Source organism: Streptomyces sp. bgisy130 (assembly GCF_057708345.1).
In genome coordinates, this window is record NZ_JBYISA010000009.1 from 1 (window position 1) to 57,671 (window position 57,671).

Annotated in this window: 42 protein-coding genes, 1 tRNA gene and 1 other RNA gene (1 of these 44 running past the window's edge); 31 read left to right on the plus strand and 13 right to left on the minus strand. The window is 72.6% G+C overall.

Annotated elements, in window-relative coordinates; all coding sequences use genetic code 11:
• Positions 1-61 precede the first annotated feature (61 nt).
• From AC3EUV_RS14525 to AC3EUV_RS14545, 5 genes are all read right to left on the minus strand, one after another.
• Positions 62-1,021 (minus strand): class I SAM-dependent methyltransferase, encoded by a 960-nt coding sequence (locus tag AC3EUV_RS14525; protein ID WP_432140921.1) that lies wholly within the window; start codon positions 1,019-1,021, stop codon positions 62-64.
• A 389-nt stretch (positions 1,022-1,410) separates the two neighbouring features.
• Positions 1,411-2,322 (minus strand): carbohydrate ABC transporter permease, encoded by a 912-nt coding sequence (locus AC3EUV_RS14530; protein ID WP_435603072.1) that lies wholly within the window; start codon positions 2,320-2,322, stop codon positions 1,411-1,413.
• Positions 2,319-3,686, minus strand: coding sequence for a carbohydrate ABC transporter permease (locus AC3EUV_RS14535; protein ID WP_435603073.1), 1,368 nt, complete (start codon positions 3,684-3,686; stop codon positions 2,319-2,321). The genes AC3EUV_RS14530 and AC3EUV_RS14535 overlap by 4 nt, the downstream gene beginning before the upstream one ends.
• A gap of 119 nt (positions 3,687-3,805) precedes the next feature.
• Positions 3,806-4,981, minus strand: coding sequence for an ABC transporter substrate-binding protein (locus tag AC3EUV_RS14540; protein ID WP_432140957.1), 1,176 nt, complete (start codon positions 4,979-4,981; stop codon positions 3,806-3,808).
• Between the two features lie 866 nt (positions 4,982-5,847).
• Positions 5,848-9,543 (minus strand): FtsK/SpoIIIE domain-containing protein, encoded by a 3,696-nt coding sequence (locus AC3EUV_RS14545; RefSeq protein ID WP_435603162.1) that lies wholly within the window; start codon positions 9,541-9,543, stop codon positions 5,848-5,850.
• A 513-nt stretch (positions 9,544-10,056) separates the two neighbouring features.
• On the opposite strand from AC3EUV_RS14545, the gene AC3EUV_RS14550 reads away from it, so the two are divergent.
• The 4 genes from AC3EUV_RS14550 (at position 10,057) to AC3EUV_RS14565 (ending at position 15,663) form a co-directional block, all read left to right on the plus strand.
• Positions 10,057-11,700 carry a serine/threonine-protein kinase gene (locus tag AC3EUV_RS14550; protein ID WP_435603074.1) on the plus strand — a complete coding sequence of 548 codons (1,644 nt, stop codon included), beginning with the start codon at positions 10,057-10,059 and terminating at the stop codon, positions 11,698-11,700.
• Positions 11,701-11,939: 239 nt separating this feature from the next.
• The gene (locus tag AC3EUV_RS14555) at positions 11,940-13,208 is read left to right on the plus strand and encodes a serine/threonine-protein kinase (protein WP_435603075.1); all 1,269 of its coding nucleotides are present in this window, start codon (positions 11,940-11,942) and stop codon (positions 13,206-13,208) included.
• Positions 13,209-13,376: 168 nt separating this feature from the next.
• Positions 13,377-14,483, plus strand: coding sequence for a peptide chain release factor 2 (prfB, locus tag AC3EUV_RS14560; protein ID WP_327226332.1), 1,107 nt, complete (start codon positions 13,377-13,379; stop codon positions 14,481-14,483).
• Between the two features lie 322 nt (positions 14,484-14,805).
• Positions 14,806-15,663: a hypothetical protein gene (locus AC3EUV_RS14565; RefSeq protein ID WP_435603076.1), complete on the plus strand. Its 858-nt coding sequence runs from the start codon at positions 14,806-14,808 to the stop codon at positions 15,661-15,663.
• A gap of 100 nt (positions 15,664-15,763) precedes the next feature.
• On the opposite strand, the gene AC3EUV_RS14570 is transcribed toward AC3EUV_RS14565, so the two are convergent.
• Complete coding sequence (locus tag AC3EUV_RS14570; protein WP_042155281.1) at positions 15,764-15,958, minus strand: hypothetical protein; 195 nt, start codon at positions 15,956-15,958, stop codon at positions 15,764-15,766.
• A 250-nt stretch (positions 15,959-16,208) separates the two neighbouring features.
• On the opposite strand from AC3EUV_RS14570, the gene ftsE reads away from it, so the two are divergent.
• From ftsE to ssrA, 5 genes are all read left to right on the plus strand, one after another.
• Positions 16,209-16,898: a cell division ATP-binding protein FtsE gene (gene ftsE / locus AC3EUV_RS14575; protein ID WP_006605294.1), complete on the plus strand. Its 690-nt coding sequence runs from the start codon at positions 16,209-16,211 to the stop codon at positions 16,896-16,898.
• Between the two features lie 32 nt (positions 16,899-16,930).
• Positions 16,931-17,842 (plus strand): permease-like cell division protein FtsX, encoded by a 912-nt coding sequence (ftsX, locus tag AC3EUV_RS14580; RefSeq protein ID WP_398836082.1) that lies wholly within the window; start codon positions 16,931-16,933, stop codon positions 17,840-17,842.
• A gap of 67 nt (positions 17,843-17,909) precedes the next feature.
• Positions 17,910-19,127, plus strand: coding sequence for a S41 family peptidase (locus AC3EUV_RS14585; protein WP_435603077.1), 1,218 nt, complete (start codon positions 17,910-17,912; stop codon positions 19,125-19,127).
• A gap of 18 nt (positions 19,128-19,145) precedes the next feature.
• Positions 19,146-19,643: an SsrA-binding protein SmpB gene (smpB, locus tag AC3EUV_RS14590; RefSeq protein WP_018091245.1), complete on the plus strand. Its 498-nt coding sequence runs from the start codon at positions 19,146-19,148 to the stop codon at positions 19,641-19,643.
• A gap of 125 nt (positions 19,644-19,768) precedes the next feature.
• Positions 19,769-20,138, plus strand: a transfer-messenger RNA (tmRNA) gene (gene ssrA, locus AC3EUV_RS14595).
• 132 nt (positions 20,139-20,270) lie between these two features.
• Here ssrA and AC3EUV_RS14600 read toward each other — a convergent pair.
• Positions 20,271-21,623 (minus strand): MFS transporter, encoded by a 1,353-nt coding sequence (locus tag AC3EUV_RS14600; protein ID WP_435603078.1) that lies wholly within the window; start codon positions 21,621-21,623, stop codon positions 20,271-20,273.
• A gap of 123 nt (positions 21,624-21,746) precedes the next feature.
• Between AC3EUV_RS14600 and AC3EUV_RS14605 the strand changes: the two genes are divergently transcribed.
• Both AC3EUV_RS14605 and AC3EUV_RS14610 read left to right on the plus strand, forming a co-directional pair.
• Positions 21,747-22,721, plus strand: a complete 975-nt coding sequence (locus tag AC3EUV_RS14605) for a LysR family transcriptional regulator (RefSeq protein WP_435603079.1) — start codon at positions 21,747-21,749, stop codon at positions 22,719-22,721.
• 124 nt (positions 22,722-22,845) lie between these two features.
• On the plus strand, positions 22,846-23,388 hold the full coding sequence (locus tag AC3EUV_RS14610) for a DUF4232 domain-containing protein (protein ID WP_435603080.1): 543 nt from the start codon (positions 22,846-22,848) through the stop codon (positions 23,386-23,388).
• Between the two features lie 6 nt (positions 23,389-23,394).
• On the opposite strand, the gene AC3EUV_RS14615 is transcribed toward AC3EUV_RS14610, so the two are convergent.
• Positions 23,395-23,718, minus strand: coding sequence for a DUF397 domain-containing protein (locus AC3EUV_RS14615; protein WP_435603081.1), 324 nt, complete (start codon positions 23,716-23,718; stop codon positions 23,395-23,397).
• The gene (locus AC3EUV_RS14620; RefSeq protein WP_435603082.1) at positions 23,715-24,542 is read right to left on the minus strand and encodes a helix-turn-helix domain-containing protein; all 828 of its coding nucleotides are present in this window, start codon (positions 24,540-24,542) and stop codon (positions 23,715-23,717) included. The genes AC3EUV_RS14615 and AC3EUV_RS14620 overlap by 4 nt, the downstream gene beginning before the upstream one ends.
• A 272-nt stretch (positions 24,543-24,814) precedes the next feature.
• Here AC3EUV_RS14620 and AC3EUV_RS14625 point away from each other — a divergent pair, with 272 nt between their 5' ends.
• Positions 24,815-26,269 (plus strand): nitrate/nitrite transporter, encoded by a 1,455-nt coding sequence (locus AC3EUV_RS14625; protein WP_435603083.1) that lies wholly within the window; start codon positions 24,815-24,817, stop codon positions 26,267-26,269.
• Between the two features lie 253 nt (positions 26,270-26,522).
• Positions 26,523-27,719: a uroporphyrinogen-III synthase gene (locus AC3EUV_RS14630; RefSeq protein WP_432140907.1), complete on the plus strand. Its 1,197-nt coding sequence runs from the start codon at positions 26,523-26,525 to the stop codon at positions 27,717-27,719.
• 41 nt (positions 27,720-27,760) lie between these two features.
• Here AC3EUV_RS14630 and AC3EUV_RS14635 read toward each other — a convergent pair whose 3' ends face one another.
• Complete coding sequence (locus AC3EUV_RS14635) at positions 27,761-28,537, minus strand: class I SAM-dependent methyltransferase (protein WP_432140906.1); 777 nt, start codon at positions 28,535-28,537, stop codon at positions 27,761-27,763.
• 261 nt (positions 28,538-28,798) lie between these two features.
• Here AC3EUV_RS14635 and AC3EUV_RS14640 point away from each other — a divergent pair, with 261 nt between their 5' ends.
• The 7 genes from AC3EUV_RS14640 (at position 28,799) to AC3EUV_RS14670 (ending at position 37,143) form a co-directional block, all read left to right on the plus strand.
• Positions 28,799-29,488: a CGNR zinc finger domain-containing protein gene (locus AC3EUV_RS14640; RefSeq protein ID WP_435603084.1), complete on the plus strand. Its 690-nt coding sequence runs from the start codon at positions 28,799-28,801 to the stop codon at positions 29,486-29,488.
• Between the two features lie 100 nt (positions 29,489-29,588).
• On the plus strand, positions 29,589-30,128 hold the full coding sequence (locus tag AC3EUV_RS14645) for a sigma-70 family RNA polymerase sigma factor (protein WP_107070693.1): 540 nt from the start codon (positions 29,589-29,591) through the stop codon (positions 30,126-30,128).
• Positions 30,125-30,862: an anti-sigma factor family protein gene (locus AC3EUV_RS14650; protein WP_432140904.1), complete on the plus strand. Its 738-nt coding sequence runs from the start codon at positions 30,125-30,127 to the stop codon at positions 30,860-30,862. Before AC3EUV_RS14645 ends, AC3EUV_RS14650 begins: the two co-directional genes overlap by 4 nt.
• A gap of 189 nt (positions 30,863-31,051) precedes the next feature.
• Complete coding sequence (locus tag AC3EUV_RS14655) at positions 31,052-33,667, plus strand: HelD family protein (RefSeq protein WP_435603085.1); 2,616 nt, start codon at positions 31,052-31,054, stop codon at positions 33,665-33,667.
• Positions 33,668-34,093: 426 nt separating this feature from the next.
• On the plus strand, positions 34,094-35,527 hold the full coding sequence (locus AC3EUV_RS14660; protein ID WP_432140902.1) for an NAD-dependent malic enzyme: 1,434 nt from the start codon (positions 34,094-34,096) through the stop codon (positions 35,525-35,527).
• Positions 35,528-35,834: 307 nt separating this feature from the next.
• Positions 35,835-36,116 (plus strand): HU family DNA-binding protein, encoded by a 282-nt coding sequence (locus tag AC3EUV_RS14665; protein ID WP_030069353.1) that lies wholly within the window; start codon positions 35,835-35,837, stop codon positions 36,114-36,116.
• 358 nt (positions 36,117-36,474) lie between these two features.
• Complete coding sequence (locus AC3EUV_RS14670; RefSeq protein ID WP_435603086.1) at positions 36,475-37,143, plus strand: maleylpyruvate isomerase N-terminal domain-containing protein; 669 nt, start codon at positions 36,475-36,477, stop codon at positions 37,141-37,143.
• Between the two features lie 172 nt (positions 37,144-37,315).
• Here the strand turns inward: AC3EUV_RS14670 and murA are convergent, their stop codons facing one another.
• Entirely contained in the window at positions 37,316-38,662 is a 1,347-nt protein-coding gene (murA, locus tag AC3EUV_RS14675) for a UDP-N-acetylglucosamine 1-carboxyvinyltransferase (protein ID WP_432140900.1), read from the minus strand.
• A 296-nt stretch (positions 38,663-38,958) separates the two neighbouring features.
• Here murA and AC3EUV_RS14680 point away from each other — a divergent pair, with 296 nt between their 5' ends.
• The 9 genes from AC3EUV_RS14680 (at position 38,959) to AC3EUV_RS14720 (ending at position 53,197) form a co-directional block, all read left to right on the plus strand.
• Positions 38,959-39,630 (plus strand): YqgE/AlgH family protein, encoded by a 672-nt coding sequence (locus tag AC3EUV_RS14680; protein ID WP_190144817.1) that lies wholly within the window; start codon positions 38,959-38,961, stop codon positions 39,628-39,630.
• A gap of 211 nt (positions 39,631-39,841) precedes the next feature.
• Complete coding sequence (locus tag AC3EUV_RS14685) at positions 39,842-40,522, plus strand: hypothetical protein (RefSeq protein ID WP_432140899.1); 681 nt, start codon at positions 39,842-39,844, stop codon at positions 40,520-40,522.
• Positions 40,523-40,638: 116 nt separating this feature from the next.
• Positions 40,639-40,932: a DUF3039 domain-containing protein gene (locus tag AC3EUV_RS14690; RefSeq protein ID WP_078568732.1), complete on the plus strand. Its 294-nt coding sequence runs from the start codon at positions 40,639-40,641 to the stop codon at positions 40,930-40,932.
• 491 nt (positions 40,933-41,423) lie between these two features.
• Positions 41,424-43,079, plus strand: a complete 1,656-nt coding sequence (locus AC3EUV_RS14695; RefSeq protein ID WP_435603087.1) for a beta-N-acetylhexosaminidase — start codon at positions 41,424-41,426, stop codon at positions 43,077-43,079.
• Positions 43,080-43,406: 327 nt separating this feature from the next.
• Positions 43,407-44,303, plus strand: coding sequence for an FAD binding domain-containing protein (locus AC3EUV_RS14700; protein ID WP_435603088.1), 897 nt, complete (start codon positions 43,407-43,409; stop codon positions 44,301-44,303).
• A gap of 100 nt (positions 44,304-44,403) precedes the next feature.
• Positions 44,404-46,644 carry a 2Fe-2S iron-sulfur cluster-binding protein gene (locus AC3EUV_RS14705; protein WP_435603089.1) on the plus strand — a complete coding sequence of 747 codons (2,241 nt, stop codon included), beginning with the start codon at positions 44,404-44,406 and terminating at the stop codon, positions 46,642-46,644.
• Positions 46,645-46,744: 100 nt separating this feature from the next.
• Positions 46,745-49,075 (plus strand): xanthine dehydrogenase family protein molybdopterin-binding subunit, encoded by a 2,331-nt coding sequence (locus AC3EUV_RS14710; protein WP_435603090.1) that lies wholly within the window; start codon positions 46,745-46,747, stop codon positions 49,073-49,075.
• Between the two features lie 511 nt (positions 49,076-49,586).
• Positions 49,587-51,671 carry an ATP-binding protein gene (locus AC3EUV_RS14715; protein WP_435603091.1) on the plus strand — a complete coding sequence of 695 codons (2,085 nt, stop codon included), beginning with the start codon at positions 49,587-49,589 and terminating at the stop codon, positions 51,669-51,671.
• On the plus strand, positions 51,668-53,197 hold the full coding sequence (locus AC3EUV_RS14720) for an ABC transporter substrate-binding protein (protein ID WP_488187833.1): 1,530 nt from the start codon (positions 51,668-51,670) through the stop codon (positions 53,195-53,197). Before AC3EUV_RS14715 ends, AC3EUV_RS14720 begins: the two co-directional genes overlap by 4 nt.
• 150 nt (positions 53,198-53,347) lie before the next feature.
• On the opposite strand, the gene AC3EUV_RS14725 is transcribed toward AC3EUV_RS14720, so the two are convergent.
• Both AC3EUV_RS14725 and AC3EUV_RS14730 read right to left on the minus strand, forming a co-directional pair.
• A tRNA-Cys gene (locus AC3EUV_RS14725) sits at positions 53,348-53,419 on the minus strand.
• Between the two features lie 159 nt (positions 53,420-53,578).
• Entirely contained in the window at positions 53,579-54,442 is an 864-nt protein-coding gene (locus tag AC3EUV_RS14730) for an alpha/beta fold hydrolase (protein ID WP_435603092.1), read from the minus strand.
• Between the two features lie 139 nt (positions 54,443-54,581).
• Here AC3EUV_RS14730 and AC3EUV_RS14735 point away from each other — a divergent pair, with 139 nt between their 5' ends.
• Together AC3EUV_RS14735 and AC3EUV_RS14740 are read left to right on the plus strand one after the other, a co-directional pair.
• Complete coding sequence (locus AC3EUV_RS14735; RefSeq protein ID WP_435603093.1) at positions 54,582-56,261, plus strand: MFS transporter; 1,680 nt, start codon at positions 54,582-54,584, stop codon at positions 56,259-56,261.
• Between the two features lie 506 nt (positions 56,262-56,767).
• Positions 56,768-57,671: the 5' portion of a DEAD/DEAH box helicase gene (locus tag AC3EUV_RS14740; protein WP_432140891.1), read on the plus strand. 893 nt of this gene lie beyond the right edge of the window; the window shows 904 of its 1,797 coding nt (coding positions 1-904); its start codon is at positions 56,768-56,770; the stop codon falls past the right edge of the window.

Here is a 57,671-nt window from a genome sequence, read left to right on the forward strand (position 1 = left end):
GGGGGGGGGGGGGGGGGGGCGGCGCCCCCCCCCCCCCCCCCCCCCCCCCCCCCCGGCGCGGTCAGTGCGTACGGGCGCGCTTGCGGGCCCTCGCGACCGCCCGGGTGAGGACCGGCGGCAGGATGTCCAGGGCGAGCCTGCGCGCCATGCGGCGGGCCGGGAACGGCGCGCGCGGGCCCGGACGGGCCGCGGAGGCCTCCGGCGCCCGGGCCTCGGCCGGCCGCCGCGGGGCGGGGACGCCCGAGGACCGGTGCCGGGACACCGGGTGGGCGGGCTCCTTGGCGCCCTTGGCGCTCAGCCGGACCAGCGGGGCATCGTTGACGTCCTGCACCTCGTGCCAGATGTCGCCGCGGTCCTTGATCCACTCGATCAGGGCCTGCTGGAGCGGCTCGGGATCGCCCCAGGTCCCGTAGAACTTGGTGCCGGTGATGCAGACCGGGCGCAGCCCCTCATTCGCGACCGCCTGCCAGGTGGCGGCGGCCACCCCCGGACAGTGCTCGGCCCGGTAGTCGTCCATCACCACCACACCGCTGCCGGTGAGCAGCTCACGCACCGCGAGGATGTCGCCGTGCACATGCTCGTACAGATGCGAGGCGTCGATATGGGCGAAGCGCACCGAACTCTCCTCGACATGGTCACTGACGAGCGAGCTGAGACCCTGGACGATGGTGGGCAACTCCTCATGGAACGCGAGGTAGTTCGCCTCGAAGGCGCGCCGCGTCAACGTCGCGTAGGACTTCTGCATCTCCTGCGAGTTGGAGGCGTCCTCGGCGGGGGAGTCGAAGAGATCGCAGACCGTGAAGCGCTCGCCGGCCCGCTGCCGCGCACCGAGGAAAATGGCGCTCTTGCCCATGTACGCGCCCAGTTCGAGCAGATCACCCGGTTCCGCACGCTCCTTCTGGCGGGTCAGGAACCAGTCGAAAAGCAGCTGGTCCGCGGTGAAGAACCAGCCCTTGACCTCGGACAGCCGGGTGGGGCGCGGGAGTTGTGCGGCACTCTGGTCTGCGATGGGAGCAGTCATGTGCGGTCCGTCTCCAGACGGTCGGGAACGTAGGGCGTAAGACGACACGTGCGTGGGGGGGAGCTGCGATATGTGCCGGCGCTGGCTGCCGTGGATGTACCGGGGAAACGCGGGGAGAGAGCTGCGGCCTGCGGTGGTGCGTCTCTGTAGTTGTGGGCGCGTCTGAAGTTGTGGGCGCGCCCGGCGCCGGAGCCGCTGCGCGGGAGCGCGGCCCGGCAGGGGCCGGGGCGCCACGCCCCGGAGCACGGGACGTGCGGGCGCGGCTCGGGCAGTCGCCAGGACAGAGCCCGGCCGCACCGTGCGGGGCACGGCAGCGACGACATCGTAGGGGGACGAAAATGAACGGAAGATGGCGTGCAGCCCGGCGGCACCCGGCCCCCGTGCGCAGATCACTTCACCGCGCCCGCCATCACACCGGACACGAACTGGCGCTGGAAGGCGAAGAAGACGATCAGTGGCACCACCATCGACAGAAAGGCGCCGGGCGCCAGCACATCGATGTTGTTGCCGAACTGCCGCACCTCCTGCTGAAGGGCCACGGTGACCGGCGGATGCCCGCTGTCCGCGAAGATCAGCGCGATCAGCATGTCGTTCCACACCCACAGGAACTGGAAGATCGCCAGTGACGCGATCGCCGGACCGCCCAGCGGCAGCACGACCCGGGTGAACAGCCGCAGCTCGCCCGCCCCGTCCAGCCGGGCCGCCTCCAGCAGCTCCCGCGGGATCTCCGCGAAGAAATTCCGCAGCAGGAACACCGCGAACGGCAGCCCGAACGCCGTATGGAAAAGGATCACCCCGGCCGTCGTCTCGAAGAGCCCGACCGCGCCGAACAGCTTCGCCACCGGGATCAGCGCCACCTGCACGGGCACCACCAGCAGCCCGACCACGGCCAGGAACCAGCCGTCCCGGCCGGGGAAATCCATCCAGGCGAACGCGTAACCGGCCAGCGAGCCGAGGACGACGACCAGCACCGTCGCCGGCACCGTGATCGCCGCCGTGGTCAGCAGCGAACCCATCACCTTGTCGTTCGCCAGCAGTTGGCTGTAGTTGTCCCAGGTGATCTGGGCCGGCTCACTGAAGACCTGCCACCAGCCGGACCCGGCGATCCGCTGCGGACTGCGCAGCGACGACAGCAACAGCCCCACCGACGGCATCAGCCAGAACAGTGCCACCAGGACCAGGAAGACCCGCATCGCACCGCTGCCGGCCCGCGCCACCAGCCGCGCGGCGAGCGGCCGCCGGGCCCGTACGACGCCGGCGCCGGAACGCCCCGCCGGCCCGGCACCCTCCACCGTCGTCATCGGCGACGCTCCTTCCGTAGGCGCCGGAGATTGACGTACATCACCGGCAACACCAGCAACAGCAGGAACACGGCGATCGCGCTGCCCAGGCCCTCGTCGACATCCGTACCGAACGACGACTGGAAGAGCTGGAGCGCCAGCACATTCGCCGACCGGATACTGGAGCCCGGCGCGATGATGTAGACCAGATCGAAGATCTTCAGCACATTGATCATGAGCGTGACCAGCACGACGACCAGCACCGGCGCCAGCAGCGGCACCGTGATCCGGCGGAAGACCTGCCACTCACCCGCACCGTCCACCCGCGCCGCCTCCAGCAGCTCCCGCGGCACACCCGCCAGCCCCGCCGCGATCAGCACCATCGCGAAACCGGCCCACATCCACACATAGGAGCCGATGATGGCCGGGGTGACCAGCGCCGGACCGAGCCAGTCGACCCCGCGATAAGCCTCCGCGAAATCGGCCGCGGGCAGCCGCAGCCGGGCACCGTCGGCCTGCCCGGCCGGCAGCGCGAAACTGCCGTCCGCCGCCGTCGTCGCCGAGGCGACCACCCTGCCGCCCCGGACCGCCTCGACCCGCAGACCCGCCAGCGCCTTCTCGTTACCGTCGATCACATTCGGCCGGCCGCCACCGCCCCGGGTGAAGTCCAGCCACGCGGTACCGGTGACCTTCCCCGGCCGCGGCCGGGCGACGGCCGCCGGCCGCGCACCGTGCAGATCGTCCGGCCGGACGGCGACCAGCGGCAGCAGCACCGGAGAGCCCGCCCGCACGGCCGACCCGGTGGTGAAGGCGCCGCCCCCCGACGGCTTCAGGCCGGCCCGCGGCCGCGGTTTGGCACCGGGGAACGGCGCCGGGTCGGCGAACGTGTCATGCACACCCACCCACACCGCGTTGGCGACCCCCCGCTCCGGCGCCTGGTCGTACACCAGCCGGAAGATGATCCCGGCCGCCAGCATCGAGATCGCCATCGGCATGAACACGATCAGCTTGAAGGCGGTGCCCCAGCGAATCCGCTCGGTCAGCACCGCGAAGACCAGCCCCAGCACGGTCGACACCGTCGGCGCCACCACCACCCAGACGACGTTGTTCCGCAACGCCGTACGGATCCCCTCGTCCGAGAACATCGCACCGTAGTTGTCCAGCCCCACGAAGCCGTCCCCGGACGCGTCGAAAAGACTGCGGACGACGGAGAACACCACCGGGTAGCCGACCAGCGCACCGAGCAGCAACAGCGCCGGCAGCAGGAACACGGCGGCAAGCCACCGGCGGCTGCCCCGCCCCCGCCCGCGGCCCCGCCCGTGGCCCGCGCCCCCGGCTCTCCTCCGGCGCCGCTCCCCGGCCCCACTGACCTGTACGTCGCTCATCGTGACGGTCCCCCGGTCCCGCTCGACACGGACGGCGGCACATACGCAGTGCCCGGACGACTACGCGCGCTGAGTACCCGTACGACTACACGCACGACTCCCCGTACGACTGCGCGTACTCAGCGCCCGAACGACTTCGCGGCGTCCTTCTCCAGTTGCGCCTGCGTGCCCGCGATGTCCTTCGGGTTCTTCAGGAAGTCCTGAAGGTCCTTCCACTCGCCCTGACCCGGCTTCCCGCCGAACGAAGCGGGCGCCTGGTCGGACATGTCGAAACGGAAGTCATCACCCGCCGCCACCAGCGCCCTGGCGATCTCCCGCATCACCCCATCCGCATACGCCGCCGGATCGAGCTCCTTGTTGGGCGAGATGAACCCGCCCGCCTGCGCCCAGATCTTCGCGGCATCCGTCGACGCCAGGAACGTCAGCAGCGCCTGCGACGCCTTCCCGTCCTTGAGGGCCACCGCCACATCCCCGCCGGTCACCACCGGCGACTTGGCGCCCACCGCCGGGAACGGGAAGACCTTGGCGTCCGTACCGACCCTGGCCTTGGTCTGGGTGATATTGGCGGCGGCGAAATCGGCCGAGGAGACCATCGCGGCCTTGGGGGCGTCACCACCGCTGAAGGTCTGCGTCACCGACGTCGGGAAATCCGTCTGCAACGCACCGGAGTTGCCGCCCGCCAGCAGATCCTTCCGGCCGAAGAGCTGCCCGAGCGTGGTCAGCGCCTGCTTCACCGTCGGATCGGTCCACTTGATCCGGTGCTGCGCCAGCTGGTCGTACTTCCCGGGCCCCGCCTGCGAGAGATAGATGTTCTCGAACCAGTCGGTCAGCGTCCAGCCGTCCGCACCGCCCACCGACACCGGCTCCACACCCGACTCGCCGATGATTTCCGCCGCCTTGACGAACTCCGGCCAGGTCTTCGGCTCCTTGGCACCGGCATTGTCGAACGCCCGGGCGTTGTACCAGACCAACGACTTGTTACTGGCCTTGAAATAGACCCCGTACGGGGTGCCCTTGTGGGCGCCGAGATCCTGCCAGCCCTTCGCATAATTCTTCGCGAGCTGCGCCTTGGCACCCGCCCCGAGCGGCTTGAGCCACCCCTTCCCGGCGAACTCGTTGAGCACACCGACCTGTTGGAGCATCGCCACATCCGGCGGCCCACCACCGGCGATCTTGGACCCGATGAAACCGGCCATGTCGTCACCACTGGGCACGAAGTCGACCGTGGCCCCGGTCCGCTTCTCGAACTCCTCCAGCACCTTCCCGAAGTTGTCCCGCTCCGGCCCCGTCCACACGGCGGTGACCTGAAGCTTCTCCCCCTCCAACGAGGGCAGCCGCACGGTCGGCGCGGTACTTCCCCCTTTCCCGCCCCCACCCCCCTCATCCTCACCCTTCTTCCCCCCACCGCCACTCCCACATCCGGCCAGCGCAAGGGCGAGCGCGGTGATCACGGCCAACCCGGTCGCGGCCCGCCCCGTCCCGCTCGCGGCCCGCCCAGCTTTGGCCCGCCCCGCCCCGGTCGCCGCCTGCCCAGCCCCGGTCGCGGCCCGCCCAGTCGTCCGGTCAATACGGTCCAGTCGTCTGCCCATCCCCGTAGCCCCCTATCCCTGCGCGCCTGCCGTCGCCTGCCGTGCCAACTGCGCGGAACGCCGCGCCTTGTTGTGCTGCGGCGTTTCTGCATTGCGGGTGGTGTGGTGCTGTGCGGTGGTGTGGTGCGGGTGGTGGTGGTGCGGTGGTGCGGTGGTGCGGCCGCGTGGTGAGGTGCGGGTGGTGCGTCGTGCAGTGTGCCGCCGTACGCCGCGCCGTGGGACGCGTCGCGCGGTGCGCTGCGGTGCGCGTCGCACGGGAACGCCGCGGTGCGCTACGACGTGGTGCGTCGCACCGTGCGCTGCCGTGCGTCGTGCGTACGTCGAACGTTGCCGTGCCGTGCGTTCCTGCCGTGCGCCGCGGCGCACATTCCTCAGCCGTGCCGAATACGGTTCGGCCGTGCCTCATGCGGTGCCGTGCGGTGTGCGACAGTCCTACGCCCTGGCCACGGGGTCCGCAATACCGCCTTCCGCGTCAACCGGGCTTTCGTGACGGGGCTGTTATGGGTGGCGTATGCGTCCCGCCGCACCTACACGGCTCCCAGTACATCCGTGTCTCACAGCACGTCCGCGTCTCACAGCAGGGGCGGGGTGGTCGCAGCGCCCGAGGACTGGGCGGCTCGCTGTAGTGCGCTGGCGAGCAGGGCCAGATCCGTCGGGCCGTTGCCCAGCTCGCGCAGCGGGCGCCGGGCCGGCGGGTCGCCCATCCGCTGCCACTCCAGCGGGACGACCGTCGGCCGGAGGGTGGACGTACGGGGTATCCGGCCCGTGACGCGGCCCGCCTGGAACGGCGTCGAGGAACCGTCCGCCGCGCGGTACAGCCGGCCGCGGCCCGTGGGTACCGGCTCGGACGGATCGGGGGCGGCGCCCAACTGGACGCGCAGACCGGCTCGTTCGCTGGTCGCGGTCTCCGCCGTGCGGTCCGGGTGGCTGGTCGCGGCTATCAGGTGCACGCCGAGCGCCGCCCCGTCCCGGGCCACCGACTCCAGGGCGCGCACCACGGACCCGGCGGCGGGCCGGCCCGTGCTGCCCAGGGCCGGGGCGACCAGGGCGTCGAAGTCGTCGACCAGCACGAAGAGCCGGGGCATCGGTACCGCCGCATCGGGGGCGGGGGTATCGGTGGGGGCTCCGCTGGGGGTTCCGCTGCGGGGGCGGAGTCGTAGGGTGCCGGTCGTTGACGGGTCCGCCGGGGTGCCGCCTTCTTCCTCCTTGTTACGGCAACGATTACGGAGAGTGATTGGTTCCTGCTCTCCGTGACCACCCTCGGTCGAGCGTCGTGGGGAGGCGATGCGCGGCGCGGGCAGATGTTTGGTGCGCCACTCGGTGAACGGGGTGCCGGCGAGTATCTCCGCCCGGCGCTTCAGTTCCGAGGACAGGGCCTGGGCGAACTCCCGCATCCGGACCGGGTCCGAGGCGGCGAGATACGTCGTGACATGCGGCAGGTCCGTACACACCCGCAGGCCCTCGCCGCGCTCACTGCCGCCGCCGTCAACCAGCACCATCGACAGCAGATCCGGCCGGTCGGCGGCGGCGAGCGAGGCGGCCAGCGAACGCAGCAGCTCCGTCTTGCCGGTGGCCGCCGCGCCCTCCAGGAGGAGGTGCGAGCCGTCGGCGGCGAGATCGGCGCACAGCGGGCCGTGCGGCCCCGCGCCGAGGACCGCGGCGGCGCCGGGCCGGTCGGTGTCCAGGGCGGCGGCCCAACGGGCCATCAAAGACGCCGGGGTGGCGCGGGCCAGCCCCAACTCGTCCAGCAGCCGCGCCGAATCGGGCAGCGGGACGGCCGCCCGCGCCGCCGCGCCGCCCCCGGCCGCCGTGGCCGTCCCATCGGTCTCGCGCAGCGGCGCCAGCGCCCGGGCGAAGCGTTCGGCCCAGGCGCCGGAGACCGCGTCCACCGTCGCGACGGTGCCGTTGGGGCCCGAGCCCGGCTGGACGACGCGCAGCGCCGTGGCGACATCGCCGCCGAGCACCGCGACCGCCCCGCACTCCCCGAAGGCGGGCGACGCCGTCCGGGCCGCTTCGTACGTCGCCGCCAATGGGAAAGCGGGGGAGGAGGCCGGGGTCTCGGCCAGGCACAGCAGATGGATACCGGCCGCCGCCCCGGCCGCAGCGAGCCGGGCGGTGGTCTCGCGCAGTGCGGAGGTGCCGGGGTCGCCGTCCACGACCACGAGGGTGTACGGGCCCTGGTGGCGGGCCGCGGCGGCGGCGATCTCCGCCCGCTCGGCGTCGGCCCAGCCGGGGCCCAGTGGGCTGTCGTCGAGCCGGCGCACCAGCTCCGACGTGCGCGCCACGGCCTGGTCGTTGTCGTACGCGAGCAACAGCCGGCAGTCCTGGCCACGCTCCGGACGGACCTGCGGCAGCCAGCCGAGCCAGGACCAGTCCGCCACCCGCTCCTCGGCCGGGCGCGCACGGTCCGTGCTGATCAGCACGATGTCGAGGGTGCCGGGGGAGTGCAGGGCGGCGAGCTGGGCGAGGGCGCAGCGGGCCAGTCCGGTCAGCCGCGCCCGCGGTCCGGCGAGGCCGAGGGAGCCCGCCCGGCGCAGCTCGACGGTGACCGGCAGCGCGGCCCGGCCGCCGCGCCGGGCGGCCGTCCCCAGCCGGACGGTCAGCGCGTCGGGGTGGTTCGGGCCGCGCTCCCAGAGCCGTGGCCCCGGGCCCAGCGCGGTGAGCAGGATCGCGGCGGCGTCCGGCCAGCGTTCCTCGGCGGCGGGCCCGGCGAGCGCCTCCGCGTTGGGGGCGGTGTCCAGGGCGTCCGTGTCGGCGGCCCTGGCAGCACCTACTGATTCGTACGCCGCCGGGCGGCCCTCGTCCGGCTGCTCCACGGTGGGCCGGCCGCCCGTCAGCCGCCGCGCCCAGGCCCCGATACCGCCGCGCCGCCCGCCTTTACGGGGGCTCTCGTCGGCCGGTGCCAAAGACTGTTGCCCGCCGTGCGTCCGCTGCTGGCCGCTGGCAGGTCCGAAGCCGTCGGCAGGCTGCCGGACGCCGGGCCCCCAGCCGGCTGACGGGCTGCCGTCGTCGGTGGTGCGGTCGTAGACGTGGCCGGTGGAGGTGTCCGGGAACGGGGGGCCGGCCGGGCGGGGGCCGTCGGAGCCGGGGGCCGGTGCGCCGTATCCGGCCGGGTTGCCGTATCCGGACGGGGTGCCGCGCAGGGGTGTGTCCCGGCGGCCTGGTGTGTCCTGGTGGCCCGGCATGTCCCGGCGGCCCGGCGCGTCCGGAGCCTGCGAGGTCGCTGCCGGTGCGTGTGCGGATCCGGCCGATCTGTGTGCGGACTGGGCCGGTCCGTATGCGGCTCCGCCCGGTGCCTGCGCGGCGCCCGATGCATATGCGGACGCGCCCGCCGCCCGCCCGGCCCCGCCCGACGGATGCCCGGATCCACCCGACATCTGCCCAGCGTCACCCGCTACCCGCCCGCCCGGCGCACCCCCAACCGGACCAGCCGCCCCGCCCGTCACCCGCTCATACGACCCGGCTCCGGCCCCGGCATACGCGTCGCCCCCCGTATACGCCCCGCCCACAGCCGCAGTGGCCCCATGCGGACCAGCCGCCCCGTACTCCGTAGCCCGGCCCGCCACGACCGTTCCCGCGGTTCCCGCCGTTCCGACGGCCCCCGGTGTGATCCGCAGATGCCCCTCACCATCCGGTGCGGTCGGCAGGGCGGGGTCCGGGGTGCCGGGGGCGGACTGGAGGCGCAGGGCGGATTCGCCGAGGCGGAGGAGGGCGCCGGGAGGCAGGGGTGCGGGATGTTCGTCGAGGTCGGTGCCGTCCACGGCGGTGCCGTTGGTGGAGCGGAGGTCGGCGACGGAGACCGAGCCGTCCGGTTCGACCGTCACGGTGCAGTGCAACCGGGAGACATCGGGGTCGTCGAGGGGGACGTCGGCGTCGGCGGAGCGGCCGATGCGGATCTGGCCGCCGTGCAGCAGATGGACGCCGCCGGCATCGGGTCCGGAGACGACGCGGAGCCGCGCGGAGCCGCGCGGCAGGCCGTGGGCCGGCGCGGGGCCGGGGTTCTGGACGGAGAGCACCGCGCCGTCGATCAGCGGGGGCTCGCCGATGGCCGCGCGCTGTGGATCGAGACGTTCGGATCCGGCGTACAGGACGACGGGGCCGCTGCTGCCGCCCGCGCCGCCGACATCCGCGCCCGAGCCGGCCACGGAGGCGGCGAGTGAGCCGGCCACTGCCGCCAGCGCGGTCCCGCCAGGGGCCGTGACCAGCACATCGCAGGCCCGGGTGGTGTGGCCGCTGCGCGGCCCGAGGACGGTCAGCCGGATCTGCATCGCCGTCAACGGTCCCTTCTGCCAAGGTCCGGCAGGGGGCCCGCTCGCTCCCCCACCGCACCCGGGCACATCGGCACGTACAAGTCCCAAGTGCACGTCGCGACAAGGGCCGTGCACCCCCACCGCATCGTGCTGGTTGCATCCTCGCACCTGCCACTGACAACGCGCCCGCCGACCGCCGTTCAGCGATCTTGATTGGTCTTCTAAGGGCGAAAAAGTGCCTGCTTGCGCGCGGTGCCCGGCCGGATTTCGACCGCCGTGGTCAGCTCGGAAGGTCTCCGGCCGGGCCGCGCGCGGGCACCGTCCGCACCGTCCGGGGCGGCAGACGGCCCTCCCGGGGGCAGCAGGCAACCATCCGTCCCGAACCCGCGTCTTTCCCATAAGCCCGCCCTGGGCCGCCGGACCGAAAAGAGTGTGCGACGGCACTACAGTGGGTCGGACGGGCCGCGCGGAGATGATCAGCTGACCCAGCGGGCCGGGCAAGGGATCCACCACGACCAGGGAGCGCATGACGTGCGGCCGGTAGGCAGCAAGTACCTGCTCGAGGAGCCGCTGGGACGCGGCGCCACGGGCACCGTCTGGCGTGCCCGCCAGCGGGAGACGGCGGGCGCCGAGGCCGCCGTGGCAGGAGAGCCCGGTGAGACCGTCGCGATCAAGGTCCTCAAGGAGGAGCTGGCGCACGACGCGGACGTGGTGATGCGCTTCCTGCGGGAGCGCTCCGTCCTGCTGCGGCTCACCCACCCGAACATCGTCCGCACCCGCGACCTGGTCGTCGAGGGCGATCTGCTCGCGCTGGTCATGGATCTGGTCGACGGCCCCGACCTGCACCGCTATCTGCGCGACAACGGGCCCTTCAGCCCGGTGGCCGCCGCGCTGCTCACCGCCCAGATCGCCGATGCGCTGGCCGCCAGCCACGCCGACGGTGTCGTCCACCGCGACCTCAAGCCCGCCAACGTCCTGCTGGCCGGTTCGGACGGCAGCAGCGAGATGCACCCGATGCTGACCGACTTCGGCATCGCCCGTCTCGCCGACTCCCCGGGCCTGACCCGCACCCACGAGTTCGTCGGCACGCCCGCCTATGTGGCGCCGGAGTCCGCCGAGGGCCGCCCGCAGACCTCCGCCGTGGACATCTACGGCGCCGGCATCCTGCTGTACGAGCTGGTCACCGGCCGTCCCCCGTTCGCCGGGGCGACCGCCCTGGAGGTGCTGCACCGGCACCTCAGCGAGGAGCCGCAGCGCCCCGGCACGCTCCCCGAGCCGTTGTGGACGGTCATCGAGCGCTGTCTGCGCAAGCGGCCCGAGGAGCGGCCGAGCGCCGAGAACCTCGCCCGTGCGCTGCGCACCGTCGCGGCCGGCATCGGCGTGCACGCCCGGCCCGCCGAGGCCGAGGCGGCGCTCGGGGTGGCCGCGCTGCTCGCCCCCGACCCCGCGCCCGCCACGGTCCCCGGGACGGGCGGCGACGGCCAGGGCGGCGGCGACGCCGACCCCACCCAGGTGCTCCCGTCGGGCGCCGGTTCGTACGACCCGGCCGCGGCGACCAGCGTGCTGCCCTCCACGGGCGGCCCGGGTGCGCAGGGCGATCCGACGCGGGCGATGCCGCCGATGCCCATGGGCGCACCGGCCGGCGGGCCGCAGGAGCCCGACGGGCCGCACCCGTGGGAGTCCCAGCTGCGCGCCGCCCGTGACCGCAATGACCAGACCCAGGTGCAGTACCTGGACCCCAGTGAGGACCCGCTGCGCCGCCGTCCGCAGCGGCAGGCCGCCCCGCAGCGGCCGCCGCAGCGCCCGCAGCAGCCCCAGTACCGGCAGCAGCCCGCTCCGGTGCCGTACGCCCAGCAGGCGCCGCAGCAGCAGCCGCCGGCCCCGCAGCGGCGCCGGGAGCCGCCGCCGCAGCGCTACGAGCCGCAGCGGCCGCCCGCGCCGGAGCCGAGGCCCCGGCGCGAGCCCCGTCAGCGCAGCGCCAACCCGATGAAGATCCCGGGCCTGGGCTGCCTCAAGGGCTGTCTGTTCACGCTGATACTCCTGTTCGTGGCGGCCTGGCTCATCTGGGAGCTGACCCCGCTCCAGGAGTGGATCGGCACGACCAGGGGCTTCTTCTCCCAGGTCGGGCACGTCTTCAACGAAGTGCAGGGGTTCGTCGAGAAAATCGGCCGCTGACCGCCCGCCGCCCGCGCGCTCCCCGGAGCCCGCGGGCGGTGCGCTGTCGTGGGCGGTGCCGGTCCGCGGAGGCGCCGTAAGACCCACCCAGTGGATTTGTCGACTTCCGGCGGAGAATTTCGCTCACAGAAGTGAAGGTTGCCACCGTCCGGGGCATTGAACCCCCTGGCACCCGCGTAGCTTTGACGCCAACCTCAGCCCCCGCAGGACGCTCGGGGGCCCGACACGTCGGAGCAGTCTTGGCACGGAAGATCGGCAGCCGGTACACCGCCCACCAGATCCTGGGGCGCGGCAGTGCGGGCACGGTATGGCTGGGCGAGGGTCCCGAAGGGGCCGTGGCCATCAAGCTGTTGCGTGAGGAGCTAGCCTCCGACCAGGAGCTCGTCGGCCGCTTCGTGCAGGAGCGGGCGGCGCTGCTGGGCCTGGACCATCCCCATGTCGTCGGCGTCCGTGATCTCGTCGTCGACGGCAATGACCTGGCGCTGGTCATGGAGCTCGTACGGGGCACCGATCTGCGCACCCGTCTGGAGCGCGAACGCCGGCTGGCCCCGGAGGCCGCCGTCGCGATCGCCGCCGATGTGGCCGACGGGCTCGCCGCCGCGCACGCCGCCCGGATCGTGCACCGCGACGTCAAGCCCGAGAACGTCCTGCTGAACATGCAGGGCCCGCTCGGCCCCGGTGGCGCGCACCCCGCGCTGCTCACCGACTTCGGTATCGCCCGGCTCGTCGACTCCCCGCGCCGGACCAGGGCGACCAAGGTCATCGGTACCCCCGACTACCTCGCCCCGGAGATCATCGAGGGCCTGCCGCCGCGGGCCTCCGTGGACGTCTACGCGCTGGCGACCGTCCTGTACGAGCTGCTCGCCGGGTTCACGCCCTTCGGGGGCGGACACCCCGGCGCGGTGCTGCGCCGCCACGTGACCGAGAGCGTGGCGCCGCTGCCCGGTATCCCCGACGAGCTGTGGCAGCTGCTGCTCCAGTGCCTGGCCAAGGCGCCGGCCTCCCGGCTGCGCGCCCCGGAGCTCGCCGCCCGGCTGCGCGAGCTGCTGCCCGGCCTGGCGGGCATGCCGCCGCTGGACATCGACGAGCCGGACGACGAGGACCCGGAGGGCGAGCAGGAGGCCACCGGCTCCCGTGAGGAGGCGTACTACCCGTCGGCGGCACCGGCCGAGGCGACCCCGCCGCGCGGCGCGGTCCCGTTGGTCCAGGGCGCGGTCCCCGACTCCAACCGGGAGACGCACACCAGCATGCGGGTCCCGGGCCCGGACGAGCTGGCGGGCGGCGCGCACGGCACCGCCCGGGCCCCGCGCGCCGCCGGTGAGCGCCGGGCGGGCTCGGCCCGGCACCGTGCGGCGCCGGAGGCGCTGCGGCGCCGCCGGATCAAGCTGGGCGCGGCCGCCGCCGCGGCGCTGGTGGCGGCCGGTCTGGGCGGCTGGCTGGTCTCGGGCGACGACGAGCCGGACGGCGCCACACCGGGCGTCCACCAGTCGGAACCCGACACTCCGTAGTGCTCCCCGGGCCCGCGGCGGCCGCGCCGGGCCCCGGCGGTGACCGGGGCGAGGACCGGCGCGGTGACCGGCATCCGGGCCGTCGTGGGCCCGGTGGCGGCGGCTCCGGGCGGTTCCGGCCTGCCGGGGCCGGGTCACGCTGACGGTGGCAGCCGTTAGGCTGGGTGCGTGGCAGTCGTCGATGTATCCGAAGAGCTGAAGTCCCTCTCCTCGACCATGGGGTCGATCGAGGCCGTCCTGGACCTCGACAAGATGAGGGCCGATGTCGCCGTGCTCGAGGAGCAGGCCGCGGCGCCGTCCCTGTGGGACGACCCGGAGAACGCACAGAAGATCACCAGCCGGCTGTCCTACCTCCAGGGCCAGCTGCGCAAGGCCGAGGACCTGCGCGGCCGGGTCGACGACCTCGAGGTGCTCTTCGAGCTCGCCGAGGCCGAGGGCGACGAGGACGCCCGGGCCGAGGCCGAGGACGAGCTGACCGCCGTCCGCAAGGCGGTCGACGAGCTGGAGGTCCGCACCCTCCTGTCCGGCGAGTACGACTCCCGTGAGGCGGTCGTCAACATCCGCGCCGAGGCCGGTGGCGTCGACGCCGCCGACTTCGCCGAGAAGCTCCAGCGGATGTATCTGCGCTGGGCCGAGCGGCACGGCTACAAGACCGAGCTCTACGAGACCTCGTACGCGGAAGAGGCCGGCATCAAGTCGACCACCTTCGCCGTGCAGGTGCCGTACGCCTACGGCACGCTCTCCGTGGAGCAGGGCACGCACCGCCTGGTGCGCATCTCGCCGTTCGACAACCAGGGCCGCCGCCAGACGTCGTTCGCCGGTGTCGAGGTGCTCCCGGTCGTCGAGAAGACCGACCACATCGAGATCGACGAGTCCGATCTGCGGATCGATGTGTACCGCTCCTCGGGCCCCGGCGGCCAGGGCGTCAACACCACCGACTCCGCGGTCCGGCTGACGCACCTCCCGACCGGCATCGTCGTCTCCTGTCAGAACGAGCGCTCGCAGATCCAGAACAAGGCGTCCGCGATGAACGTCCTCCAGGCCAAGCTCCTTGAGCGCCGCCGCCAGGAGGAGCAGGCCAAGATGGACGCGCTCAAGGGCGACGGCGGCAATTCCTGGGGCAACCAGATGCGTTCGTACGTCCTGCACCCGTACCAGATGGTCAAGGACCTGCGGACGGAGTTCGAGGTCGGCAACCCGACCGGTGTGCTCGACGGCGACATCGACGGCTTCCTGGAGGCCGGAATCCGCTGGCGCAAGCAGCAGGAGAAGTAGCGGTCCGCCCCGCCTGAAGGTGAAACAACTGCCTCCCTCGGGGAGGCAGTTGTTTTTGCTGTGGGGGTTTGGTCACAGTCGTATGTCCATGTACCGCCCAACACTTGGTAATTCGGGCATCCGGCCTTTAATCGACCTTGACGTTAGTCATGGAACTGGGAAGGCTGAGCGCGGCATGCGTATGTCTGGGGCGCGTGCAGTAACGGGGATGGGGGCGGATCGCCCCGCGGCGCGGAGCGGAAACTCGCGTACCCCGGCATTGGCCCGTCGCCCCGTTCAGCGGTGCTCCAATGACGAGTTCAGCTACTGGGGGTAGCAGTACATGACGAAGAAGACGCGGCTGCGCGTAGCGCGCATTGCGGCCGGTGCGGTGATTGCGGCCGGTGCGTCGCTCACCGCCGCCGGCGCTGCTTCCGCGGCCAGCCCGGGTGAGACCCCGGGCCAGGACGGCGGGATCATCGGCGGCATCATCGGCGGGATCATCGGCGGCGGCGACGGCGACGGCGGTGGCGAGACCACCGGCAGCACCGACGGTGGCGAGACCGCCGGCCAGGTCGGCGGCGAGGACAGCTCCGGCGGCGAGATCGGCGGTGAGGACAGCTCCGGCGGCATCGGCGGTGAGGACACCGGCGGTATCGGTGGCGAGGACGGCACCATCGGCGGTGAGGACACCGGCGGCACCGGCACGGACGGCAGCACCGGCACCACCGGTGACCAGAACACCGGCGGCACCGGCACCGACGGCAGCACCGGCACCACCGGTGACCAGAACACCGGCGGCACCGGCAACTCCGGCAGCACCGGCAACTCCGGTGGCAACGGCAACTCCGGCGGCACCGGCACCGACGGCGGCACCGGCACCACCGGTGACCAGAACACCGGCGGCACCGGCAACTCCGGCAGCACCGGCGACGGTGGCGCCTCCATCGGTGACACCGGCACCGGCCCGGACAACGAGGGCTCCAAGCCGATCGAGCAGCCCGGCCAGGGCAAGGAGCAGATCGCTGACACCCCCGGCCAGGCCAAGCAGCAGGCCAAGGGCGGCGAGCTGGCGGAGACCGGTTCTTCCGGCACCACCGTCCTGCTCATCGGTGCGGCCACGATGATCGCCGGCGGTGTGGGCTTCCGTATGCTGCCCCGCCTGATCAACAAGAACGGCGGCGGCGCCGCGGCGGCCTGATCGCCCGCACGTCACAGCTGGAGGGGCCCGGGACGCGTCTGCGTTCCGGGCCCCTCGGCGTCCGCGCTCCCGCGTCCGCCGAGCAAGCCTGCTATCGGTCTCAGACGGCCTGGTGGAGCAGTAGGCCCACCGCGATCAGCAGGATCATCAGCGCCACCAGCATCGCGGGGCTGAGCTGGGCGAACAGTCCGCCCGCCTGCTGCTGGAGCCGTTCCCTGCTGGCCCGGCACACGGGGCAGCGGCCCTCGCTCACAGGGGCCGCGCAATTGGCGCACACCAGTCGGTCGTACGTCATGCGACCTCCTTCTCCACTGCACCAACGCGCCGGAAGGCGCATTGGTTCCCTCCTCCACTGTGCCAGCTCGCCGCCGGAACGGCGCGTCCCGCGGGATTGTGCGCCTTTTGTCCCGTAGGTGCCGTGAATAAACGCACCAACCCTCCACGCCGACTGCACCGTCCCGCGAGGTTCGCGTATGGTCACGCACACCGACGGGCGCCGCAACTCGGCAACCCGTGCCCCTATCCAGGTCGACCGTGGTGCATCTGTGATCCGATTCGACAACGTCTCCAAAACCTACCCGAAGCAGACCCGTCCCGCACTCAGGGACGTCTCGCTCGAGATCGAGCGCGGCGAGTTCGTCTTCCTGGTGGGCTCCTCGGGCTCCGGCAAATCCACCTTCCTGCGGCTGCTGCTGCGCGAGGAACGGGCCAGCCATGGCCATGTGCATGTGCTCGGCAAGGACCTCGCCAAGCTCTCCAACTGGAAGGTCCCGCAGATGCGGCGCCAGGTGGGGACGGTCTTCCAGGACTTCCGGCTGCTCCCCAACAAGACCGTGGGGGAGAACGTCGCCTTTGCCCTGGAGGTCATCGGCAAGCCGCGCGGCCAGATCCGCAAGACGGTTCCCGAGGTCCTCGAACTCGTCGGCCTCGGCGGCAAAGAGGACCGTATGCCGGGTGAGCTCTCCGGTGGTGAGCAGCAGCGCGTCGCCATCGCGCGGGCGTTCGTCAACCGCCCGATGCTGCTCATCGCGGACGAGCCCACCGGCAATCTCGACCCGCAGACCTCGGTCGGCATCATGAAGCTGCTGGACCGGATCAACCGGACCGGTACGACGGTGGTCATGGCCACCCACGACCAGCAGATCGTCGACCAGATGCGCAAGCGGGTCATGGAACTCGAGAAGGGCCGGCTCGTACGCGACCAGTCGCGCGGCGTGTACGGCTACCAGCACTAAGCGTGTACGGCCCCCAGTACTGAAAGGACGCCATGCGCGCCCAGTTCGTCCTGTCGGAGATCGGCGTCGGTCTCCGCCGAAACCTCACGATGACGTTCGCCGTCATCGTCTCCGTAGCCCTCTCGCTCGGTCTGTTCGGCGCCTCGCTGCTGATGCGCGACCAGGTCAGCACCATGAAGGGCTACTGGTACGACAAGGTCAACGTCTCCATCTTCTTCTGCAACAAGAACGACGCCGACAGCGGTGCCAACTGCGCGAAGGGCGCGGCCACCCAGCAGCAGAAGAACGACATCAAGGCCGAGCTCGACCGGCTGCCGATCGTGCAGGACGTGACCTACGAGTCCAGCGATCAGGCCTACAAGCACTACAAGGAGCAGTTCGGGGACACCCCCGTCGCCGGACTGGTGACGCCCGACCAGCTTCCGGAGTCCTACCGCGTCAAGCTCAAGGACCCCACGAAGTTCACGGTCATCAAGTCGGCGTTCTCCGAGCGGCCCGGCGTCATGGAGGTGCAGGACCAACGGGACACCGTTGAGCCGCTGTTCAACCTCCTCAACGGCATGAATATCGCCGCGCTGGTCGTGATGGGGCTGATGCTGGTCGTTGCGCTGATGCTGATCGTCAACACCGTCCGGGTGTCGGCGTTCAGCAGGCGGCGGGAGACCGGGATCATGCGGCTGGTGGGAGCGTCCAGCTTCTACATCCAGATGCCGTTCATCCTGGAGGCGGCCATCGCGGGCCTGCTCGGCGCCGCGTTCGCCTGTGTGCTGATCGTCGGCGGCAAGTACATCCTCGTCAACAACTGGCTGGCGAAGAAGATCCAGGTGATCAACTTCATCGGCTGGGACTCGGTGGTGACGGTCCTCCCGCTGGTCCTTCTGATCGGGCTGCTGATGCCTGCGCTCGCCGCGTTCTTCGCGTTGCGCAAGTACCTCAAGGTGTGAGCTTTGCCAAGGGGCGCCGTACGGCAACTTGCCGTACGGCGCCCTTTTGTCCCCTAGACTCACCGGCATGTCGGGCCCGTGTTCGTACGACCGGCCCCGCCGCATTCGCCGCGGGGCGGCCCTGACGTTGTTCCTCGCGAGCGTCCTCGCCACCGGTGTGGTGACGGGGACGTGGAGCGATGCGGCGGAGGGTGCCGCCGGGCGCACCACCCCGGACCGGATGCCCTCCGGAGCGCACGCCCGCACCTCCGCCCTCGCGGACCGCGCCGCCGTCGAGCGGGCCGCCTCCGAGGCCGTCGAGGACGGCAAGTCCGGTGCGCAGGCCGCCGCCGAGGTCGTCAGCCGCAGCGGCGACCGCTGGTCGACGATCTACACCCCGGGCGAGTACGAGGATTTCCAGGAGCAGTTGGGCGGCGGCTATGTCGGCGTCGGGATCTGGGTACGGCCGGCCGACGGCGGCCGGATCGCGGTGTCCCGGGTCCAGCCCGGCAGCCCCGCCGCACGGGCCGGTATCGCGGTGGGTGACCGGCTGCGCGCCGTCGACGGCCGCAGCACCCGGCACGCCCCGGTCACCGAGGTCGTGGCCCGGCTGCGCGGCGCCGCCTCCGGGGGCGCCCGTGGTCCCGCCACGGCCGGCAGCCCGGTGACCCTGGACCTCCAGCGCGGCGACCGCCGCTGGACCGAGACCCTGCACCGCACCCGGCTCAGATCCCGCAATGTCGTCGTCGACCGGCCGGCCGCCGGCCACGGCCCGACCCGCGTCAGGATCGCCGCGTTCACCAAGGGCACCGGCGCCGCGGTCCGCCGGGCGGTGCGCGAGGCATCGGCGGACGACGGCATGCTGCTCGACCTGCGGGGCAACACCGGCGGCCTGGTCACCGAGGCCGTCGCCACCGCCTCCGCCTTCCTGGACGGCGGCCTGGTCGCGACCTACGACGTCCGCGGCGAGCAGCGTGCCCTGTACGCCAAGCGCGGCGGGAATACGGACCTTCCGCTGGTCGTCCTCGTCGACGGGGGCACGATGAGCGCCGCCGAGCTGCTGGCCGGCGCCCTCCAGGACCGCGGCCGGGCGGTGCTGGTCGGCTCCCCGACCTTCGGCAAGGGCGCGGTGCAGATGCCCAGCGAACTCCCGGACGGCTCGGTCGCCGAGCTGACCGTCGGCCACTACCGCACCCCGTCGGGCCGGACCGTCGACGATTCCGGCCTCACGCCCGACCTGGTCGCGGGGAGCGGTGCGGAGACTCGGGCCCGCACGGTATTGAGTGGCCTCGGGGGCGGGTCTTAGTGCGAAAATGGCCGCACTATGGCTAAGGACAAGGGCAAGGACAAGGATCCCGGGCGCAAGCTCGTGGCGCAGCACAAGAAGGCGCGGCACGACTACCACATTCTGGACACCTACGAGTGTGGTCTGGTGCTGTCCGGCACCGAGGTGAAGTCGCTGCGGCAGGGCCGGGCGTCGCTGGTGGACGGTTTCGTCCAGATCGACAACAACGAGGCCTGGCTGCACAACGTACATATTCCGGAATACGCCCAGGGGACCTGGACGAATCACAGTGCGCGGCGCAAGCGGAAGCTGCTGATGCACCGCGCCGAGATCGACAAGCTGGAGTCCAAGAGCCAGGAGTCGGGCCACACGATCGTGCCGCTCGCCCTCTATTTCAAGGACGGCCGGGCCAAGGTCGAGATCGCGCTGGCCAAGGGCAAGAAGGAGTACGACAAGCGGCAGACGCTCCGCGAGCAGCAGGACCGCCGGGAGACCGACCGGGCGATCTCCGCGGCCCGGCGGCGGCAGCGGGCCTGATCTGCCCCGATGGGCCGGTCCTGGTGGGCCTGCCGGGGAATACGCTGGCACCCGCGGGCGTTGTTCCCGTACGATGGCTGCAACACCCCACGAGGGGTGTGGGTACCACCTTGATAAATCAACATGGGGATGATCGGTTTCGACAGCGGATGTCGAAGCAGGGGAAGCGAGTCGAGGAAGCGGCAATGATCTCGTTAACCATATGTCGCAACCAATAATCGCCAATACCAAGCGCGATTCCTTCGCCCTCGCTGCCTAAGTAGCGACTTGCGAAGTGTCAGCCCGGGGCTGTTCCCGACCCGGATCCTGGCATCAGCTAGGGGACTAAACTTCTGGACCCGGTCACGGGGTGCAGAAGGAAATTAAACAGTGACTGGGCCCGTCGGAGACTTGTTCGCGTGATCTCCGGGGCCGAGAAAATCGCAGCGAACTGCACTCGGAGAAGCCCTGATTCCGCACCGTTGGACGCGGGTTCGATTCCCGCCATCTCCACCACACGGAGAGCCGGGGGGTATGCCCCCCGGACCCCGTCATCCCATGTAGGCCCAGGCCCCGTCTGTCCGTGAGGACAGCGGGGCCTGAGTCGTTTCACGAGTGGTGCGGGCGCCGGCGGCCCGGGAGGTCGTTTCACGGGCGGTGCCGACGCCGGCGGGCCGTGAGCAGGGTGACGGTGCCCGCGAGGGCGGCCGCCGCCGCGGGCACCCCGTAGGCCGCGCCCGCACCGGCCAGGTGGTCGACCGCCCAGCCGCCGCCCGCCGAGCCGGCCGCGATACCGCCGAGCAGTGCGGTCACGGCGAGGGTCATGCCCTCGTTCAGCTGCTCCGGCGGCGTCCGCGACTGGACCAGTCCCATGCCGGTGACCATGGTCGGCGCGGTGGCCATACCGGCCAGGAGGAGCGCGGTGGCCAGGGTCGCCGGGCTTCCGGCCGCCGCCGCGAGCAGCGGGAGCAGCATCAGGGCCGCCATGGCGCCGGTGCAGCGGAGGAAGCGGCGGCCGGTACGGGCCGCGGGCGGCAGCAGCCCGTAGAGCAGCCCGGCCGCGCCGGAGCCCGCCGCCTGGAGGGCCAGCAGGGCGCCCCCGGCGGAGCGGATGCCGTGGGCGTCGGCGTAGGCGAGGGTGACCACCTCCAGGGAGCCGAAGACTGCGCCGGTGCAGAGGAAGGTGAGCAGGAGGGGCGGCAGGTCCGGCAGCCGCAGCGGGGAGCGGGCCGGGGCGCCGGTCGCGGTGCGGGCGGCGGGCGGGGGTTCGGTGCGGCGCTGAGCCGCGAAGAGCAGCACCCCGGTCAGCAGCAGCGCCGCGCCCACCGCCGTGCCCGCCTCCGGGAAGAGGGTGGTGCACAGCAGCGTGGCGAGCACCGGTCCGAGCAGGAAGCACAGCTCGTCCGCGGCCTGTTCGAAGGAGTTGGCGGTGTGCCGGGCGGCCGGGTCGTCGCGGAAGAGGTGCGCCCAGCGGGCGCGGGACATACCGCCGGTGTTGGGAGTCGTCGCGGTGGCGGCGTACGAGGCGAAGAGGGTCCAGTCGGGCGCGCCGTAGTGGACGCAGAGGAGGAGGGAGAGCGAGCCGAGGGTGGCGAGCGCGGTGGCCGGGACCGTGATACGGGACTGGCCGTAGCGGTCGATCAGCCGGGCGGTCCACGGGCCGGCCAGCGCCGTCGCCGCCAGCCCGGTGGCCGTGACGGCCCCGGCCAGCGCATAGGAGCCGCGCGACCCGGCGATCATCAGGACCGCGCTGATGCTGAGCATCCCCATGGGCAGCCGGGCCAGCAGGTTGGCGGCCGTGAAGGCGCGGCTGCCGGGGACGGCGAAGATCCGCCGGTAGGGCGCGAACGGGCGGAGGAGGGCGAAGGGGCGGAAGCGTGCGAACGGGCGGAAGCGTGCGCGGCGGCGCGGGGCCGGGGGGACGGGAGGGGCCGGGCGTACGGGCGAGGTCCGGCGTACGGGAGGGGCGGTGACCGGCCGGGCGGCGAGGAAGAGGATCATGCCGTCTACGGTCGCCGCCGCATCCCTCGCCCGTCCAACACCTGGTCAGCGCCCATTTACGCGCCTGAGTTGTCAATGAAAATCGAGGGTGGCCACCGCCGCTGATCCTGCCAGGATGGCCCGATGCCGTACGACATCGATCCGCGACTGCTGCGGGCGTTCACCGCCGTCGCCGAGGAGCTGCACTTCACCCGGGCCGCCGCCCGGCTGTACGTCGCCCAGCAGGCGCTGAGCCGCGATATCCGGCGGCTGGAGCGGGAGTTGGGGGCCACGCTGTTCGTACGGAGCACCCGCCGGGTCGCGCTGACGCCGGACGGGGAGCGGCTGCTGCCGTACGCGCGGCGGGTGTTGACCGCGCAGGAGGAGCTGGCCACCGCGTTCCGCTCCGCGCCCGAGCGGCCGTTGCTGGTCGATGTGAGCGTGCCGATCGGTACCGCCCACGCGGTCCTGGAGGCGGCCAGGGGCCGGGTGCCGGACGACTGTGAGCTGGTCGCCCGCTTCCACAGCGGGCTGACGGGGGCGGCGGCCGAGATGGCGGCCGGACGGCTCGATGTCTCCTTCGGCCGGTACGCGGCGCTGCCCGCCGACGTACGCGCCGGTCTCGACCACCAGCCGGTCCGGCTGGAGCCGATGGCGGTCCTGCTGCGCGACGATCACCCGCTGGCCGCCCGGCCCGCCGTCCCGCTCGCGGAACTGGCCGGCGAGACGCTCTACGCCGCCGCCGGGAATCCGCAGACGGTGGAGTGGACCGACCTGGCCGAGCGGCTCTTCGCCGGGCGCGGCATCGCGACGGCCGAGCCGTTCCCGGAGATCGAGGGCTCGCAGGAGTTCGTCCGGGTGGTGCGCAAGCGGGGGTGGTCGGTGCTGGCGAGCGTGGAGTTCATGGACGTGCCGGGGATGGTGCTGCGGCCGCTCGTCGACCCCGTACCGCTCTCTCCGGTGTCGATGGTGTGGCGGCGCGGGCTGCGGCATCCGGGGCTGGACGCGTTGCGGGCGGCCGCGACGGAACTGGCCGGGCGGCACGCCTGGCTGGCGCCGCCCGCCGCCGCATGGTGGCTCCCGGCGGCGGATGCACGGGCGATGGGCGTAGACGGGTGACGGGTGACGGACAGGCGCTGCGCGACGTACGGCAGAAAGTAGCCACGCACAGGCAACCGCGGGCGCGGGAAAACCTTTCCTTAACGGCAGGGAATCGTCCGTGGAACGAACAGGAGGAGCGGCCGTGCGACGGCGTTCACTTCTCGCGGCGGCGGCCGCCGCGCTGACCTTAACCGCCCTGGCGGGCCTGGCCCTGACCGGCTGCGGCTCCCCGCGGATGGCGCCACTGCACGCCAACTGCACGACCAAGGGCCTGCGGTGGAAGGTCACCGTCCTCAAGAAGCAGCCGCGCGCCAAGCACCGCGAGGCCCGGCTGTCCGTGGTCAACAAGGGCACGGACCCGTGTGTGTTCCGCGGCTTCCCGGCCTTCGCGGTCCACCTCGGCAAGGGCCCCCAGTCCGACGCCCGCGGACACGGCCGGGCCCTGCCGATAGACCTGCGGCGCGGCGGCACGGTGACGGCCGGCCTGCGCTACCGGGACTGCCCCAAGGGCTCGCTGCTGAACGAGCCCGTGGCCGTCACCAATGACACCGCCGTGGTGTCCGCGCCGCACGACAAGGCGGACGGCCGGGCGGTCGTGGCCCGCGACGAGAAGGGCAAGCGGCTGCGGATGAATATCTGCGCCGACACGATCTGGATGGGCGCGCCGCGGGAAGCGGCCGAGTAGGGCTGGTTACGGGGCCGTTGGGGCGGCGGTGGCGGTACGTGTCGCGAATGAGGTGAAGGCGGCCCAGGCGCCCGGCGAGACGTCGAGGTGCGGGCCCTCGGGGTCCTTGGAGTCGCGGATGTGGATGGTGGTGGGGTGGGAAGCGACCTCTAGGCAGGCGCCGCCTTGCTCGCTGCTGTGGGTGGACTTGTGCCAGTCGTAGGCAACTTCTAGGCAGTTGCCGCCTTGCTCACTGCTGTAGCTGGACTTGCGCCATTCATAGGCCACTTCGAGGCAGTTGCCGCCCTCATCGCCGCTGTAGCTCGATTTGAACCATGTCAGGTGGGTCATCGCTCTCCTAGCAGCCGGTCCAGCAGACCCATGGTCTCTTCGGCGTCGAGGGCCTGCATTCGCAGCATTCCATACTTCTGAGAGAGGATGCTGACCTCCTCCGCGTCGGAAATCAGCACGCTGCTGCGCTGCGCCTCGGTATAGGCCAGGTGTTGATGATCGGGGGTTTCCAGCACCACGAACGGACCGTTGAGACCGGCGTGGTGCTCGCGGCTCTGCGGCAGGATCTGCATCGAGACGCCGTCGAGTTCGGCGCAGGTGCGCAGGTGGGAAATCTGGGCCCGCATGACCGCCCGCCCGCCGAGATTGCTCGTCACGAGAGCCTCGGAGAAGACGAAGCTGGCGATGACGGGATCGGCCTTGTGCAGGAGCCGCTGGCGTTCCAGCCGCCCCGCGACCCGCCGTTCGACCGTCTCCTCGTCGAGGTACGGGATGTTGCTGCGGAAGGTGGCACGGGCGTAGTCCTCGGTCTGGAGCAGGCCGGGCAGGACCCCGTGTTCGTAGCCACTGAGCGCGATGGCCTGCTTCTCATACGCGATGAACTCCTCCGCCCAGATCGGATACTTTTCCTTCGGCGGCAGGTTCTCCACCCCCGTCGCCAACGCCCCTCCCGTACCCAGGATTTGATCGAGCTCCCGTGCCAGGTGAGGCATCAGGGCCCGCCTGCCCTGCTCGATGGAGGCGATGGTCTCCTCGGCGACGGAGGCCCGTTCGCCGAGGGCGCGCTGGGTGAGTCCGGCTTTGATGCGGAACATCGCCAGTTGCGCGCCGATGACTTCCATTGCTGCGGAGTGCCGGTTCTTCGGCTTCTTTCGCGACTGCATGGCCTTCCACTCCCCCTGGCCGCTCCCCGGTGACCGTGTGTGCGCCCGTACTCACCAGGAGTACGGGTCCGCATGGCGCGGCAGCATAGTTACGCAGCGCGACCGCCGCCGGGGGAATGCGCGGATCGGCCCCGCACGAGCGGCCGCGCGGCCTCACCCGCCCCCGCCGCACCCGGTGAGCGCAAGGTTTCGTACGCGTCACCGGGCAGCACGGCACGGAAACCCGGCCTCCCTAGCGTCGGTGAGCAGGACCCGACCCCTTGGGAGGCGCGATGACGGCCGCGGCAGCAGAGACCCGTAACGAGAGCCCTGACGGCGGTGGTGGCGCGGTTCGGCAGAGGCGGGGCGGCCGGTGGATCGAGCGCTGGGACCCGGAGGACGAGGGCTTCTGGCGGGAGACGGGGGAGCGGATCGCGCGGCGGAATCTGGTGTTCTCCGTGCTCTCCGAGCACATCGGGTTCTCGGTCTGGAGCCTGTGGTCGGTGATGGTGCTGTTCATGGGGCCCGAGTACGGGATCGCGCCGGCCGAGAAGTTCTTCCTGGTGGCGATGCCGACCGTGGTGGGCGGGGTGCTGCGGGTGCCGTACACCTTCGCGGTGGCGCGGTTCGGCGGGCGCAACTGGACGGTGATCAGCGCCGCGATGCTGCTGGTGCCGACCTCGGTGGCGGCGGTGGTGCTGGAGCCGGGCACCTCGTACACGACGTTCCTGCTGGTCGCGGCGCTGGCGGGGGTCGGCGGCGGGAACTTCGCCTCGTCGATGACCAACATCAACTCCTTCTATCCGCTGCGGAAGAAGGGGTGGGCGCTGGGGATGAACGCCGGGGGCGGGAACATCGGGGTGCCGGTGATCCAGCTGCTGGGGCTGCTGGTGATCGGCACCGCGGGGGCGGCGCATCCGCGGATCGTGCTGGCCGTTTATGTGCCGCTGATCGTGGTCGCGGCAGTGTGTGCGGCGCTGTTCATGGACAACCTCGCGCCGGTCACGAACGACACCGGGGCGGCCCTCGACGCTGCCCGGGAGCCGCACACCTGGGTGATGTCGCTGCTGTACCTCGGCACCTTCGGGTCGTTCATCGGCTACAGCTTCGCCTTTGGCCTGGTGCTCCAGAACCAGTTCGCGCGTACGCCCCTCCAGGCGGCGTCGCTGACCTTCATCGGGCCGCTGCTGGGTTCGCTGATCCGGCCGGTCGGCGGGCGGCTGGCGGACCGGTTCGGCGGCGCCCGGATCACGCTGGGCAACTTCGCGGCGATGGGGCTGGCCACCGGCGTCGTCATTTACGCGTCGTCGGTGCGGTCGCTGCCGGTGTTCCTCGTCGGGTTCATCGTGCTGTTCGTGCTGACGGGGCTCGGCAACGGCTCCACGTACAAGATGATCCCGGGGATCTTCCAGGCCCAGGCGCTGCGGCGCGGGCTGGCGGGGGAGGAGGCCGCGGCTTACGGGCGGCGGCTGTCCGGGGCGGCGATGGGGCTGATCGGGGCGGTGGGCGCGCTCGGCGGGCTGGCCATCAACCTCGCCTTTCGGCAGTCGTTCCTGGTGGCGGGGTCGGGCACGCCGGCCTTTGTGTCGTTCCTCGGCTGCTATGTGGTGTGCGGCGCGGTGACCTGGACCGTATACCTGCGCCCGGCGGCCCGTGCGCGGCGTACGGCGCGGGCGGCGGACGCGGGGGAGGCGACGGACGCGGCACCGGCGGACGAGCAGCGGCACGCGGTGTACGCGGAGGTGTGAGCGGAGGGGGAGGGGCGGGCGCGGCGGGCTCCGGGGGGCGTCGCGCCCGCCCCGTATCCGCCCGTCGTACGGGCCGTATCCGCCCGGTCGTACGGGCCGGGCGTGCGGAGCGTCGTAACCCCGGGGAAATATGGGAGGACCGGGGCTGTCACGTGCTGTTGGCACGCTGGCGTCCTGGCACTCCGTGCCGCCCGAGCCGCGGCGGGACGGGAAGCACGAGGCACCACACCTCTCTGGGCGGAGCGGGACGACCATGTACGAGCAGCAGCAGGAGCACGGCGAGCCGGGGCGGACGGCGCCGGAATCGGGTAGCGAACCGGCCGTCCGGCCGCTGGAGGGGTTCACCGTCGGGGTGACCGCGGCCCGGCGGGCGGAGGAGCTGGGCGCGCTGCTGGAGCGCCGCGGCGCCCAGGTGCTGCACGCGCCCGCCCTGCGGATCGTGCCGCTGCCCGATGACACCGAGTTGCTGGCGGTGACCCGGGATCTGATCGAGCGCGCACCGGACATCGTCGTCGCCACTACGGCGATCGGCTTCCGCGGCTGGATCGAGGCGGCGGAGGGCTGGGGCCTGGGGGAGGCGCTGCTGGACCGGCTGGCCGGGGTGGAGCTGCTGGCGCGCGGGCCCAAGGTACGGGGGGCCATCCGGGCCGCCGGGCTGACCGAGAAGTGGTCACCGGCCTCCGAGTCGATGGCCGAGGTGCTGGACCGGCTGCTGGCGGAGGGCGTCGCCGGGCGCCGGGTGGCCCTCCAGCTGCACGGGGAGCCGCTGCCGGGGTTCGTGGAGGCGCTGCGGGCGGACGGCGCCGAGGTCGTCGGCGTCCCCGTCTACCGCTGGATGCCGCCGGAGGACATCGGGCCGGTCGACCGGCTGCTGGACGCGGTGACCGGGCGCGGGCTGGACGCGGTGACCTTCACCAGCGCGCCGGCCGCCGCGTCGCTGCTGCGCCGGGCCGGGGAGCGTGGGATCCGGGAGGAGGTGCTGGCGGCGCTGCGGAAGGACGTGCTGACGGTGTGCGTGGGGCCGGTGACCGCGCTGCCGCTGGAGGCGGAGGACGTGCCCACGCTCCAGCCGGAGCGGTTCCGGCTGGGGCCGCTGGTGCAGCTGCTGTGCCGGGAACTCCCGGGCCGGGTACGGCCGTTGCCGGTGGCCGGGCGGCGGCTGGAGATCCGGGGGCATGCCGTGGTGCTGGACGGTGTGCTGCGGCCGGTGCCGCCGGCCGGCATGGGGCTGCTGCGCGCGCTGGCCCGCCGCCCCGGCTGGGTGGTGTCCCGTGCCGACCTGCTGCGGGCGCTGCCGGGCGCGGGCCGGGACGAGCATGCGGTGGAGACCGCGATGGCCCGGCTGCGGGTGGCACTGGGTGCACCCAAGCTGATCCAGACGGTCGTCAAGCGCGGCTACCGGCTGTCGTTGGACCCGCATGCGGACACGGACAAGTACGGCGGGGAGTAGCGGGGCGGGGCGGGCCACCCTGGTGCTCCGGAAGCCCCGCCCTACACCGGGTTGCTGACGCGGATCTTGGACTGGCCGTGCGGGCGCTTCTCCCAGTCGTCCATGAAGCGCGCCTCCAGGCCGTGTTTGCGGGCGAGCTGCAACAGGGTCTCGGTCCGGTAGTAGAAGTCCTCGCGCAGCACCTGGTGTTCGGCGCCCTCGGTGCGGTCGAAGGTGAAGTCGAAGAAGCCGCCGGGGGCCAGAATCCGGCCGACATGGGCGAGGCACTCGTCGATGACATCGAGCGGTGAGTGCGAGAAGACGCTGTGCGCGTGGACGACGTCGAAGTGGGCGGACGGCAGGAAGTCCAGCTTCAGGTCCTGAGTGATCGTCAAGTGCGGCAGTTTGTCCTGGAGTTCGTAGGTGGTCAGGGTCTGCTTCGCGGAGATCAGGATGTCCGGCGAGATGTCGATGCCGTAGTAGTTGCCGGTGTCCAGGTAGGCGATGAAGCGCCAGCCGGCACGCAGATTGCCGCAGCCGATGTCCAGCATCCGGTGGCCGGCCTTCAGGCCGTGCTCGGCCAGGTAATCGAACTGCATCTCGCCCAGCGCCAGCCAGCGCTCATGGCTGCGGCTGCCGACCGCGGCCTCCGGGTTGCGGCCGGTGTCGGAGGCCATCACCGCCCGGTAGTACGCCACGTGGTCGGGGTGTTTGAGGCGCAGCCAGGTGTCGCGGGTGGTGCGTTTGACGTACGGGGTGATCCGGGACGGGTGGCGGAGCGCGTAGCCGACCTTGTGGGTGAGGCTGGCGCGGTTCGTGAGCAGGGACTTGCGCGACATGGAGACCTTCGTCCTGGAGGAGCTGAGGTGCGGGGGCCGGGCAGATGGAGCGGGACACGAACCCAGCATGCGGCGGACCGGTCCGGGCGGCCTGCGGAGTGCCTGCCCGGGACTATACATCAGGTGTATACATCCAGGGTCTACGCCCGGTGTCTACGTGGCGCGGGTGCGCGGAGCGGCCCCCTCCGGAGGGTTCCGGCCGGGCCGCGGGCCGGGCACTCTGGGAGCACACACGTCCGGTCCCCAAGGAGTGACAGGAACATGGCGGTGCCTTGCGATCTGCGGTTCGACTGCGGGCGGCTCTGTCTGGACCTGGCCGCCACCGCCGACGGCACCGCCGCCGAACGCCTCACCGGCCCGGACCAGTTGCGGGCCTGGCTGACCGGCGCGGGCCTGGTGCCGCACGGCACCCCGCTCGACGACGTCGACGCCGGCTGGCTCGGCCGCTTCCACGCGCTGCGGGACCTGCTGGTCCGGGTGGTGCACGACGAGCTGCGGGGACAGGCGGACGGGGCCGATCTGGCGCTGCTCAACTCCGCGGCCGCCGCCGGACAGCCGCCCGCCCCGTCCGCGGTACGCGCCGCCGACGGCACCCTGGCCCGCGCCCTCACCGGCCCGCCCGAGTGCGCCGGACTGCTGGCCGCGGTGGCCCGGGACGCGATCGGGCTGCTCACCGACGCGGTGGCGCGCGGGCAGCTGCGCCAGTGTGAGGGCGAGAGCTGCACCCTGGTCTACCTGGACACCTCACGGGGCCGGCGCCGTCGTTGGTGCTCCAGCGAAGTGTGCGGCAACCGGGAGCGGGTGGCGCGGCACCGGCGGCGGACGATGGTGCGCCGGGAGCAGTCCGGGGACGCCGCCACGGACCCCGTCACAAACCCCGCCATAAACCCCGTCACGGGCACCGCCACGAGCCCCGTCACCGCCGCGGAAAATTTTTCCGCCGGCCGCTGAACGCCCCGTCCGTCCCGTCCGTACTCCTCACCGCAAGTCCGATTCATGGCAGGGTCCCCGTCGATCTTGGGCGATCTGGGCTATCGACCCGGGAGTTGGAGTGCGTAAGGATGCCGTCGTGGCAGACAGGACGACACCTGAAGAGGAGCTCATGCGAGCCCTCTATGACGATCACGCGGGCCCGCTTCTCGCCTTCGTCCTGCGGCTGGTGGCGGGCGACCGGCATCGCGCCGAGGACGTGGTGCAGGAGACGCTGGTGCGCGCCTGGCGCAACGCCGACCAGCTCCAGCGGGCGACCGGCTCGATCCGCCCATGGCTGGTGACCGTCGCACGGCGGATCGTGATCGACGGGCACCGCAGCCGTAAGGCACGGCCCCAAGAGGTCGACGCGACCCCGCTGGAGACCATGCCCGCCGCCGATGTGATCGACCGGGCGCTGCGCCTGATGACGATCTCCGAGGCGCTGAGCGACCTGAGCCAGGCCCACCGAGAGGCCCTCGTCGAGACGTACTTCAAGGAACGTACGGTCAATGAGGCAGCGGAGGTGCTGCGCGTGCCGGCCGGAACCGTGCGGTCCCGGGTGTTCTACGCGCTGCGCTCCCTGAAGCTCTCGCTCGAGGAACGAGGAGTGACGGAGTGATCCCGCCCACGCAGCCGGACCGGCACAGCGACGTCGGCGCCTATGTGCTGGGCGTCCTGGACGCCGCCGACGCGGACCGGTTCGAGCGGCATCTCGTCGGCTGTGAACGGTGCGCGGCCGAACTCGAGGAGCTGATGGCCCTCACGCCGGTGCTCGCCGAGTTCAAGCAGTCCGCCCCCACCCAGGAGACGATCACGGCCGTCCCCGGGCGCCGGGTGCTGGACGGGCTGCTCGACGAGGTCGACGCCACCCGCCGCAGCCGCGGCCGGCGCCGGCTGTATCTGGTCGCCGCGGCCGTCGTGCTGATCATCGGCGGGCCGCTCGCCGCCGTCTCCCTCACCGGGGGAGGCGACAAGGAGCCGCCGCCGCTGGCGAACGCCGTGCGGGCCCAGTACGCCGCGGGCGAGAAGGTGACCTCCGTCGACCCGGAGACCAAGGTCTCGGCGGGCGTCTCCATGGCCGCCCGGCCCTGGGGCACCCAGGTCGTCATGGAACTCGCCAACGTCAAGGGGCCGCAGAGCTGCGATCTGGTCGCCGTCGGCAAGGACGGCAAGCGGCAGACCATCACCACCTGGGCGGTCCCCAAGGGCGGCTACGGCATCCCGGGCGGCGCCGAGAAGTGGAACCGCGAGCCGCTCTACGCGACCGGCGGCGCGGCCCTCAACCGCGGCGACATCGACCACTTCGAGATCAACACGCTGGACGGCAAGCGGCTGGCGACGATCAAGGCCTGAGACTCCGGGGTGCCCGGACCGGCGCCCCGGCCGGAGACGGTGCGGGGCGCGGCCCGCGCACACCCGACGTAGCCGTCCGAGTCAACATCCGACCAAACTCGCCCGTTTTTGTCCCTTTCACCAGGTGCGCAGCGTGCCTGGTTCGCGTACGGTTGACGGCTGCCCTACGCACAGCAGAAGGGGGCCTGGGTGGCCGCGCACAACGCCACGCACGCACCGGAGCACGCCCCGGATTCCGTTCGCGACCGCGAGATCGAAGCCGAGCAGACGCATCTGGACCGTGTCTACCGGCGCCTCGAGGAGAAGATCCACGAGGCGGAGTTCCTGATGGACGACGCCGCCAAGCGCGGCCAGGTCGGCACGCCCGGCGCGCTCGCCGAGCGGGACGCCCAGGTCTTCCAGGCCGGCGTCCATCTCCATCGCCTGAATTCCGAGTACGAGGACTTCCTCTTCGGCCGCATCGACCTGCTCCTCGGCAAGGACGGCAAGAAGGGGCCGGACGGCGCCTTCACCTCCGTCGAACCGGCCGACGGCGCGATCGAGAACAACCGCGCCACCATCGCCGAGACGCTGCACATCGGCCGGCTCGGCGTCCTCGACGCGGACTACTCCCCGCTGGTCATCGACTGGCGGGCACCGGCCGCCGCCCCCTTCTACCGGGCCACCCCGGTAGACCCCGGCCGGGTGGTGCGTCGACGGGTGATCCGCTCCAAGGGCCGTAAGGTCCTCGGCGTCGAGGACGATCTGATGCGCCCGGAGGTCACCGCGACGCTGGACGGCGCGGAGCTGCCGGCGATCGGTGACGGTGCGCTGATGGCCGCGCTCGGCCGGGCCCGCAGCCACACCATGCGGGACATCGTCGCCTCCATCCAGGCCGAGCAGGACAAGGTGATCCGGGCGCCCGCCGCCTCCGTCACGGAGGTCGAGGGCGGACCCGGCACGGGCAAGACCGCGGTCGCCCTGCACCGCGCCGCCTACCTCCTCTACCAGGACCGCCGCCGCTACGCGGGCGGCATCCTGATCGTCTCCCCGACGCCGCTGCTGGTCGCCTACACCGAAGGCGTGCTGCCGTCGCTGGGCGAGGAGGGCCAGGTCGCCATCCGGGCGCTCGGCTCGCTGGTGGACGGCGCCGAGGCCGCCGCTTACGACTCGCCGGCGGTGGCCCGTATCAAGGGCTCCTCGCGGATGCAGAAGCTGCTGCGCAAGGCGGCCCGGGGCGCGCTGGAGCTGGCGGGACCGGGCACGCAGCCCACCGGCCCGGCGGCCATCACGGCGGCGAGCGGGAACGGCAACGGGAACGCGAACGGGAACGGGAACGCGAACGGGAACGGGGTCGGGACAGAAGACCGGGACGGGGACGCCCAGCTGTCCCTCGACGACCTCTTCGGCGCGGCCGGGGACACGGCGGACCGGGACGCGGCGGCCCCGGACCCGGCCCCCAATGGAAGCCGCAGGAGACGCACCCGAGGCCCGCGCCCCGGCCCGGCCACGCCCGACGCGGGCCCGCCCGCGCACCTGCGGGTCGTCGCGTTCGGTGGCCGGATCGAGCTGGCGGCCGACGAGCTGCGCGCCATCCGGCAGTCCGCGCTCGGCGGCACCGCGCCGGTCAACCTGCTGCGCCCGCGGGCCCGCCGGCTGATCCTGGACGCCCTGTGGGCCAAGTCGGGTGCCGCGCGCCGCTACACGGACCCCGAGCTCGCCGCCGAGGCCCGCGAGGGCTTCGACGAGGACATCATCACCGAGCCCGACTTCCAGGAGTTCCTGGACGCCTGGTGGCCCGAGCTGACCCCGCGCGGCGTACTGGCCGCAATGGCCGACGAGCGGCTGCTCGGCCGCTGGGGGCGCCGGCTGCTCAACCCGCGCGAGGTACGCCAACTGGCCCGTTCGCTCCAGCGGTTGGACCGGACCGGTCACGGCCCGCTGTCGGTGCACGATGTCGCCCTGCTGGACGAGCTCCAGATGGTCCTCGGCGCCCCGATGCGCCCGGCCCGGCCGCGGGAGGCCGATCCGCTGGACCACCTGACCGGCCTGGAGGAGCTCACGACCTACACCGACCGCAACGGCGGCGGCCGCAGCCGGCGCGAACGGCTGGAGGAGGAGCGCACCGACTACGCCCATGTGATCGTCGACGAGGCACAGGACCTGACGCCGATGCAGTGGCGGATGGTCGGCCGCCGCGGGCGGCACGCGACCTGGACGGTGGTCGGCGACCCCGCGCAGTCCTCCTGGTCCGACCCGGACGAGGCCGCCGTCGCCCGCGACGAGGCGCTGGGCACCCGCCCGCGCCGCCGCTTCACGCTCACCGTGAACTACCGCAACCCCGCGGAGATCGCCGAGCTGGCCGCCCGGGTGCTGGCGCTGGCGATGCCCGGTATGCCGTCACCGACGGCGGTCCGCTCCACGGGCCTGGAGCCCCGCTTCGCGCTCGCCCCGGACGGGGCGGGGCCGGACGGGTCCGCGGGCGAATCGGCGCTGGCGCAGGCCACGGTGGCCGAGGCCGAGCGGCTGCTGGGCGAGGTGGACGGCACGGTCGGCGTCGTGGTGGCCATGAACCGCCGTGCGCAGGCCCGCCGTTGGCTGGCCCCGCTCGGCGAACGCGTGGTGGCGCTGGGCTCCCTGGAGGCCAAGGGGCTGGAGTACGACGCGACGCTGGTGGTCTCCCCGGCCGAGATCGCCGATGAGTCCCCGGCCGGCCTGCGGGTCCTGTATGTGGCGCTGACCCGGGCCACCCAGCAGCTGACCGTACTGTCGGCCGAACGGGACGAACCGGACGCGGCGGGAGTGCCCGACCTGCTGCGGGACTGAACCGTCGGCCGGCCCGGGCCGGCACCCGTTCGGCGGCCTGCGCCGGGCGTGCGCGCCGCCGTCCGAGGGGTCTTGAAATCGGCCCCGCGGGACGGGATTCGCTTCCGGGGATGGTTTGTTAGCCTGGGTGACGGCACCGGCTCGATCCAAGCCCCCGGGCCCAACCATCGTCGCTACGAGCGACCACTTGCCGCGAGGCGAGCATGGCGGGTCGGTGCCGTTCACGTGAAAGAGGCCCACGTCACCCGGTGATGTGGGCCTCTTTGCTGTGGTTGCCACATCTCGTATGGTGGAAGCCGTTTTCCGAAGTAGCCGCCGCCCGCGAACAAAATGTTCGCAATGCCGGGCGGCTACCGCGTACTCCGCGGTAGGTGCGACGATCGGACGGCAAATTCAGCCACACGGTGAAAGCAGAGGAAGTCGGCCATGGCAACGGCGCCCAGCGTCTCCTACTCGATGACGGTCCGGCTGGAGGTGCCCGCGAGCGGAACCGCGGTCTCCCAGCTCACCACGGCCGTCGAGTCCCACGGAGGCTCGGTGACCGGCCTCGACGTCACGGCGTCCGGCCACGAGAAGCTCCGGATCGACGTCACCATCGCGGCGACCTCCACGGCGCACGCCGACGAGATCGTCCAGCAGCTGCGCACCATCGAGGGCGTCTCGCTCGGCAAGGTCTCCGACCGTACCTTCCTGATGCACCTCGGCGGCAAGATCGAGATGTCGTCGAAGCACCCCATCCGCAACCGTGACGACCTCTCGATGATCTACACCCCCGGTGTCGCCCGCGTCTGCCAGGCCATCGCCGACAACCCCGAGGACGCCCGCCGTCTGACCATCAAACGCAACAGCGTCGCGGTGGTCACCGACGGCTCCGCCGTCCTCGGCCTCGGCAACATCGGTCCCAAGGCCGCACTGCCCGTCATGGAGGGCAAGGCGGCCCTCTTCAAGCGCTTCGCCGGCATCGACGCCTGGCCGCTGTGCCTGGACACCCAGGACACCGACGCCATCGTGGAGATCGTCAAGGCCATCGCCCCCGGCTTCGCCGGCATCAACCTGGAGGACATCTCCGCCCCCCGCTGCTTCGAGATCGAGGCGCGGCTGCGCGAGGCCCTGGACATCCCGGTCTTCCACGACGACCAGCACGGCACCGCCATCGTGGTGCTCGCCGCGCTCACCAACGCGCTGCGCGTCGTCGGCAAGAAGACCGAGGACGTCCGGGTCGTGATGTCCGGCGCCGGTGCGGCCGGTACCGCCATCCTCAAGCTGCTGATTGCGGCCGGTGTCCGGCACGCCGTCGTCGCCGACATCCACGGTGTGGTGCACGCCGGCCGTACGGACCTGGTGAGCGCCGACCCGGACTCGCCGCTGCGCTGGATTGCCGACAACACCAACCCCGAGGGCGTCACCGGCACCCTCAAGGAGGCCGTGGTCGGCGCGGACGTCTTCATCGGCGTCTCCGCGCCCAACGTCCTGGGCGGCGAGGATGTCGCGAAGATGGCCGAAGGCGCGATCGTGTTCGCACTCGCCAACCCGGACCCCGAGGTCGACCCGGCCATCGCCCGGCAGACCGCCGCCGTGGTGGCCACCGGCCGTTCCGACTTCCCCAACCAGATCAACAACGTCCTGGTGTTCCCCGGAGTCTTCCGCGGCCTCCTGGACGCCCACTCCCGTACGGTGAACACCGAGATGATGCTGGCCGCGGCCGGAGCCCTCGCGGACGTCGTCCTGGAGGACGAGGTCAACCCGAACTACATCATCCCCAGCGTCTTCAACGAGAAGGTCGCGGGCGCGGTGGCCGGTGCGGTCCGGGAGGCCGCGAAGGCCGGTGACCCGGCTGTGACGGCCACCACGGCGGTCTGAGTACGGCGCGTCGCTGGACACGCCGTCGTTGGGGCCCCCATAGGGTGGCGGGCAGCAAGCGACCGCCGCCCTGTGGGGCCGGCCCGGAGCGGGAATAATACGGAGCGTCACCACTAACGAGGCAGTGGCGCTTTTCGTGTGACCCTCCTGGGTGCCGGATTGGCTTTACCGCCGCAGGTGGGGGCAGGATGCGTAATCGGGCGCGAGGGTCTGGCACCAGACCCGGGTCCGGGGACTGTCCGAGGACCCTGGCAGCATCGGCTTCGATCTCACGCCTCATTGGCAAGAAGAACACGGGAGTACAAACATGAACCGCAGTGAGCTGGTGGCCGCTCTGGCCGATCGCGCCGAGGTGACCCGCAAGGACGCCGACGCCGTTCTGGCCGCCCTCGCCGAGGTGACCGGCGAGATCGTCGCCAAGGGCGACGAGAAGGTCACCATCCCCGGCTTCCTCACCTTCGAGCGCACCCACCGTGCCGCTCGCACCGCGCGCAACCCGCAGACCGGCGACCCGATCCAGATCCCGGCCGGCTACAGCGTGAAGGTCTCCGCGGGCTCCAAGCTCAAGGAAGCCGCCAAGGGTAAGTAAGACCCTCAGCACGGCATGACAGGGCGGCCATCCCTTTTGGGGTGGCCGCCTTTTCGTGTGCCGGGGGCGCCCGCAGGACCGGTCCGGAGCCGTACGGGGCGGCCGGTGCCCGGACGCGGGCGGTCCGGTGCCCGCGAGGCGGTCTGTGCCCGCCCCGGAGGGACTGGGCGGGGTGAACGGGAAGCCTGCGGGGTCTTCGCCCGTCAGGCGGGCCGCCATGGCCGTACGGGGGGTGGGTACGCAGTGCGGCACGGTCGGGTCCGCGGGCATCCGGGCCCGTGGGCGGGCGGCGTACCCGTCCCGGCGCCGGGCGCTAATGCGGTTGTCCGCCCTCACGGCACCGAACTACGTTGCCGGGGTGGATCTCTTCTCACGCTCCTGGACGGCGCTGCGAGCGGTGGTCGCCGGACTCCCGGACGCGGACTTCGTCCGGCCGTCCGGCTGCACCGGCTGGCTCGTACGGGACCTGGTGTGTCATCTGGTCATCGACGCCCAGGATGTCCTGATCACCTTGGTGACCCCGGCCGAAACGGAACCGACCCGCGACGCGGTCACCTACTGGGATGTCGTCACCACGCCGCCGACCGGTGACGACCCGCTCGACGCGCTGACCGTCCGGCTGGCCGCCGCGTACCAGGAGCCGTGGCTGCTCAGGTTCCACTTGGACGACATCGGCTCCGCGGCCGGCCGGGCCGCCGAACTCGCCGATCCGGACCGCCGGGTCGGCACCCGTGGAGAGGTCCTCACCACGGGCGAGTACCTCTCCGCGTACGTCCTGGAGTGGACGCTGCACCACCTCGACCTGATCGCCCATCTGCCGGACGCGGCGGAACCGTCGGCGGAGGGGCTCGCCCGGTCCCGCGCGATGCTGGAGCAGATCGCCGGGGCCGCGTTCCCCGCGTCGTTCTCCGACAAGGACGCGCTGCTGGTCGGCACCGGACGGCGGGCACCGACCGAGGCGGAGCGGGCCGAACTGGGCGCGGCGGCCGCGAAACTCCCGCTGTACCTCGGGTGCGCGCCCGAATAGGCGGGACGGTGTCAGCGCCTGCGTTACGGGCGCGTCACCGCCGTGCTCGCGGCAACTGCCGGACGGCACGCGGCCGGGACCGCCAGGCGCACCCGTCCCCGGAGCCACCGGGCGCACCCGTCCCCGGAGCCACCGGGCGGCACCCCTGCGGGTACCGCCCCATCGGCGCGGCTCAGTTGGGCAGGGCGCCGTTCGGCAGCTCTACATCGGCGCCGAGTTCGACGAGCTTCTCCATGAAGTTCTCGTAGCCGCGGTTGATCAGGTCGATGCCGTGCACCCGGGAGGTGCCCTGCGCCGCCAGCGCCGCGATCAGATACGAGAACCCGCCGCGCAGGTCGGGGATGACCAGGTCGGAGCCCTGGAGCTTGGTGGGCCCGGAGACGACCGCGGAGTGCAGGAAGTTGCGCTGGCCGAAGCGGCAGGCGGAGCCGCCCAGGCACTCGCGGTAGAGCTGGATGTGCGCGCCCATCTGGTTGAGCGCGGAGGTGAAGCCGAGCCGGGACTCGTAGACCGTCTCGTGCACGATCGACAGGCCCGACGCCTGGGTCAGCGCGACGACCAGCGGCTGCTGCCAGTCGGTCTGGAAGCCGGGGTGGACGTCGGTCTCCAGGGCGATGGCGTTGAGCAGACCGCCCGGGTGCCAGAAGCGGATGCCCTCGTCCTCGATCTCGAAGGCGCCGCCGACCTTGCGGAAGGTGTTGAGGAAGGTCATCATCGACCGCTGCTGGGCGCCGCGGACATAGATGTTGCCCTCGGTGGCCAGTGCCGCGGACGCCCAGGAGGCCGCCTCCAGGCGGTCCGGGAGGGCGCGGTGGTTGTAGCCGTCGAGCTTGTCGACACCGGTGATCCGGATCGTCCGGTCGGTGTCCATGGAAATGATCGCGCCCATCTTCTGCAAGACGCAGATGAGGTCCTCGATCTCCGGTTCCACGGCGGCGTTCGACAGCTCGGTGACGCCCTCGGCCAGGACGGCGGTCAGCAGCACCTGTTCGGTCGAGCCGACCGACGGGTACGGCAGCCGGATCTTGGTGCCGCGCAGCCGGTGCGGCGCCTCCAGGTACTGCCCGTCGGCGCGCTTCTCGATCGTCGCGCCGAACTGGCGCAGCACGTCGAAGTGGAAGTCCACGGGCCGGCCGCCGATGTCGCAGCCGCCCAGGCCGGGGATGAAGGCGTGGCCGAGGCGGTGCAGCAGCGGGCCGCAGAACAGGATCGGGATCCGGGAGGAGCCCGCATGCGCATCGATGTCCGCGACGTTGGCGCTCTCCACGTGCGACGGGTCGAGGATCAGCTCGCCCGGCTCGTCACCGGGGCGCACCGTGACGCCGTGCAGCTGGAGCAGCCCGCGCACCACGCGTACGTCGCGGATGTCGGGCACATTGCGCAGTCGGCTGGGGCCGCTCCCGAGGAGGGCGGCGACCATGGCCTTGGGCACAAGGTTCTTCGCGCCGCGAACCCGGATCTCGCCCTCGAGCGGGGTGCCGCCGTGGACAAGCAGTACGTCGTCAGTAGAGACGGTCATGGATCTCGCGTTCCTGGAGACGGGCAGGGGGCAAGCTGAAATGGTAAGGGCGTCGGGCGGTGTGCCCGTAGGCCCGTGCACGCTTTGCACATGTAATGGCTTTGCCACAACACCCTCCGCTACGATCAGTCTTTGCTCTGTAATCGCCCTTTGGGGGGATTGCCGGGGAATGTCGCCAATGGACGATCCGGCGCCGACGGTGTGCGCCGGTGCTGCCGCCGTACGCCCTGCCCTGCTCTCACGCGGGTCCCGGCGTTGACTCCCCGCTCCGGGCAGAAGTGCGGGATCATGTGGCCATGACCGAGGTGTCCTCGCTCACAGGGCGGCTACTCGTCGCGACGCCCGCGCTCGCCGATCCGAACTTCGACCGCGCGGTGGTGCTGCTCCTCGACCACGACGAGGAGGGCTCCCTCGGCGTGGTCCTGAACCGCCCCACCCCGGTCGGGGTGGCGGACATCCTCGCGCCCTGGGCCGCACTGGCCGGTGAGCCGGGAGTGGTCTTCCAGGGCGGACCGGTGTCGCTGGACTCGGCGCTCGGGGTGGCCGTGGTGCCCGGCGGGCTGTCCGGTGAGGGCGGTATCCCGTCGGTGGACAGCGGCGCCCGCCCCCATGACGACGGCGTGGAGGTCGCCGGCGCACCGGCCGCGGACCGGGCGGGCGTCCAGTCGGGTGACGAGCCGCTGGGCTGGCGCAGGGTGCACGGCGCGATCGGTCTGGTCGATCTGGAGGCCCCTCCGGAACTGCTCGCGGCGGTGCTCGGCAGTCTGCGGATCTTCGCCGGGTACGCGGGCTGGGGGCCGGGCCAGTTGGAGGACGAACTGGTCGAGGGCGCCTGGTACGTGGTCGAGTCCGAGCCCGGCGATGTCTCCTCGCCGGACCCGGAGCAGCTGTGGCGCGCGGTGCTGCGCCGCCAACGCAATGAGCTGGCCATGGTGGCCACCTACCCGGACGATCCGTCGCTGAACTGATCCCTTCCGGGGCGCGGGGGTGAATTTGCCGGTCGCGCCCGCCAGGGATGACGCGCGGCCGCTGCGCCACCAGCCCCTTTTTGTTGACGACTTGATTATTGTGACGGCTTCGTCATGGGGAATTGTCAGCGCCCGTCGCTATGGTGCGGGATGACAGGGGACGGTGCGCGGCCGCGTCGGCGGGGCCGCGCTGGACACACGGGGAGAGGCCATGCACAGGCCGAGCGTGCCCGAAGATCTGGACCACCCGGAGCGCCTGTGGGCGCGCGCCGCGACGCTGGCGGTAGTGGCGGCCGCCGTGGACGACGGGGACGAATTCTCCTGGAGCGACCAGGGATTGCAGTGCTGGAACGTCGGCGGAAGCTACTGGTGGCGGCTGAAAATGTTCGAGGGCGGCCGGGCCCTGCTGTGCGGGCAGGACTCCGACGGCAGTCACACGCACAGCGGAGGCCGGCAGATCGACTTTCTGGACGGCGGCCCCGCGTGGCTGCCCTGGGAGGAGCTGCGGGAGGACGCCGACGGCAATCTCTTCGGCTTCGTCTACTGGTGGCAGGACGGCGCCTGGGCCCGCGCGCCGTACCCCGAGAAGATGCCGGACGACGGCCTGGAGACGGCCATGAGCTGGGTCGCGCCGGGTGACGACGCGGTCCGGGAGATCGCCGAGGACCTCGTGGCCCGTACGGAGACCGAGGTCGACGCGGTGGGAGCGGTCCGCGCCTTCCTCGCCGCCGCCGAGGCCCGCACGGTCGGCGCCCAGGACATCGCCACCCTGCTCGACACGGTCTGCGGCCAGGACACCTGGTACGAGGTCCGGCCGGACGCCGCGCTGGCGTTCGCGACGGAGCTGGGGCTGACGGCCGGGGACCGGGGCGGGATGGCGGTGGCTTCCTAGCCGGCCCGGCCCGGCGCCGGATGCGCTGCCCGGGGTGGCGGCCGCGGGTCCGGCGCTCCTCCTGGCGGTGGGCCGACGCTCCCGGGTTGTCGCGCGCGTGAGTACCCTTGGCTGTTATGAGCACTGTTGAGCCCGAGCGCGGGGCAGGTACGGGGACCCTCGTAGAGCCGACACCGCAGGTGTCGCACGGCGACGGCGACCACGAGCGCTTCGCCCATTACGTCCAGAAAGACAAGATCATGGCGAGCGCGCTCGACGGTACCCCCGTCGTCGCGCTGTGCGGCAAGGTCTGGGTCCCGGGTCGCGACCCGAAGAAGTACCCGGTCTGCCCCATGTGCAAGGAGATCTTCGAGTCCATGGGCGCCGGTGGCGACAAGGACAAGGGCGGCAAGGACGGCGGCAAGAAGTAGCCGCGGCGGACCGTGCCCCCCGGGCCGGTCCTGCCCGTCCGTAGCGCATGAGCACGGCCGCGCCCCGGCCGTACGCGCTCAGCTCCTGCCATGAGCACAGCAGAGCCGCAGGACACGGTCCTCGTCCTGCGGCCGCGTCGCCCCGCCTCGGGTACGGGCCCGGATCCCTCGCGGACCGGGCCTGTCCGCGTACCCGGCCGCGGCACCGTCCGCGCTTCCGGGTGAAACGGGGGCACGGTCCGCAGCCCGCCCCCCGGACCGGGGAACGGCCGCCGTCCCGGCGCCCGGGCGCACAACCGCCCGTGGGCGCCCTGGACTTGCCCGGCCCGCGTCCCCGCTCCCTGTTCCCCGCGCCCTGCTTCCCGCCCCTTGCTCCTGCTCTTTGCTCTCTGCGTAGGCGGGCAGGTCTCCGCATTTGCGGGCAGGTCTTCTGCGTACTCCTACAGGCCGGAACGCTCCTGGGCCGGCCGGCACGGTGAAGGACGGACGGTATGCCGGATACGCACCTCACCCCCACGGCACCGGGCGGCGGCCTGGTCCCGGCACCGCTGAGCATCGACGGGCCCGGCCGCGGCACCGTCCGGCTGGGCGTGGACACCGCGTTGGCGGCCGGGCCCGGTACCGAGGACACCGCGCGCTGGCTGCGCGACACCCTCGGCGCCGCCTTCGGTCTCCCGCTGCCGCCCGGCTCCGGCACGACGCCGGACACCCTCGCCCTCGCCCTCGACCCGGCCCTGCCCCCGGAGGGCTACCGGCTGGCGGCCGACGCCCGTTGGGGCGTACGGATCACCGGCGGCGGTCCGGCCGGCGTGTTCTGGGGCGCGCAGACGCTGCGGCAGCTCCTCGGGCCGCACGCCTTCCGCCGGGCGCCGCTCGCACCGGGGTGCCCGGCCGTCCTGCCGGAACAGACCATCGAGGACGGCCCCCGCTTCGCCTGGCGCGGCATGCTGCTGGACGTCGCCCGGCACTTCCTGCCCAAGGACGGGGTGCTGCGCACTCTCGACCTGCTCGCCGCCCACAAGCTCAATGTCCTGCACCTCCACCTCACCGATGACCAGGGCTGGCGGATCGAGATCAGGCGCTACCCGAAGTTGACCGAAATCGGCGCCTGGCGGGAGCGCACCAAACTCGGGCACCGTGCCTCTCCGTTGTGGGACGAGCGCCCGCACGGCGGCTACTACACCCAGGACGACCTCCGCGAGATCGTCGCCTACGCCGCCCAGCGGCATATCACCGTCGTCCCCGAGATCGACATCCCCGGACACTCGCAGGCCGCCATCGCCGCGTACCCCGAACTCGGCAACACCGACGTCATCGACACCACCTCCCTGAAGGTCTGGGACACGTGGGGCGTCAACCCCAACGTACTGGCCCCCACTGACACCACCCTGCGGTTCTACGAGCACGTCCTGGACGAGGTCCTCGGCCTCTTCCCCTCGCCGTTCGTGCACATCGGCGGCGACGAGTGCCCCAAGGACCAGTGGCGGGCGTCCGCCACCGCCCGGGCGAGGATCGCCGAACTGTCGCTCGCGGACGAGGACGGACTACAGAGCTGGTTCATCCGGCACTTCGACCGCTGGCTCACCGGCCGCGGCCGGCGGCTGATCGGCTGGGACGAAATCCTGGAGGGCGGACTGGCCCCGGGCGCCGCGGTCTCCTCCTGGCGCGGCTACGCGGGCGGTATCGCAGCCGCGAAATCCGGCCATGACGTCGTCATGTGTCCCGAGCAGCAGGTGTATCTGGATCACCGTCAGCACGCCTCCCCGGACGAGCCGGTGCCGATCGGCTTCGTACGGACCCTGGAGGACGTCTACCGCTTCGAGCCGGTACCACCGGAGCTCACGGCCGAGCAGGCCGCGCACGTCCTGGGTACCCAGGCCAATGTCTGGACCGAGGTCATGGACAGTCAGCAGCGCCTCGACTACCAGGTCTTTCCCCGGCTGGCCGCGTTCGCCGAGGTCGCCTGGTCCCGGCTGCCCGCCCCGGCCGCGCGCGACTACCAGCACTTCACCCGGCGGATGGCTGCCCACTACACCCGCCTCGACGCCCTCGGCGTCGGCTACCGCCCGCCCGGCGGCCCCCTCCCATGGCAGAAACGCCCCGGCGTGCTCGGACGCCCGATCGACGGGGCGCCCCCAAACGTGTGAGCCCGTAGGCAAGGAAGGCGCTCGTGCGGCCGGTCCCTGGGACGGTGGTCCGGTACGGCGGTTCCCCCGCGCCGCCGTACCGCACCACCGCCGCAACGACGGTGTGCGCGCCCCGCCGGACGCCTCCGCCGACGCACCGCAGCGCAGTTCCGCACCGCCGGCGGCGGACGAAACCGGACCAGCGGCCTGTTCGGGGACGGATCGTCCCTTCGTGGACCCTCGCGCCGGGGGCCCGGGAAGATGTGCCAGAGTTGCCACGTCCGGGCTGTGAGCACGTACCGTACGGCGGAGCGGAACTGCCGGGACACCGGGGAAGGGGCAGCTGGCTTGACCACGCACGCACCGCACGCGTCGCACACGGTGACGTTGCCGGACTCGCTCGACGAGGCGGTGGCGGCGCTCATCGCCATGCCCGCCGCCGTGCCCGTCGCGGGCGGCACCGATCTCATGGCGGCGGTCAACGCCGGACTCCTCAGACCCGCAGCCCTGGTGGGCCTCGGCCGGATCAGCGAGATCCGGGGCTGGCAGTACCTGGACGGCCATGCGCTGCTCGGTGCCGGCCTGACCCTCGCCCGTATGGGACGACCCGACTTCGCCGCCCTGATCCCCGGACTGGCCGCCGCCGCCCGCGCGGCCGGCCCGCCGCAGGTCCGCAACGCCGGCACCCTCGGCGGCAACATCGTGACCTCCGCCCCCACGGGCGACACCCTCCCGGTGCTCGCCGCCCTGGAAGCCACGGTGATCATCGCCGGCCCCGGGGGCGGCCGCCGCGAGGTCCCGGTCAGCCACCTGCTGGCCGGCCGGGAGATGCTGAGCCCCGGCGAACTCGTCGGCTTCGTACGGGTGCCGCTGCTGCACGCCCCGCAGGCCTTCCTCAAGGCGACCGGCCGCACCGGCCCCGGCCGGGCCACCGCCTCTGTCGCGCTCGTCCTGGACCCGGCCCGGCGCGGGGTGCGCTGCGCCGTGGGCGCGGTCGCCGCCATGCCGCTGCGCCCCCTGGAGGCCGAGCAGTGGGTGGCCTCGCTCATCGACTGGGACGGCGAACGCGGCCTGGTACCCGAGGCGCTGACGGCCTTCGGCGACTATGTCGCGGCCGCCTGCATCCCGGACCCGGCACCACCCGAGGACGGTTCGGAACCGGCCGCCCTGCCGCCCGCTGCCCTGCACCTTCGCCGTACGGTGGCAGCCTTGGCCCGCCGCGCACTCGGGAGGGCGCTCTCATGAGCGAGCGCAGTGCGGGGGTCGCCCCGGTCGGAGACCGGTGGATCGTCATCGAAAGGTGCGCGCCTCGCGAATGCGAGGCCGGGCGAAGTGAGGGCTCGGCATGAGCGACGCAGACAACCGCCATCCGTACCAGCCGCACCCTGAACAGGGCTGGCAGCCGCTGCCCCAGGGCGGCGAGTACGAGTCGGAGGCGACGGCCTTCGTACAGCTCCCGGAGGGCTTCACCACCGGGGTCTACGGCGGCGGGTCGCCCCGGTACAACACCCCGGGCCCCGAGCCGCTCGCCGCACCCGGCCACGGCTACACCCCGCCCGCCTCCTTCGGCTCGCACCCCGCCACCCCGCCGGTCGCGGACGCGGACACCGACCCCTCGACCACCGCCCAGTGGACGATGCCCTTCGCGGACTCCTCGGCCGGTTATGCGGACCCGGCCGCCGGATACCCGGCCCACACGGGGCACGCGCCCCACCACGACCCCTCCGCGGGCTACCAGGGCGGCGCGCCCGAGGCGGCCCAGCCCTGGGGCGGCGACGCCGTGGACTGGCCCGTGGCGGGCAGCCCGGAGGCGGGCGCCACCGGCTCCTGGTCGGTCCCCGCGGCGGCGGACGACGGCCTGGAGGAATCCGGCGAGTACCTGGTCGGCGAGGATGGCCTGACGGGTCATACGGGACTTACGGGCGGCCACTCGGGCCTCCCCGGCCATTCGGGCCATCCGGGGCATCCGGGGCATCCCGGTGTTACGGGGCACGGTGCCGCCGACAGCTACCACGGCGGCGGATACCCGGGCGCCGGTGCGTACGGCGACGCCGGGAACGCGGCCGACACCGGCGAGTCCGCCCCGACCGGGCACTGGAACTTCACCGCCGGGCTGAGCGCCACGAGCGCGCCGGAGACGCGCCCGGGGGAGGCGCAGGACGCGGCACAGGGCGGCTCTACGCATGGCGGCGCTACGCACGGCGGCGCGGCGCACGACCCCTTCGGCGGCCCTGAGGGCGCCCCGTACGCGCACGAGGGCGGTCTCCCGGGCCACGGCACCGAGCCGGGCGGCGAACTGCCCGGAGACGGCGGCCCGTCGGCCGGCGATCCGTACGCCACGGGTGCCGGCGGCCCGAACGCCGCGGCCGGCGACGCGACCGGACACTGGTCGCTGCCCGCCGACGCGCTCGCCCAGTGGCCGCCGCCCGCGGAGACCGCGCAGCCGTCGCACGACGCGGCACCGCACCCGCAGGAGACCGCGGACCGTCCCGACGGGGCGGCGGACGCGACCGGCGGGGGCGGCTGGACGATCCCGGTGGCCGAGGGCGAACAGCAAGAGCACTCCGGCGAGTTCGCGCGCCACGACGCGGCCGGGCGGCCGGCCTCGCCCGCCGTCCAGGAGGCCGACGGCGCGGCGGACGCTCCGACGGAGAGCGCGGAGGCTGCTGCGCACACCGGGCCCGGCGAGCTCGCGGACCGTACCGGCACCGCCGATCCGGTGGACGCCACCGGTGAGCGCGCGGAGCCGCACGACACCACCACCGCCGACGCCGGTTCGCCCGGCGCCGCCGCCGAGCACCACGCTGACCGTGCCCCCGCCGCTACCGAGGAGCCCACGGAGACCGGGGCACCCACGGGGGCCGACACGGGCGCCGAGGACCACGCCGGCCTCGTCGAGGGGCTCGCCGTCGCCGCGCAGACCTCCGGCCTCGCGGCCGATCCCGGCTTCGACGACCACGACGAACACCCCGCCGCCTCCTACGTCCTGCGCGTGAACGGCATCGACCGGCCGGTCACCGACGCCTGGATCGGCGAGTCGCTGCTCTATGTGCTGCGCGAGCGGCTCGGTCTTGCGGGCGCCAAGGACGGCTGCTCACAGGGTGAGTGCGGGGCCTGTTCCGTCCAGGTGGACGGCCGCCTGGTGGCGTCCTGCCTGGTGCCCGCGGCCACCACGGCGGGCAGTGAGGTCCGTACCGTCGAGGGGCTCGCGGAGAACGGTGTGCCCTCCGACGTACAGCGCGCGCTCGCCGCGTCCGGTGCGGTGCAGTGCGGCTTCTGCGTACCGGGGATGGCCATGACCGTCCACGACCTCCTGGAGGGCAACCACGCCCCCAGCGAGCTGGAGACCCGTAAGGCGCTCTGCGGCAACCTGTGCCGCTGCTCCGGCTACCGGGGTGTGCTGGACGCCGTCGGCGAGGTCGTCAAGGGCCGTGCGGAGGCCGCCGAGGCCGGCTACGCGCCCGCCGACGAACCGGACGGGGCGGCGCCCGCGGACACCGCCCGTATTCCCCACCAGGCGGGCCCCGCCGACGAAACGGGCCACGCCCCGCACGACCAGGATCGGCACACGGGAGGCTCCGCATGAGCGAGCGCAGCATGGGGGTCCCCCCGGCCGGAGGCTGGGGGAGCATCGGGGAGCGGCGCGCGCTGAGCGTATGCGGGGCCGGGCGAAGCGAGGTTTCGGCATGAGTGGCACGTCCGACGGCGCGGGCGCCGTCACCGCGACCCCCGCGGCGGGTGTCCCGATCCCCGCCGAGCCGCCGCCGCACGGCCTGGGCGTCTCGCTGCCGCCCGCCGACGCGCCGGCGAAGACCGAGGGCACCTTCCCGTACGCCGCCGACCTGTGGGCCGAAGGGCTGCTGTGGGCGGCGGTGCTGCGCTCGCCGCACCCGCGCGCGCGGATCCTGTCCATCGACACCAAGCACGCGGTGGAGATGCCGGGCGTACGCGTCGTCGTCACGCACGAGGACGTCCCCGGTGACGCGGGGCACGGGCGGGGCACCGCCGACCGCCCGGTGTTTGCCAAGGACGAGGTCCGCCACCACGGCGAGCCGATCGCCGCGGTGGCCGCCGAGCACCCCGACACGGCACGGCTGGCCGCCGCCGCCATCGCCGTGGAATACGAGGTCCTGGACGCGGTCACCGACCCCCAACTGGCCTTCGAGGCCGAGCCGCTGCACCCGGACGGCAACCTCATCCGGCACATCCCGCTCCGCTTCGGTGACGCCGAGGCCGTTGGTGAGGTGATGGTCGAGGGGCTCTACCGGATCGGCCGGCAGGACCCGGCGCCCATCGGGGCCGAGGCCGGGCTCGCGGTGCCGCGCCCCGATGGCGGCGTGGAGATCTACACCGCCTCCACGGACCCGCACACCGACCGCGATCTGGCCGCCGCCTCCTTCGGCCTCGAACCGGAGCAGGTCAAGGTCGTGGTGACCGGCGTCCCCGGCGCCACCGCCGACCGCGAGGACCCCGGCATCCAGCTCTCGCTCGGCCTGCTGGCGCTCCGTACGGGCTGCCCCGTCAAGCTCGCCGCCACCCGGGAGGAGTCCTTCCTCTCGCACGCCCACCGCCACCCCACGCTGCTGCGCTACCGCCACCACGCGGACGCCGACGGCAAGCTGGTCAAGGTGGAGGCGCAGATCCTCATGGACGCCGGCGCCTACGCCGACACCTCCGCCGACGCGCTCGCCGCCGCGGTGTCCTTCTCCTGCGGCCCATACGTCGTCCCGCACGCCGTCGTCGACGGCTGGGCGGTCCGCACCAACAACCCGCCGTCCGGCCATGTGCGCGGCGAGGGCGCGATGCAGGTCTGCGCCGCCTATGAGGGCCAGATGGACAAGCTGGCCGCCCAACTGGGCCTGGAGCCCGACGAGATCAGGCTGCGCAACGTCATGGCCACCGGCGATCTGCTCCCCACCGGGCAGACCGTGACCTGCCCCGCCCCGGTCGCCGAACTCCTGCACGCCGTCAAGGAAGCGCCGCTTCCCGAGCTGCCCAAGGACGCGCCCGAAGCGGAATGGCTGCTGCCGGGCGGGCCCGAAGGGGCGGGCGAGCCGGGCGCGGTACGCCGGGGCGTCGGCTATGGGCTGGGCATGGTGCACATGCTCGGCGCGGAGGGCACCGACGAGGTCTCCACCGCGACCGTCAAGGTCAGCGGCTCGGCCGCCACCGTCATCTGCGCCGCCGTCGAGACCGGCTCCGGATTCTCCACGCTGGCGCGGCAGATCGTGCAGGAGACGCTCGGCATCGAGGACGTGCAGGTCGCGGGCGTCGACACCGACCAGCCGCCGGCCGGGGCGGCCTGCCACGGGCGGCACACCTGGGTCTCCGGCGGCGCCGTCGAGCGCGCCGCCAAGATGGTCCGCACCCAGCTGCTCCAGCCGCTGGCCCACAAGTTCGGGATGTCCACCGAGCTGCTTCAGATCAACGACGGCAAGATCACCTCGTACGACGGGGTGCTCAGCACCACCGTTGCGGAGGCCCTGGACGGCAAGGAACTGTGGGCCACCGCCCAGTGCCGGCCGCATCCGACCGAGCCGCTGGACGAGAGCGGCCAGGGCGATGCGTTCGTCGGCCTCGCCTTCTGCGCGATCCGCTGCGTCGCCGATGTCGACATCGAGCTCGGCACCATCCGGGTCGTGGAGATGACCGTCGCCCAGGATGTGGGCCGGGTGCTCAACCCCCGCCAGCTGCGGGCTCGTATCGAGGCCGGGGTCACCCAGGGCATGGGCGCCGCCCTGATGGAGAATCTGCGCACCACCCGCGGCCAGGTCCGCCACCCCGACCTGACCGGCTACGCGCTGCCGACCGCCCTGGACGCCCCCGACATCCGCATCGTCAAGCTGGTCGAGGAGCGCGACGTGGTCGCCCCCTTCGGCGCCAAGCCCGCCAGCGCGGTCCCGGTCGTCACCTCCCCCGCCGCCGTGGCCTCCGCGGTCCGCGCCGCCACCGGCCGCCCCATCGGCCGCCTCCCGATCCGTCCACAGGCGGCGGTGGCGCAGGTGGTGCAGCAGTAGGGGCGAGGCGGCTCCTTCGGGGTTCGCTGCTCGCCCCTTGGGTTTTTCCCCGCCGCCCACCCCCCTTCGGGGGGTGGGCGGGTGTATGTGGGTCGGTTTCAGGTGGCGCGCGCGTACGTGGGGGCTTGGGCGTGGGTCGGCGCCTGCGTTCGGGTGCGGCGTGGGGCGTCCTGCGTACTGAGTCGATGCGCGGCGGGTGTGGCGTGGCGCGGGTCGGCGTGAGCGAGCGGCTGCGCATCCGTTCAGGGCTGGGTGGGGCCTCGTGCGCGCTTCCCTGCGATCGATCGATGACCTGGGCTTTCACGCTTCGTCACGAAGATTGTCAGTGGGGTCACTTAGAGTGATTTCCGTGGGCGGGATGGTGACGTGCGAGGGGAGGGGGACGGCCTTGTGGGGGCAAAGTGCTTGCGGGGAGCGGGAATTGGAGGATGCTGGGGCGGCCGGAGTGGGAGCCGGGCTGTCGTGGGGATCGCGGGGATCGCAGGGGTTCGCGAGGTCGAGGGGGAGCGGGATGCCGCAGGAATGGGCGGGGGAGTCCGGGCGGGACCGGGCTGTGGAGCAGTACGTCCAGGAGTTGTTGGTGCGCCGGCCGGGCGGCCGGCCCGAGTTGCCGGCCACGTTGCTGCTGGGGCCGCGTGGCAGCGGTAAGACGACGGTGCTGCGCCATCTGGCGGACTGGGCCCGGCGGGCACCGGTGGCCCGGCTCGATCTGGCGGCGCTGGGCCAGGAGGGCCGTAAACCGATCGATGTGCTGGCCGCGTTGGTCTTCCAGCTCAACGAGAAGAAGCGGGACTTCGCCCGGCTGAGCTTCCCGGCGTTCGGGCTGCTGACGATCGCGGTCGCGGCGCGGATGGACGCGGCCGACCGGGACGCCGCCGTACGGCAGATGGAGGAGGCGCTGGTCGGACCGCCGGGCAGCCGTTCGGAGGTGATCAACCAGCTGGCCACGTACGCCGCGACGGTTCTGGGCGCCCCGACCGCGGTCACCGCCGCACTCCCGCTGCTGCCGGAGTGGCGGCGCCACTGGGTGCGGCTGCGGGTGCGCTGGCGGCTGGCGCGTATCCGGCGCCGCAGTCGTGGCGGCGGTTCCGTCGACGGCTTTCTGATCGACCTCAACCAGCGTTACGGCGACCGCGAGGCGGCCGAGCGGCAGCGGGCCGAGGCGGTGCTCTTCGACGCCTTCCTGGACGATCTGCGGCGGGCGTACGGCTCACGTGGCGGCGACAAGCGGCGTACGACGCAGTGTCTGGTGCTGCTGGACAACGTCGACAGTCCGCTGGGCAACGACTTCCTCAAGGCACTGCTGGACGCCCGGCGGAAGGCCGGGGCGGCCGATCCGCTGCTGGTGCTCGCCACCGCGGGGAGCTATCCGGCGGCGCTGGAGGGCTTTGCGTTCGGCGGGCCGCGGCGGCCCGGTGCGCTGCCCGGCCGGTGGCCCGTGCAGGAGGAGCGGTTCGTTCCGGAGCAGGTCGTGAAGGGGCTGGTGGTGGGCCGGTTACGCGATCTGGTCCGGCACGAGGTCGAGCAGCAGGCCAAGGAGGCGCTGCGGTCGGCCGGCCGCCGGGTGCCGGTGCCGGCCGCCGACAACGGTGTGCAGTGGCTGGGCTGGGCGGTGCATGAGATCACCCGTGGCCATCCGGCGGGCACCGCACAGCTGCTGGCGGCCCTGCTGGAGTGCCCGGCGGACGCGGGCTGGGAGGCGCGGCTGCGGCAGGTCCTTCAGCCCTCCTCGGAGCTGGTCGACGCCCTGCTGGAGCGGCTGTTGCCGATCGATGCCAGCGGTGAGCTGATGCAGGCGCTGGCCCGGGGCGCGGCCGCCGTCGACCTGGCCCAGGCGCAGGCGGGCCGGGTGCTGTGGGACGAGTCGAGCGCCCGTGTCCATGAGGAGTTCAACGACTTCTGTACGGACGTGCTGCGCACCATGCATCTCGACAGTGGTGACGAGGAGTCCGACGGCCGGACGGAGACTCCCCACCCGCTGCTGCGGCTGCTGCTGTTGCGACGGCTTGCCGCGGTCCCCGAGCCCGATGCCGCGGCGGGTGGAGCGGCCGGGGGCGGTGACGGGGCGGCCGGGGTCCGGGGACGGCGGGCGGTGCATGCCGCGCTGCGGGACCGGGCGGCCGCCGCGGGGGAGGAGGCCACCGCCGCCTATCACGCACTGGCGGGCGGCGATCTCGCCGCGGCGGCCGCCTATCTGGACGACGCGTTCGGCCGGGTCGAACCGGAGGAGTGGTGCGCCGACCTGTGCCGGCTGCGGCGCGCCCCGCTCGCCGACACCGGCCCGTCCCTCGACCAGCCGTTGTGGGAGCGCTACGAGCGGCTGGTGGAGCACCTCGGCGAGGGCGCCGTGGAGCAGCGGCTGCGCACGATCACCCGGCTGCTCGCGGCGGTCTGGCTCGGCCCCGAGCCGCCGGACGATCCCCGGACGGACCGGGTCGGCGATCCGTACCGCGATCCGCTCGGCGACCCCGGGGCAGAGTTGTACGGCGAGATCCAGGCCCGCTTCCACACCCTCGCGGTGCATGCCGACAGCGTGCCGTGGACCTCGGCGCTGCTGCGGAAGGCGAAGCAGTACGGAAAGGAGCCGTGGCTGTGAGCACCCGCGTCTTCGAACCGCCCCGGCCGCCGCGGCGCTGGGGCCTGTGGATCATCTCGGTGCTGGTGGCGGCGGCGGTCGTGGTCGCCGGCGTGGTGCGGATAGTCGAGACGAACGGCCGGTGCGGGGAGGGCGTCCGTGAGGTGGCCGACGGCGAGTGCGTGGGCGTCACGGACGGTACGTACGCCTTCGGGAACATGAAGGCGCTCAGCGGCAGGATCCGCGCCGAGAACGCCAAGGTCGCCAAGTCCGGGGAACGATCGGTCACCATCGCCTACCTGGAGGCCATGGCGGGCGGTTCCGCGGACCGCGGGCCGGAGGCCACCCGGCAGGCCGTCAGTGGCGCCTACCTCGCCCAGCGCACCCTGAACGCCGAGCGCTCGACCCTCCCCAAGATACGGCTGCTGCTCGCCAACACCGGCCGCGGCGACCGCCATTGGCGCCCCGTCGTCGACCAGCTCATCGCCATGAAGGACAAGGAACATCTGGTCGCGGTGGCGGGCTTCGGGCAGAGCAACGACCGGACGATGAGCGCCGTGAAGCGGCTGCGGGCCGCCGGGCTGCCGATGGTCGGGGCGACGGTGGCGGCGGACGGGCTGAGTTCCCGTACGGCCGGGTTCTACCGGGTCTCCTTCCCCAACCGCGACCAGACCGCGGCCGCCGCCGGCTACCTCAAGGAGCAGCAGCGCAAGCACCCCGGCTACCGCGTCCAGGTGATCCGGGACGGCAACGAGAAGGACGACTACAACACCTCGCTCTACGAGGACTTCTCGGCGGCGGCGCGGCGCGCGGGCCTCGACGTGGACGACGAGGTCATCCCGTTCCGCTCCGGGGAGGCCGAGGAGGCGACGGCGGGCAACGCGCTGTCCCTGGTCGCCGACAAGGTCTGCGGCGACCCGAAGCCGCCGGACGTGGTGTATTTCGCCGGCCGGGGGCGGGAACTGCGCCGGTTCATCGAGGCGGCCGGCGAGGGCGGTCGGCACTGCCGTACGACGGTGCTCTCCGGCTCCAGTGCGCTGGGCGTCTACTTCGACACCGGGGGCGACCGGCACCGCGCCGAGCTCGCCACCCTCGCCGCACGCTGGAAGGACAGCCAACTGACCGTCTACTACACCGCGTTCACCCACCCCGCGATATCCAAGGAGGTCTACGGCGGTGCCGGGAACGGACCGTTCGCGGGCTTCGAGCGGGCCTACCGCGAAGAGGTCGGCGGCCCCACCACCGACCTCGCCAGCGGCCAGGCGATGCTCGGCCATGACGCCACGTACACCATCGGCAAGGCGGCCCGGAACGCCGTCGGCGTCTACGGCACCCGCCAGGTCACCGCCCGTATGGTCCTGGCCCTGCTGGAGCAGACCAACGGCAGGTCCCGGGTCCGCGGCATCAGCGGCTACATAGCCTTCGACCCGGACACCGGCGAACCGGTGGAACGCCCACTGGCCCTGGTGGAACTGCGCCGCCCGACGGACTCCGGCGAGGCCGGCGACATCTACCGCTTCGTGGCCGCGCTGTCCGTCGGCCGGTAGGGGCGAGGCACAGGCAGCGGCACCGCGGGGCCCTCGGCACCGAGCGCGTCCGGAGGCGGTCCCCACGGGGGTTGGGGCCGCCCCCGGACGCCGCCCGGGGTCCCGTGCGGGGCACGGGACCCTGCGGGGCACGGGACCCTGCGGGCGTAGAGGCCGTGGCGGGATTCGAACCCGCGTAACTCGCTTTGCAGGCGAGCCCCTGAACCACTCGGGCACACGGCCGGGGTGTGGTGCTGTCCCGACTGTAGGCCGCGGGGCGGGGAGCCCGGCAAGGGTGTGGGGCGGGGTGCCATGAGGCTGCAATGTGGGGAAACGGGACGCAGGCGCGCTGCAACATGCGGCAACACCGCGGCAACACGGGGTGGCGCGGTGGGACGGGCCTTATGTCGTGTGGAGGAAGTTCTCCACCAGTGGGGCGAACAGGGGTGGTTCGTCCACCCATGGGTAGTGGCCGACTCCGTGCAGGGGGTGTACCTGTGCGTCGGGGAAGGAGGCGGCCACCAGTTCGCCCGCCTGCATACCGGTCACGCCGTCCCGGTCGCCGGTGATCACCAGCACCGGGCAGGTCACCTCGCGCAGCCCGGCCAGCAGGGTCAGCCGCAGTTGCTCGTCCACGCCCTGCCAGAAGCCGGCCCGTGGCACCGGTCCCAACTGCTCGCCCTCCGTTGCGGCATGTGCGCGCTGCGGTGCGTCCCAGTGGCCGTAGGCGAGCGGTGCCGCGGCGAACAGCAGCCCCCTCACCTCGCTCAGATCGGTGGCCTCGGTCAGCTGCTCCAAGGCCGCCGAGGCTTCCGGCCACCACTCCTCGTCGCGGCGGGACTCGAAGATCTCCCGTGCGTCGTCGGGGAGTTCGCCCTGCAACCGGGAGCCGGGGCAGACCAGCACCAGCCGGGTCAGCCGCTGCGGATACCCCGCCGCGTATGCCTGCGCGACCGCGGCCCCCGCGTCGTGCGCGAGCAGCGCGAACCGTTCCAGGCCCAGATGCGCCCGGAGCGCCTCCAGGTCCTCGGCGAGCTGCGGGAAGGCATAGCGGTCCGGGTCGGCGGCGGACGGGGAGGCGCCGGTGCCGCGGCTGTCGGGAAGGATCAGCTGCCGGTGCGCGGCCAGGCCGCCGAGGTCACCCAGATACGCGGCGTCCCGCCCGGGCCCGCCGGCAAGGCACACCAGGGGCGGCAGGGGGGAGTCGGCCGGTCCGAGCACGCGGTAGTGGAGCTCGGCATCGTCGTACGTACGGAAGTGCGGCATACGGACAGCTTGCCCGAGGTGTGGCGATGCAGGCGGGGTGGCGGCGGTTCGGGCGGGCCGGCGGTGTAGGACCGATTACCGAGCTGATCCCCGTCCTCCGCCAGGGGTGTCAGCGTCGTACGGCCCTTACGGTGGCCCGATGACCGCTGACCGCTCGCATGACATCGGCACCGGCGTCGGTACGGGTGCTGGAACCGGCACGGGTAGTGGCACCGGTGCCGGCATCGGCACGGGTACTGGCACCGGCCCCCACCTCGGTCCCGGCGAGGGCGCCGGCCTCGGAGTCGGCACCGCCGAGGGCACCGACGCCGCACCCGGGGCGGTGACCCCCGCCGCGTCTGGCGTCGCCGAGACCACCGCCGCGTCCGGCGCAGAGACCACCGCAACCCCCGGCCACCCCACCCAAGCCACCGACGACAGCGACAGCGACAGAGACAGCGACAGTGGCGGTGGAGGCGGGCCGGACGGCGGCATCCTCGGCCGGGCGTACCGGGCGCTCACCCTCGGCATCATCTCCGTCGTCTCGCTGGTCGCCTTCGAGGCGAGCGCCGTGAACACCGCGATGCCGGTCGCCGCCCGCGCACTCGACGGCATCGGGCTGTACGCCTTCGGCTTCTCCGCGTTCTTCACGGCGAGTCTGTTCGCGATGGCGCTCGCGGGGGAGTGGAGCGACCGGCGTGGGCCGCTCGGGCCGCTGTTCACCGGGATCGCCGCGTTCGGGGCGGGCCTGCTGATCGCGGGCGCCGCCCGGAGCATGGGGATGTTCATCGTGGGCCGCGGGGTCCAGGGCATCGGCGGCGGGCTGGTGGTGGTCGCGCTCTACGTGGTCGTCGGGCGCGCCTACCCCGAGCGGCTGCGGCCGTCGATCATGGCGTCGTTCTCGGCGGCCTGGGTGCTGCCGGTGATCGTCGGTCCGCTGGTCGCCGGGACCGTCACCGAACACCTCGGCTGGCGCTGGGTCTTCCTTGCCATCCCCGTCCTGATACTGCTGCCGCTCGTGGTGATGCTGCCCGCGCTGCGCACCCTGCCGCGGACCCGGCCGGGCCCGTCGGGCGGCGTACGGCAGGTGCTGGGCAGCCGGCGCTGTCTGCTCGCGCTGGCCGTCGCGGTGGGCGCCTGCCTGCTGCAATACGCGGGCCAGCACCCGGCCTGGACCGCGCTGTTGCCCGCGGCCGTCGGACTGGCACTGCTGGCGCCCGGCATCGTACGGCTGTTGCCCCGCGGTACGTTCCGGGCGGCGCGCGGCCTGCCGAGCGTGGTGCTGCTGCGCGGGCTGGCCGCCGGGTCGATGGTCGCCGCCGAGAGCTTCATCCCGCTGATGCTGGTCACCCAGCGCGGACTGTCCGCCACCCTCGCCGGTCTCTCGCTCACCGGCGGCGGCCTGACCTGGGCCCTCGGCTCGTACGTACAGAGCCGGCCGCGCCTGGAACCGCACCGGGAACGGCTGATGGTCCTGGGCATGGTGCTCCTCGCGCTGGCCATCGCGCTGGTGCCGCTGGCCCTGCTCGACGGCGTGCCCGCCGGGATCGTTGCGGCGGCCTGGACGATCGGCGGCTTCGGCATGGGCCTGAACATCTCCAGCGCCGGCGTCCTGCTCCTCAAGCTGTCCCGCCCCGAGGAGGCCGGCAGCAACTCGGCGTCCCTACAGATGTCGGACGCGCTCGGGAACGTCACGTTCGTCGGCCTGGGCGGTGTGTTGTTCGTCGCGTTCGGCGGCGCGAGTGGCTCCGCGAGCCACTCCGTGGCGTTTGTGGCCGTGTTCGCGACGATGGCGGCGGTTGCGTTTACGGGAGCGGTGACGGCTTCCCGCGTTAGGTAGTTGCCCCACGTTTTTGGCTGTCCCGCCGTTTTGGTTGCTTGCCGTTGCGCCTGCGGCGGGCTGGGTGGTTTGTGGGTGCGGTGACGGACCTCCGGGGCCGGTGTGTGGGACTGCTTCGCTTTACGTCCCTCACACCGGCCCCTCCGGCCCGTCCCCTCCCGTTGGGGGAGTTGGTGACGGTGGGTGGGGGCGGGCCGCCGTAAGGCATAACGGGGCCCTACGGCCCGCACCGGACCACCTACGGGTCCACCCACCGGCCTTTTCCCCACCCTTCAACGGGAGGGGACGGGCCTGCGCAGCGGACCGGCCCGCCGCGTGGGGGTACCTCCCACGCCCTTCAGGCAGTGGGGGAGCAACGGCGAGCAAGCCACAACCGTCGGCCGAGGCAACGCGCAGCGAAACGGCGAGGTCCCCCACGGCGGGAAAGCCGAACACGTGGGAAGCCGCTTAGCGCGGAGCGGTAGGGTGGCGCGGTTGCCGATCCCCGAGTCCAGCCGACGGAGACCGTGACTACCACCACCAGCGCCACCAATAACCATCACCTGTCCCCGGCCTTTCCGGGGCGGGCCCCTTGGGGTACCGCGAACAAGCTGCGTGCCTGGCAGCAGGCGGCCATGGACCGCTACATCCAGACGCAGCCGAGAGACTTTCTCGCCGTCGCGACGCCGGGCGCCGGCAAGACGACCTTCGCGCTCACGCTTGCCTCGTGGCTGCTGCATCATCATGTCGTGCAGCAGGTGACGGTCGTCGCACCGACCGAGCATCTGAAGAAGCAGTGGGCGGAGGCGGCGGCCCGGCTGGGCATCAAGCTCGATCCGGAGTACAGCGCGGGGCCGCTGGGCCGCGAGTACCACGGTGTCGCGGTGACCTATGCCGGTGTGGGTGTCCGGCCGATGCTGCACCGTAACCGGATCGAGCAGCGTAAGACGCTGGTGATTCTGGATGAGATCCATCACGCCGGTGACTCGAAGTCGTGGGGCGAGGCGTGTCTGGAGGCGTTCGAGCCGGCGACCCGGCGGCTGGCGCTGACCGGTACGCCCTTCCGGTCCGACACCAATCCGATTCCGTTCGTGACGTACGAGGAGGGGAACGACGGGATCCGGCGTTCCTCGGCCGACTACACCTACGGTTACGGCAACGCGCTGGGCGACGGCGTCGTCCGGCCGGTCATCTTCCTCTCCTACAGCGGCAACATGCGCTGGCGGACGAAGGCGGGGGACGAGATCGCGGCCCGGCTGGGCGAGCCGATGACCAAGGACGCGGTCTCGCAGGCGTGGCGTACCGCGCTGGATCCGCGCGGCGAGTGGATGCCCAATGTGCTGCGCGCCGCCGACCACCGGCTGAGCGAGGTCCGCAAGTCCATCCCGGACGCCGGGGCGCTGGTGATCGCCTCCGACCAGGAGCAGGCGC

Coding starts and splice junctions, on each gene's coding strand:
- AC3EUV_RS14525 (WP_432140921.1), bottom strand. CDS start 1,021: ATGACTGCTCCCATCGCAGACCAGAGTGCCGCACAACTCCCGCGCCCC.
- AC3EUV_RS14530 (WP_435603072.1), bottom strand. CDS start 2,322: ATGACGACGGTGGAGGGTGCCGGGCCGGCGGGGCGTTCCGGCGCCGGC.
- AC3EUV_RS14535 (WP_435603073.1), bottom strand. CDS start 3,686: ATGAGCGACGTACAGGTCAGTGGGGCCGGGGAGCGGCGCCGGAGGAGA.
- AC3EUV_RS14545 (WP_435603162.1), bottom strand. CDS start 9,543: ATGCAGATCCGGCTGACCGTCCTCGGGCCGCGCAGCGGCCACACCACC.
- AC3EUV_RS14565 (WP_435603076.1), top strand. CDS start 14,806: ATGACGAAGAAGACGCGGCTGCGCGTAGCGCGCATTGCGGCCGGTGCG.
- AC3EUV_RS14570 (WP_042155281.1), bottom strand. CDS start 15,958: ATGACGTACGACCGACTGGTGTGCGCCAATTGCGCGGCCCCTGTGAGC.
- ftsX (WP_398836082.1), top strand. CDS start 16,931: ATGCGCGCCCAGTTCGTCCTGTCGGAGATCGGCGTCGGTCTCCGCCGA.
- AC3EUV_RS14585 (WP_435603077.1), top strand. CDS start 17,910: ATGTCGGGCCCGTGTTCGTACGACCGGCCCCGCCGCATTCGCCGCGGG.
- smpB (WP_018091245.1), top strand. CDS start 19,146: ATGGCTAAGGACAAGGGCAAGGACAAGGATCCCGGGCGCAAGCTCGTG.
- AC3EUV_RS14600 (WP_435603078.1), bottom strand. CDS start 21,623: ATGATCCTCTTCCTCGCCGCCCGGCCGGTCACCGCCCCTCCCGTACGC.
- AC3EUV_RS14605 (WP_435603079.1), top strand. CDS start 21,747: ATGCCGTACGACATCGATCCGCGACTGCTGCGGGCGTTCACCGCCGTC.
- AC3EUV_RS14615 (WP_435603081.1), bottom strand. CDS start 23,718: ATGACCCACCTGACATGGTTCAAATCGAGCTACAGCGGCGATGAGGGC.
- AC3EUV_RS14620 (WP_435603082.1), bottom strand. CDS start 24,542: ATGCAGTCGCGAAAGAAGCCGAAGAACCGGCACTCCGCAGCAATGGAA.
- AC3EUV_RS14625 (WP_435603083.1), top strand. CDS start 24,815: ATGACGGCCGCGGCAGCAGAGACCCGTAACGAGAGCCCTGACGGCGGT.
- AC3EUV_RS14630 (WP_432140907.1), top strand. CDS start 26,523: ATGTACGAGCAGCAGCAGGAGCACGGCGAGCCGGGGCGGACGGCGCCG.
- AC3EUV_RS14635 (WP_432140906.1), bottom strand. CDS start 28,537: ATGTCGCGCAAGTCCCTGCTCACGAACCGCGCCAGCCTCACCCACAAG.
- AC3EUV_RS14640 (WP_435603084.1), top strand. CDS start 28,799: ATGGCGGTGCCTTGCGATCTGCGGTTCGACTGCGGGCGGCTCTGTCTG.
- AC3EUV_RS14660 (WP_432140902.1), top strand. CDS start 34,094: ATGGCAACGGCGCCCAGCGTCTCCTACTCGATGACGGTCCGGCTGGAG.
- AC3EUV_RS14665 (WP_030069353.1), top strand. CDS start 35,835: ATGAACCGCAGTGAGCTGGTGGCCGCTCTGGCCGATCGCGCCGAGGTG.
- murA (WP_432140900.1), bottom strand. CDS start 38,662: ATGACCGTCTCTACTGACGACGTACTGCTTGTCCACGGCGGCACCCCG.
- AC3EUV_RS14680 (WP_190144817.1), top strand. CDS start 38,959: ATGACCGAGGTGTCCTCGCTCACAGGGCGGCTACTCGTCGCGACGCCC.
- AC3EUV_RS14685 (WP_432140899.1), top strand. CDS start 39,842: ATGCACAGGCCGAGCGTGCCCGAAGATCTGGACCACCCGGAGCGCCTG.
- AC3EUV_RS14690 (WP_078568732.1), top strand. CDS start 40,639: ATGAGCACTGTTGAGCCCGAGCGCGGGGCAGGTACGGGGACCCTCGTA.
- AC3EUV_RS14695 (WP_435603087.1), top strand. CDS start 41,424: ATGCCGGATACGCACCTCACCCCCACGGCACCGGGCGGCGGCCTGGTC.
- AC3EUV_RS14705 (WP_435603089.1), top strand. CDS start 44,404: ATGAGCGACGCAGACAACCGCCATCCGTACCAGCCGCACCCTGAACAG.
- AC3EUV_RS14710 (WP_435603090.1), top strand. CDS start 46,745: ATGAGTGGCACGTCCGACGGCGCGGGCGCCGTCACCGCGACCCCCGCG.
- AC3EUV_RS14715 (WP_435603091.1), top strand. CDS start 49,587: ATGCCGCAGGAATGGGCGGGGGAGTCCGGGCGGGACCGGGCTGTGGAG.
- AC3EUV_RS14730 (WP_435603092.1), bottom strand. CDS start 54,442: ATGCCGCACTTCCGTACGTACGACGATGCCGAGCTCCACTACCGCGTG.
- AC3EUV_RS14735 (WP_435603093.1), top strand. CDS start 54,582: ATGACCGCTGACCGCTCGCATGACATCGGCACCGGCGTCGGTACGGGT.